Genomic DNA, 49,222 nt, shown 5'->3' with positions numbered 1-49,222 from the left:
GGGGGCACCTCCCAGCGGTAGCTGGGGGAGATCATCCTCGTACTGGACGTACGTGGATGACTCCGACAACGCAGCGTGGGGGCACCTCCCGTGCCTGGAGGGCTACGGGGGAGTGCGTGCCAGGCGTCGCGTGCCAGGCGGGATGTGTCAGACACGGCCCAGGCCCCGGGCCGCCCCGCTCTCGGGGTGCTGCCGCGCGCGGACGCGGCGACCTCGCTGCCGGGCCTCCGCCCGCCGCTCGCGCCCGCGCCCGCGCCCTCGGTCTCACCCACCTGACCTGCGGGTTTCTTCCTTCTAGAAAAATTTCCAGCCAGGGTGTGACGTTTTTCAGCTGAACGACGCAGTAGTAAGTGAGCCGACTGGTCATCGGCCGTGCCAGAGCCGGGGTTCCCCCCGTACCTACGGCTCGGCGCACACAGGCGCGGGCGGGGCACGTTCCCCCGGTCCCGCCCGCGCCTCCTCACTCGCCCTGGGTCACCAGTGGACGACGACCTTGTCGCCGACCTTCACCTGGTCGAAGACCGACGCGAGCTTGCTCTTGTCCCGGACGTTGACGCAGCCGTGCGAGGCGCCGTTGTAGCCGCGGGCTGCGAAGTCCGCGGAGTAGTGCACCGCCTGGCCGCCGCTGAAGAACATCGCGTACGGCATCGGCGTGTGATAGATCGTCGACTCCCACTGCTTGGCCTTCCAGCCCACGTTGAACGTTCCTTCACGGGTCGGCGTGTTCTCCGAGCCGAAACGCACGTCCATCGCCGCGACGACCCTGCCGTCGATCATCCAGGCGAGCGTCCTGCTCTCCTTGCTGATGCACAGCACCCGGCCCGTCATACAGCGCGCATCGGGCTTGTCCAGCGTGTTCGTCGTCGGCGGGTGCAGCTCGGCCGCGGTCGGCCGGCTGGTCATGGCGGTGAGCGCCTGCCAGGTGACCTCGTCGACCGAGCCGGTCCTGGGCAGCCCTCGCTTCGACTGGAAGCCGCTGACCGCCTTCGACGTCATCGAGCCGTAGAACGCGGTGGGGCTGCGGTGGAAGTAACCGATCTGCCGGAGCCGCGCCTGCAATTCGCGGACCTGCTCGTTCTCCGTCCCCTCCGTCATCAGCACCTTCGGCGGCTTCGAGGGGGTGGGCTTCGCCGTGGCCGGGGAGGCGCTCGGCTTGTCGTCCGTCACCGGGGTGGCCTCGGAGCCGGGGGCCCTGGAGGACGCGGAGGACGCACCCGAGGCGGCCGGTGACGCGGCTGCCCCGCTGCCCGTCGCGTGAGCGGTGCAGCCGGTGACCAGGGCCACGGCCACGGCGGCCATGAGCGATCTGTGCAAGACGGACGTACGGTGCATAGGTGCCCCCCGGGCGGTCGTGTGTGAATAGGGATGCTTCCCGGGAGCGCTTGGTTGCGAACGGTGGAGCATCCTGTGAGGAAGGTCCCAGCGAGCGGCTCTCCACCGGCCGCACGGCCGCCGATACAGTCCGTCGTGAGGCTCATTACTGGTAGGTAACTTCAGCAGTAGCTCCAGCGGGAGGCACAGCATATGGCGCGCGAGTCGGAGTCGGGACTGCCCATCGAGCCGGTTTACGGACCGGGCTCCCTGGAGGGGTGGGAACCGGCCGAGAAGCTGGGGGAGCCCGGCGCGTACCCCTTTACGCGCGGTGTCTACCCGTCCATGTACACGGGCCGTCCCTGGACCATGCGTCAGTACGCCGGCTTCGGTACCGCCGTCGAGTCCAACGCCCGCTACAAGCAGCTCATCGCCAACGGCACGATGGGCCTGTCCGTCGCCTTCGACCTGCCGACCCAGATGGGCCACGATTCGGACGCCCCGATCTCGCACGGCGAGGTCGGCAAGGTCGGTGTGGCCATCGACTCGATCGACGACATGCGCGTGCTGTTCGGCGGGATCCCGCTGGACAAGGTCTCCACGTCGATGACGATCAACGCCCCCGCCGCGCTGCTGCTGCTGCTCTACCAACTCGTCGGCGAGGAACAGGGCGTCCCGGCGGACAAGCTGACCGGTACCATCCAGAACGACGTGCTCAAGGAGTACATCGCCCGCGGCACCTACATCTTCCCGCCCAAGCCCTCGCTGCGGCTGATCGCCGACATCTTCAAGTACTGCAAGGCCGAGATCCCGAAGTGGAACACGATCTCGATCTCCGGCTACCACATGGCGGAGGCCGGGGCCTCGCCCGCGCAGGAGATCGCTTTCACCCTTGCGGACGGTATCGAGTACGTCCGAACAGCCGTAGCGGCGGGGATGGATGTGGACGACTTCGCGCCCCGGCTGTCCTTCTTCTTCGTCGCGCGTACGACGATCCTGGAGGAGGTCGCGAAGTTCCGTGCCGCGCGCCGGATCTGGGCGCGCGTGATGCGGGACGAGTTCGGCGCCAAGAACCCCAAGTCGCTGATGCTGCGCTTCCACACCCAGACTGCCGGCGTTCAGCTCACCGCCCAGCAGCCCGAGGTGAACCTGGTCCGCGTCGCCGTCCAGGGCCTCGCGGCCGTCCTCGGCGGCACCCAGTCGCTGCACACCAACTCGTTCGACGAGGCCATCGCGCTGCCGACCGACAAGTCCGCCCGCCTCGCCCTGCGCACCCAGCAGGTCCTCGCCTACGAGACCGACGTCACCGCGACCGTCGACCCGTTCGCCGGCTCGTACGTCGTCGAGAACATGACGGACGGCGTGGAGGCCGCGGCGCTGGAGCTGATGGCGAAGGTGGAGGAGCTGGGCGGCGCGGTCGACGCCATCGAGCGGGGCTTCCAGAAGGACGAGATCGAGCGCAACGCGTACCGCATCGCGCAGGAGACGGACAGCGGCGAGCGTGTCGTCGTCGGCGTGAACCGCTTCACCCTCGACGAGGAGGAGCCGTACGAGCCGCTGCGCGTCGACCCCGCGATCGAGGCGCAGCAGGCCGACCGGCTGACGAAGCTGCGTGCGGAGCGCGACGGGGCGGCCGTCGGAACGGCGCTCGCCGAGCTGAAGAAGGCCGCCGAGGGGACGGACAACGTGCTCTACCCGATGAAGGAGGCGCTGCGGGCGCGGGCCACCGTCGGCGAGGTGTGCAACGCGCTGCGCGAGGTGTGGGGGACGTACGAGCCGACCGGCGCGTTCTGAGGTGCGCGACCCGAACGAGTGATCCCGGGCGGAGTGGCTGAGGCCCGGGATACGCTCGTGAAGAGTACTTCCCAAAAGGAGGGTGCCGTGGCCGTGATGATGCACGAGACGTCGCTTGCCGAGATGGCCGACCGTGTCTCCGAGGGGCTGCCCGGGCACCGAGTGGAGATCCTCAAGGGGAGCATTGTCGTGACACCGCCGGCTGATGGAGCCCATGCCATGTCGCTGACCTGGCTCATCGAGGAGTTCTACCGGGCCGGTGCGCGAAAAGCCGGAGTGCGATACCTGCAGGGTGTCGGTCTGTGGCTGACCTCAGGGCCGGACGACTACGCCATCCCCGACTTCTCGGTCGTCGACGCTGATTTCCAAGACGCCCACGTCCAGAGGAACTGTTACGCCCCGAATGTCTTCCGTCTCGTGTTGGAGGTGACTTCCTCCAACTGGGCGATTGACCTGGGTACCAAGGTGGAGACGTACGCCGAGTCCGGCATTCCTGTGTACGTCGTCGTGGACCGCAAGCACGATCGGGTCCTGGTGTACACCGACCCCGACGGCGATGAGTACCGCGTCTGCGCGACGTACAAGCGCGGCATGTCCGTCCCGCTCCCCGAGTCGGTCGGCGTCGCCCTGAAACTGTCCGCCGATCGGCTGCTCGACGGCGACGACTAGGCCCTGTCCGGGCGATCTTCGAGGAACAGGCCGCGGCGTCAGATGCGGTGCATCGCAAGGCGGAGGATCGCCCTCGTACTGGACGTACTTGGGCGACTCCGACAACGCAGCGAGGTGCCGTAGCTGTCGTCGCGGCCCCGACAAGATCGCCCGGACAGGGCCTAGGGGCCCGTGACCTTCGCCAGCCAGTCGCCGAGCCCTGCCGCCTCCTCGCCCGCCCAGCCCACGTACCCGTCGGGGCGGATCAGGAAGAGGCCCTTGCCGTACGCCTCGTAGGCAGGCACATGCCGGACCCGGACCGTATCGGGCAGAACGGGCGGCAGCTCCGCGTCCGTACCCACCGCGAGCAGCGTGAAGTGCGGCCCGCGGAGGACGTCGAAGAGCCGGGAGCCGTCCGCGAGGAGGCCGTCCGGAGCGCGGTCGCCCGCCGTGAGCGCGCCCGCGGAGCCGCTGGCGAGCGGGCCGCCGCGGTAGCCGAGCCCGAGCTGACGGGTGGAGCTGCCGCGCTTCGCCTCGCCCCGGTGGATGCGCGTGGACAGGCCGAGCATGTCCGCCGCGAGGGGCCTGCGCTCCTCCTCGTAGGTGTCGAGCAGTGCGGTGGGTGCACCCTCGCGCAGCACCTGGCCGAGTTTCCAGCCCAGGTTGTAGGCATCCTGGACGCTGGTGTTGAGGCCCTGGCCGCCGGCCGGGGAGTGGATGTGGGCAGCGTCTCCGGCCAGGAAGATCCGGCCGTCGCGGAACCGCTCGGCGAGGGCCGCGCGCGGACGGAAGTCCGAGGCCCAGCGCACTTCGGTGACCTGGTCCGCCGTCAGATGGGTGCGCTCGGCGACCAGGGCGCGTACCGACTCCGCAGAGGTGTCCGGTGCGCCCGTGACGAACTGCGCGACGAGCTGGAAGTCCTCGGTGCCGGGCAGCGGGCAGATCGCCGTGTAGCCGCTCTCCCCGCCGAACATGTGCCAGTTGTCCCGGTCGAGATCCGGTATGCGGACGTCCGCCACCAGCACCGGCGAGGGGTCGACGCTCTCGCCGTCCATGCCGATGCCGAGGGCCGTGCGCACCGTGCTGCGACCGCCGTCCGCGGCCACGGCGTACCGCGCGTGGACGACCGTGCCGGACCGCAGCCGCGCCGTGACCCCGTCGACGTCCTGCGCGATCCCGGTGACCTCCTGACCGAAGGCCACATCGCCGCCGAGCTCGCGGAGCCGGGCGAGCAGGATCTCCTGGGTGCGCCACTGCGGCAGCAGCCAGGGCTCCCCGTACGGCTCGGCGTCCGTCGGCTCGGCCCGGTCGAACATGTCGTGCTCGTCGAGCCGCTCGCCGTCCTTCCAGAGCAGGCCCAGCGGCGCCCGTCCGCCAGCCGCGAGGACCGGGACGACCACGCCGAGATCGTCGAAGACCTCCATCGTGCGGGGCTGGAGCCCCTTGCCCCGTGAGCCGGGGAAGAGGCCGTCCGCCTTCTCGACGACGAGCGCGCCGACGCCGCGGCGGGCGAGGTCGACGGCGAGGGCGAGGCCCGTGGGGCCGGCGCCGACGATGAGGACGTCCGTTTCCTTAACGCTGTTAAGTTCCATGTCGAGAGAGTGCCCTTAACGGCGTTAAACTGTCAAGGTGGGACCAACGAAGATCGACCGCGCGAAGGTCGCGGACACGGCGCTCCGCCTGCTGAACGAGGTGGGCCTGGAAGGGCTGACACTGCGCGCCATCGCCAAGGAGCTGGACGTCAAGGCGCCCGCCCTGTACTGGCACTTCAAGGACAAACAGGCGCTGCTCGACGAGATGGCGACGGAGATGCTCCGGCGGATGTCCGCCGAGCCGGCCGAGTCGCTGTCGGGGGACTGGCGCGAGAGCCTCACCTCGGCGATGCGCGGATTGCGCGCGCATCTGCTGCGCTACCGCGACGGAGCGAAGGTCTACAGCGGCACGCACTTCACCGACACGAGTTACGCGGCGCCCATGGAGGCGCATCTGCGGGCCCTGACCGAGGCGGGCTTCACGCCGGCGGCCGCCGCGCGGGCGTGGTTCACCGCGTACAGCTACACGATCGGCCATGTGATCGAGGAGCAGGCGATGGGCCCGGGTCCGGTCAATGGGCCCGAGGGCTATGACCTGGAGGCCCGCGCCGAACGTCTCGCCGGCCATCCGCTCGCCGTGGACGCCGGTTTCGAGATCTTCGCCCACCACGACGAGGGCTTCGAGACGGGCCTGGCGGCGGTGGTGGCGGGGATCGGAGCGGTGTTTCTTCCGTAGGCCCTGTCCGGGGCTCGTCACGAGCCCCGCTGGGGTCCCCCACGCCCGCAGGGCGTCGGGGGGATTGCGGAGCGGGGTCCGGGGCGGAGCCCCGGTCGCCTCAGCCCAGTGCCGCGCGCTTCAGCCGCCGCACGCGCCGCGCGACCCGGCGGACCGTCGCGTTGCGGGGCACCGGGACGCCCCCCGGCAGGCCCAGCACCGTCAGACGGCGGCGCTTGAAGTAGCGCCAGGTGCCCGACGAGAGGTGGGCCGTCAGATACGTCTCCGCCGGCTTGCGGAGATCCGCGCGGATCTTCGGCTGCATCGCGAAGCCGACCGCCCGGACGAGCCCCTGGAGCTCGTCGTCCACGGCGCGCGGCGCCCCCGACGCCCCGGCTTCCAGATCCGGCACCAGCGCGTCGACGATCGTGAGCGGTACCCGGTTGCTGTTCTGGTACGGGGTGAGCCGGTCGAGCAGCGGCTCGGTGCCGATCCTCGCCACCGGGATGCCGTAGAACGTGCTCGCCGTCAGCAGCGCCGTCGAGAAACAGCCCACCACCAGCGCGGGCTTGACCTCCTGGTACAGCACCTCGGCCAGCAACGGCTGCTCCAGCACGGTCAGTTCCGCACCCAGCCGCGCCGCCTCCTGCTCCAGCGCCCGCGACCAGGCCGCCGGGGCCACCGGATGCGGCTTGAAGACGAGGCGCCGGTGGCCGAGCGCGACCGCGCCCCGCACCATCCGCAGGTGCAGCGTCTCCTCCTCCTCGGCGGTGAGGATGTCCAGCGCCGCGAGGTACTGCCCGAGCAGCAGGGCCGGAGGCGCGCCGTCGGCGGACCCGTCCGCGCCGCCGGGTCCGGGTACGGACAACTCTCCCGTGCCCTCGGCCAGTTCCTCGACGACCTTCGTGAACGCCTCCGCGGGCACCAGCCGCGGCTCCGCCCCGAACTCCGCCAGCAGCAGCGGCTCCAGTCCGGGCACCAGATCCAGATGCAGCATCCTGCGCACCCGCTCGCCGACCAGCGGGTCGATCTTGTTCCGCGTCGGGCCGTAGCTCATCAGCCCGTCCGCGTACACATCGAGCCGCGCGTCCGGGAACAGCTGGGCGACCGCCAGCGCCGGGCTGACCTGGATGGACTCCACCGCCAGCTCGATCCGGTCGTCGCCGAGACCCCACAGCGTCCGCAGATGGCGCTCCAGCATCGGGACGTCGTCCGGCCGCGGTGTCCAGCCGCTCGGGTGGAGCGGGTCGATCGCCTCGTTCCAGGACAGCACGCCGTCGAACCGCCCGCGAAGCTGCTCGAAGCCCGGCATCTCGTCGAGCGCGGGCGTCGTCTCCGGTACCCCCGCGTTGTTGCTGACCAGCAGCAGCCGCCGGTCCGCCGGCTCGAAGCAGCCGCTGTCGAGCGCCGCGGCCAGCGTGGTCGCGCCGTACAGGGTGGAAGCGAAGAAGATCTGAGTCGTACGCATCAGGCCGCCGCCCCCGTCGCGTCGGAGCCGGCCGGTGCCACCATGGTCCGGCGGCGCAGCCTGCGCAGCCGGGACGCCCGCTCGGCGTCCATCGAGCCGAGCGCGTCCTTCAGAATGTCCTGCGGCATCCGCCGCAGCGCCGCCGCACTCAGCGAACGCAATTTCCGGGCCACGGCGGGTTCGTACCTCTCAGCTGATCCCAAGTGATGGGAAATAAGGGCACAGTATGTTCGGACGGCTTTTGGCAACAGCCGGTCGGAATCCGGGTCCTTTGCCGTTTCTTCGATCACCTGGTCGAAAGCCCTGATGAAATCGAGCTGCCGGATGTCGCCGATCTGTGTCAGCGAAGCGGCGACACCGCGCCGGTAGAAGATCCCGAGCAGGCTCACCGCGGCGAAGGACTCCGCACCGCGGTGCAGCCGCCAGATCCACGGCCGGTCCTCGGCCGTCCGCAGCCCGTCCGTGAAGTGCAGCAGGCCCTGGTCGAGCAGCTTGCGCCGGTAGATGCCGGCCCAGGCCATCGGGTAGTCGACAGAGGTGGTGCGGTCGGCCGGCAGGATCGCGTCTCGCGGCCGCAGCACCTCGCCCCGGCGGCCCACCGGCACCCGGAAGACCTTGCGGTCGCGGGCCGTGCACTGGACATGGTCGGTGCGGACGAAGTCGCAGCCCAGGTCCTCGATGGCGGAGAGCAGCCGCTCGTAGTGGCCGGGCGCCAGCCAGTCGTCGCCGTCGAGGAAGGTGAGGTACTCGCCGCGGGCCGCGTCCAGCCCGGTGTTCCGGGCGGTGGCCAGCCCGCCGTTCTGTTCGTGTCTGATCAGCACCGCGCCCGGAAGCTCGCGTTCCGCACGTTCCAGGATCCCCGGCGTCCCGTCCGTCGAGCAGTCGTCGACGAGCAGGAATTCGAAGTCCTCACGGGCGTTCGCGCGCAGACTCCTGAGAGTGTCGGGTGCATATGACTGCACGTTGTAGAACGGCACGATGACGGAGAGCTTGACCACCCGTCGGACACTAAGCGCGAGCCCGGCATTCATTCTGGCCGCGGGAGGGACAGCGGGTGAACAGGGTGCGGCGGATTTGTTAACCGGTCCGATCCATAGGCTTTATCTCGATTCGTCGACCCGCTGTTAACCATTTGTTGCAGTCCAGTTGGGCCGCCAAACCGAATGCCTTTCTAACGTCCTCGGCGTGCCATCAAGTACCAGCCAGTCGCTGCGCGTCGCCGTGCTCGCCGACTCCGACACCCGGTGGAAATGGGGTGCGCTCACCGCGCGCCGGATAGCCGCGGAGGAAGCACCGGACGGCCCGGCCGAACACGCCGTGCTGACGGGCTTCCTGCTGCGGGGCCGGGCGACGCCCACCGCGCGCCAGCTCGCCGAGGTCGGGGCCGCAGCCGACTCGTTGCGCGAAGTCACCGGCGCCGAGTTCCTGCGCGCGATACGCGACGAGGGGTACGACATCGTCGTCCTCGCCCTCGTCGGCGGCGCGGTGCAGGCGATGCTGCACGGACTGGCCGCTCTGCGGCTGCCGCGCAGGCCCGTGCTGGTCACCGGCTATGTCGGCGTCGTCTACGAGAAGCTCGCCGACGGACTGCTGCTGCGCCACGGCGCGGACATCGTCCTCGCCAACTCCCGCCACGACGCGGACCGTTTCCGCGCGGTGTACGAGGGTGTGGGCGCCGACGCCTCCTCGGTCACCGAGGCGGCACTGCCCTTCCTCGGCGGCGCACCGTACGAGCGGCAGGAGGGGCGGGACACGGTCGTCTTCGCCGTCCAGCCGTCCGTACCGGAGAGCCGCGCCGACCGCACGTATCTGCTGCGGCGGCTCGTCGAGCACGCCCGGCTCCACCCCTCCCGCGAGGTCCTGCTCAAGCTGCGCTCCAAGCCCGGCGAGCACACCACGCACCTGGAGGAACTGCCCTACCAGAAGCTCGCCGACAAGCTCCCCGGCGGACTCCCGCCCAACTTCAGCCTCGTGTACGGGCACATGGGAGAGGTCCTCGACCGCACCGACCTGCTGGTCACCGTCTCCTCCACGGCGGCGCTCGAGTCCCTCCACCGGCGCATCCCCACCGCGGTCCTCACCGACCTCGGGGTGCGCGAAGCGCTCGGCAACCACCACTTCCTCGGCTCCGGACTGCTCACCTCCTGGGACCACCTCGACGGCGGCCACCGGCCGCAGCCGGACGAGAACTGGCTGGCCCGGCAGGGCGTCGCCGCGGACGGGGCGTACGAGACGGCCTTCGACGAGGCACGCAAGCGGGTCGCGGAGCTGCTGCGGCAGCCGGAGCTCCCGCCCCCCAGCCCCTACTACACCCCCGCCACCGCGCCCGGCTATCTGCCGGGCATCCTCGCCCGCCACCACCTCGCCGCGGACGGCACCCCGCTGCCCGGCGCGGCCCCGGCGAAGGAACTCACCGGCGTGCGCCGCATGGTGCGCGACGCGGTGCGGGGGGCGGCGCGCGGCGCGTACCGCCACGGCGTGCAGCGCGTCGCCCCTGTCATCCGCCGCATGGGCGAACTGTGAACCCCCTGAAGGCACCGAAGGAGCCCCACCCCATGACCACCGTCCTCGCCGTGATCCCCGCCAGGGGCGGCTCCAAGGGCGTGCCCGGCAAGAACCTCGCCGCGGTCGGCGGTGTCCCGCTCGTCGCCCGCGCCGTCCGGGCCTGCACGGGCGCCCGTCTGGTCACCCACGTGGTGGTCTCCACCGACGACGCGGCGATCGCGGACGCGGCCCGCGCTGCGGGAGCCGCCGTCGGCGCAGCCGGCAGAGTGCAGTGTGTGCAGCGGCCGGCGGCCATCGCCGGCGACACCGCGACCAGCGAGTCCGCCGTGCTCCACGCGATGGACGCCCACGAGGCGATCCACGGCCGCCCGGTCGACGTGGTCCTCCTCGTCCAGTGCACGAGCCCCTTCATCACCAGCGACGACATCGACGGGGTCGCCTCCGCGGTCGTGGAGGACGGCGCGGACACGGCGGTGACCGTCGCCGCCTTCCACGCCTTCGTCTGGCGCCGCACCCCCGCTGCGCTGCCCGTCGGGGTCCCGGCCCAGCCGCATCCGGCGGAGCAGGCCGCCGCGGCCCCCGTCGAGGACAGCCAGGGCGTCAACCACGACAAGTCGTACCGCCCCCGCCGCCAGGACCGGCCCGAGGACTTCGTGGAGACCGGGGCCGCGTACGCGATGGAGGCCGGCGGCTTCCGTACGCACGGACACCGCTTCTTCGGGCGGACCGCGCTCGTCGAGACCGACCCCGCACGGGTCCTGGAGATCGACGATCCGCACGATCTCGCCCGGGCCCGCGCGCTCGCACCGCTGCTCGACCCTTTCCGGCCGGTCGGGCCGGCAGGACCGGCCGGACAGGGTCGAGACGACGCGCCCGTACCCACCAGGGAAGACGTCGACGCCGTCGTCCTCGACTTCGACGGCACCCAGACCGACGACCGCGTCCTCATCGACGCGGACGGCCGCGAACTCGTCGCCGTCCACCGCGGCGACGGACTCGGCATCGCGGCGCTGCGCCGCTCCGGGCTGAAGCTGCTGATCCTCTCCACCGAACAGAACCCCGTCGTCGCGGCACGCGCGCGCAAGCTGAACATCCCCGTGCTGCACGGCATCGACCGCAAGGACCTCGCCCTCAAGCAGTGGTGCGAGGAGCACGCGGTCGCGCCCGAGCGGGTCCTCTACGCCGGCAACGACGTCAACGACCTGCCCTGCTTCGGGCTCGTCGGCTGGCCCGTCGCCGTCGCGAGCGCGCACGACTCGGTGCGCGCCGCCGCCCGCGCCGTCACCGCCACACCCGGTGGCGCCGGCGCGATCCGGGAGATCGCCACCTGGCTTCTCGGTCCCACCCTCACCACCCCCGCCCTGTAAGCCGAACCCGTAAGGAACCCCACATGAACTCCCGTCTGCGCACCCTCGGCAGCAAGACCGCGGGCCCCGGCCACCCCGTCTACGTCACCGGCGAGATCGGCATCAACCACAACGGCGACCTGAACAACGCGTTCGCGCTGATCGACGCCGCCGCCGACGCCGGCTGTGACGCGGTCAAGTTCCAGAAGCGCACCCCGGAGATCTGCACCCCGCGCGACCAGTGGGACATCGAGCGTGACACGCCCTGGGGCCGGATGACGTACATCGACTACCGCCACCGCGTGGAGTTCGGCGAGGAGGAGTACCTCCGGATCGACGAGCACTGCAAGAAGCGGGGCATCGACTGGTTCGCCTCCCCGTGGGACACCGAGGCCGTCGCCTTCCTGGAGAAGTTCGACGTCCCGGCCCACAAGGTCGCCTCCGCCTCCCTCACGGACGACGAGCTGCTGCGCGCCCTGCGCGCCACCGGCAAGACGGTCATCCTCTCCACCGGTATGTCGACGCCGAAGCAGATCCGGCACGCCGTCGAGGTGCTCGGCAGCGACAACATCCTGCTCTGCCACGCCACGTCCACGTACCCGGCCAAGGCCGAGGAGCTCAACCTCCGCGTCATCAACACCCTGCAGGCCGAGTACCCGAACGTCCCGATCGGCTACTCCGGCCACGAGACCGGCCTGCAGACCACCCTCGCCGCCGTCGCCCTCGGCGCCGCGTTCGTCGAGCGCCACATTACCCTCGACCGCGCGATGTGGGGCTCCGACCAGGCCGCCTCCGTCGAGCCGGGCGGTCTGCAGCGCCTCGTCCGCGACATCCGCACCATCGAGACCGCCCTCGGTGACGGCGTCAAGAAGGTGTACGACTCCGAGCTCGCCCCGATGAAGAAGCTCCGCCGCGTCGCGGGCGTCGTCGCCGAGGCCGGGGCCGAGCAGACCGAGCCGGTCGCGGTCTGACGACCATGGATCTCGCCTTCGTCGAGAGCCCGGTCCAGCTGCTGAACGTCCTGGAGTGGGCCCACACCCCCGCGCTGTCCGGTGTCCCGGCGCAGCCGGGACCGGCGTCCACCCGCACCCGGTCGGGGCGTCCCGCCGACCTGACGGTCGTCGTCCTGTCGCCCACCGACCCCATGTCGCGGGGCCAGCTTCGCCGGATGGCCGAGCTGGCCCGCGACGAAGGGTTCGCGGTGCGCTGGCAGGAGGCCCGTGGCGGTGCGGACGCGGTCGTGCGGACGGTGCGTGATCTGGGCCCGGCGCTGCGCCGGGCCGAGCGGATCGTCATAGGCGACCCGTTCTCCCGTTACGTACAGCTCCTGCTGACCCTGGTGCGCACCCGGCAGCTGACGGTGGTCGACGACGGCACCGCGACCATGGAGTTCGTCGCGCAGCTCGGGCGTGGCGAACGGCTGGTGCGCTGGCACCGGCGTGGCCGCCGCGGCCCGCGTGAGCTCGTGCTCGCGCCGGTCTCGGCGGCCGCCCGGCGCCGGCTCACGCCGTCGCGCTCCCGTGAGGTCGAGGTCTTCACCGCGATGCCCGTGGACGCGCCGGAGGGCATCACGGTCACCGCCAACCAGTTCCGCTGGACCCGTTCCCGGTTCGGCCCGCCCCGTATCACCCGGGGCGCCGACCTCGTCGGCACCTCGCTGGTGGAGACGGGTGTGGTCGACCCGGAGCAGTACGTCGAGGCCGTCGGCTCGCTCGCCAGGACGCACGGCGCCACCCGCTACTTCGCCCACCGGCGCGAGACCCCGGACAAGCTCCACCGGCTGGCCGCCGAGACCGGCCTGGAGATCGTCCGTCCCGATCTGCCCCTGGAGCTGATCGCCCGGCGCGGCCCGATCGGGCGTACCGTGCTGAGTTTTCCTTCGACCGTCGTACACACCCTGCCGCTCGCCCTCGCCGGGACCGGTGTGACGGTCGCGGTCTGCGACATCGCTCCGGAGTGGCTCAAGGACACCGCGTCGCCGCGCGCACAGGGGTTCCTCGCGGGGGTCACCGGCACCGCCAGGGACGTCCACCGGCTGCCGGCTCCCGCCTGACAGGCCGCCCTCCGGGCCTGTTCGGTGGGCCTTGCGGGGCCCTCGTCCGGCCGTCTGAGCGCGACAGGACGCCCAGCTGTCCATATCGTGGTCAGGAAGAGGGTGAGCTTACCCACACCGACGGACAGCCATGCGTCGTCAGACGCGTTTTCTATCCCCTATCGGGCTGAACTTTTGTTGATCTCGAGTTAGTTGGGCCTTAAAGGGGCCTACTCTTCAACGGGTGAACCAGTTGATGTCCCGCGAGCCCGACGCCGGCGTACCCGGCGAAGCTGTGGTGCCTGGCGACTACGCGCTGCCCGGCACGTTGCCCGACGCCCTGCGTGCCGAACTCATCGCCTTCCGCCGGGACTTGCACATGCACCCGGAGCTCGGAAACCAGGAGTTCCGCACCACCGCCGCGCTCAACGCGCGGCTGGAGGCCGCCGGGCTGCACCCGCAGGTGCTCTCGACCGGGACCGGGCTCATCTGTGACATCGGCACCCCGGACCGGGGCCGGCCCATGCTCGCGATCCGCGCCGACATCGACGCCCTGCCCATTCCGGACACGAAGACGGGCGTGCCGTACCGCTCGACCGTGCCCGACCGGGCCCACGCCTGCGGTCATGACGTGCACACGACGACGGTGCTCGGTGCCGGACTGGTCCTGGCGGACCTCGACCGGCAGGGGCTGCTGCCCCATGCCGTCCGGCTGATCTTCCAGCCCGCCGAGGAGGTCCTGCCCGGCGGCGCGGCCGACGCCATCGAGTCCGGCGCGCTGGACGGCGTGGGCCGGATCATCGCCGTGCACTGCGACCCCCGTGTGGACGCGGGCCGGATCGGGCTGCGCCCCGGCCCCATTACCTCCGCCTGTGACCGGCTGGAGATCACCCTCGACGGCCCCGGCGGTCACACCGCCCGTCCGCATCTGACCACCGATCTCGTCACGGCCGCCGCCAAGATCGTCACCGAGGTCCCGGCGCTGCTGTCCCGCCGTGTCGACACCCGCTCCGGCCTGGCCCTGACCTGGGGGCGTATCGAGTCGGGCCACGCCTGCAACGTCATCCCGCAGCACGCCGAGCTCTCCGGCACCGTCCGCTGCCTCGACCTGCCCGCCTGGCGCGACGCCCCGGACCTCGTGCACGCCGCGATCGACGAGATCGCCACGCTGCACCGGGCCAAGTCCCAGATCAACTACATCCGTGGGGTCCCGCCGGTGGTCAACGACCTCGTGATCACCGAGCTGCTGCGGGACGCCCAGTCCGCACGCCGCGGACTGCATGCGATCGAGGACACCGAGCAGAGCCTCGGCGGCGAGGACTTCTCCTGGTACCTGGAGCACGTCCCGGGTGCCATGGCGCGTCTCGGGGTACGTCCCCCGGGGTCGGGCGCGAAGCTCGATCTGCACCGCGGGGACTTCGATGTGGACGAGGAGGCCATCAAGGTTGGCGTCGAGTTGTTCACCGCGGCGGCCCTGCTGGACGGCCACCGTTCGTAACCGGACAGTTCATCTTAGGTTCGTCCTTCGCGACGATCCGATAACGGCTGTCGAACACGTCTTTACCTGACATCTACGCGCGTTACGATCGCCGCTAAACCAGCGCCGGAAGTGGCGCTTTCGGTCAGGTTTAAAGGAGCCCCTCCGTGCGCCGGATCACCAGGATCGCCACCGTGGGCATCGCGTCCGCGGCTCTCGCACTGTCCGCCACCGCGTGTGGCGGCAAGAAGTCGTCCGAGGCTGGCTCGGACAGCGGCACCAAGGCCGCCCTCGCCTATGACATCGGTGGTCGCGGCGACCAGTCGTTCAACGACGCCGCCTACGCCGGCCTGGCGAAGGCCAAGAAGGACCTCGATGTCAACGGCACCGAGGCCGAGCCCAGCGAGGGCGAGGGCGACCCGGACAAGGTCCAGCGCCTCACCTCGCTCGCCCGCGCCGGCAACAACCCGGTGATCGGTGTCGGCTTCGCCTACGCCCCGGCCATCGCCGAGGTCGCGCCGAAGTTCCCGAACACCACCTTCGGCCTCATCGACGACACCTCCAAGACCGGCAAGAACATCGCCAACCTCGTCTTCAACGAGGAGCAGGGCTCCTACCTGGCCGGTGTCGCCGCTGCCAAGGTGACGAAGTCCAAGACCGTCGGCTTCATCGGCGGTGTCGAGACGCCGCTGATCAAGAAGTTCGAGGCGGGCTTCGTCCAGGGCGTCAAGGACACCAACAAGAACGTCAACGTCAAGGTCCAGTACCTGACCCAGCCGCCGGACTTCGGTGGCTTCTCCAAGCCCGACCTGGGCAAGGCCGCCGCGCAGGGTCAGATCGACGCGGGCGCCGACGTGATCTACGCCGCCGCCGGTCTCGCCGGCTCGGGCTCGATCGAGGCCGCCGCCAAGGCCAAGAAGTGGGCCATCGGCGTCGACTCGGACCAGTACAACCAGAAGGGCCTCACGGCCTACAAGGAGTCCATCCTCACCTCGGTGACCAAGGACGTCACGGGCGCGGTCTACAACCTGATCAAGTCGGTCAAGGACGGCAAGCCGCAGTCCGGCGAGATCCGCTACGGTTTGGACAAGGATGGCGTGGGCCTGGCCACGTCCAACCCGGCCTTCACCAAGATGACCGATGTCGTCGCGGCGGTCGAGAAGGCCAAGGCCGACATCATCGCCGGTAAGATCAAGGTCAAGCTCGCTCCGTAGCCGAGCGGCGGAACCGACGGTCCACGGGGCCGGAGGAGCGGTGCGCAACCGCCCTCCGGACCCCGGACCGGGTTCTGGCCATCGGTTTTCGTTCTTCGACATCGCTACGCGCGTAGAACCCCCTCCGGCGCGATAACTTCGCCCCACCCCCCTGCCCGCGACAGCCCGCCCTCATGTCTGTCTTCTCGCTCCTTTCCCGCCAAGGAGAGTGCGTCATCAACGCGTCCAGTCCGTCATCGCCGCCGGCTGCTGCCGTAGAACTGCGCGGCATCACCAAGCGCTTCCCCGGCGTCGTCGCCAACCACGACATCGACATCACCATCCGCAAGGGCACGGTCCATGCCCTCGTCGGTGAGAACGGGGCAGGCAAGTCGACCCTGATGAAGATCCTCTACGGCATGCAGAAGCCGGACGAGGGCACCATCACCATCGATGGCAACCAGGTCAGCTTCCACAGCCCGGCAGACGCCATCGCGACCGGCATCGGCATGGTCCACCAGCACTTCATGCTGGCCGACAACCTCACCGTGCTGGAGAACGTCGTGCTCGGCGGCGAGAAGCTGTACGGCATCGGCGCCAAGGCCAGGAACAAGATCAAGGAGATCTCGGACGCGTACGGGCTGAACGTCCGCCCGGACGCCCTGGTCGAGCAGCTCGGCGTCGCCGACCGCCAGCGCGTGGAGATCCTCAAGGTCCTCTACCGAGGCGCCCGCACGCTGATCCTCGACGAGCCGACCGCCGTGCTGGTCCCGCAGGAGGTCGACGCGCTCTTCGACAACCTGCGCGAGCTCAAGGCCGAGGGCCTCACCGTCATCTTCATCTCCCACAAGCTGGGCGAAGTGCTGTCGGTGGCCGACGACATCACGGTCATCCGGCGCGGTACGACGGTGGGCACCGCCGACCCGCGCACCACCACGCCGAAGCAGCTCGCCGAGCTGATGGTCGGCAGCGAGCTGCCCTCGCCGGAGACCCGCGAGTCGACGGTCACCGACGTGCCGATGCTCGACGTGGACAAGCTGCGGCTGACCGCGACCGACCCCGACGGCGTCGTCCGAGAGGTCCTCGACGGCATCACCTTCACCATCCACAAGGGTGAGGTCATGGGCATCGCGGGCGTCGAGGGCAACGGCCAGACCGAGCTCATCGAGGCCCTGATGGGCATGCGCGACCCGGACGGCGGTGTGATCACCCTCGACGGCACCGACATCTCGCACGCGCCGACCCGCAAGCGTCGCGAGGACGGCATCGGCTACATCCCCGAGGACCGCCACCGGCACGGTCTGCTCCTGGAGTCCCCGCTCTGGGAGAACCGCATCCTCGGCCATGTCACCGAGCGGCCCAACAGCAGGCGCGGCCTGCTCGACCTCAAGGCCGCCCGCAAGGACACCGAGCGCATCGTCCGCGAGTACGACGTGCGCACCCCCGGCATCGAGGTCACCGCGGCCTCCCTCTCCGGCGGCAACCAGCAGAAGCTGATCGTCGGCCGCGAGATGAGCCACGCACCCAAGCTGCTCATCGCCGCCCACCCCACCCGCGGTGTGGACGTCGGCGCGCAGTCGCAGATCTGGGACCAGATCCGCGAGGCGCGCCGGGAGGGCCTGGCGGTGCTGCTGATCTCTGCCGACCTGGACGAGCTCATCGGGCTCTCCGACACCCTGCGGGTCATGTACCGCGGCCGGCTGGTCGCGGACGCCGACCCCGCCACGATCACCCCGGAGGAGCTGGGCTCGGCCATGACCGGCGCCGCCACCGGCCACCTTGAGCACAACGAGCACCCTGAGAACGGTGAGGGCCGATGAAGAAGTTCGACAAGGACCGGCTGCTCCTGGGCATCGCCGGCCCGGCGCTCGCCCTGATCGTCGCCTTCCTGCTCACCTCGGTGGTGCTGGTTCTCTCGGGCCTCAGCCCGTTCGAGCCGTACACGCTGATGGTCGAGCAGGTCGAGTTCACCGACGTCCAGGTGCTCATCATCAACCAGACCGGCATCTACTACCTCGCCGCGCTCGCCGTTGCCATCGGCTTCCGGATGAACCTGTTCAACATCGGCGTCGACGGCCAGTACCGCCTCGCGGTCATGCTCTCGGCCGTCGTCGGTGCCGCGGTCGAGCTTCCCGGTCCGCTGCACATCCTGCTGATCGTGTTCGTGGCCATGGCCGTGGGCGCGATCTGGGCCGGTATCGCGGGCATCCTGAAGACGACCCGCGGGGTGAGCGAGGTCGTCTCCACGATCATGCTGAACGCGATCGCGACCAGCCTCATCGCGTGGATGATCCTGCCTGCCAACTTCGGTGTGCAGCCGAAGGGCTCCAACGACCTGACCACCGGTGTGATCGCCGAGTCCGGCTGGTTCCCCGGTCTGGAGCTCGAAGGCGGCAGCATCTACGGCTTCACCTTCGTCGCCTTCGGGCTCGGCATCGTCTACTGGTTCGTGCTCAACCGCACCCGCTTCGGCTTCGACCTGCGGGCCACCGGCGCCAGCCAGTCCGCCGCCCAGGCGAGCGGTGTCAGTGCCAAGAAGATGGTCATGACCGCCATGCTGATCTCCGGCGCGGTCGCCGGTCTCTCGGGCATGCCGATGCTGCTGGGCCAGACCCACACCTACAGCCTGAGTTTCCCTGTCGGTGTCGGCTTCACGGCCATCACCATCGCCCTGCTGGGCCGTAACAGCCCCGTCGGCATCTTCTTCGCCGCCCTGCTCATCTCCTTCCTGGAGAAGACCGCCGAAGGCCTCGGCATCGCGGGGTACCCGAAGGAGATCGCCATCATCATGCAGGGCCTGATCGTGATCGCTGTTGTCGTGTCGTACGAACTCGTCCGCCAGTACGGACTCCGCCGCCAGCAGCAGAAGGTCGGCGAGGAGCTTGCCGCCCAGGCCCGCAAGAACAAGGAAGGGGTCGTCCTGTGAGCGACGCACGCAAGGCCGCCGGGCCGCAGACGACCATGAACGCCGCGCCTCTGCGCCGCGCGGGCGGAGATGGGGGCACCACCCAGGCGACAGCTCTGGGGGAGAACGAGATGAGGGCGGCATGAGCGAGTCCACGAGCACTGTTTCGGCCGCGGCGACCGCGCCGAAGAAGGGCGGCGGACGCCGCAAGCTGTCACTGCCCATGATCATGCTGATGATCGCCGGCGGCCTCGCGCTGTTCTCGCTGGTGCGCGTGATCAGCGGCGCCAACGACCTCACCTCCGTCGGGCAGGTCTCCGGCGCCCTCCAGCTGGCCGTGCCGATCGGCCTCGCCGGTCTCGGCGGTCTGTGGGCCGAGCGGGCCGGTGTGGTCAACATCGGTCTCGAGGGCATGATGATCCTGGGTACCTGGTTCGGTGCCTGGGCGGGCTACCAGTGGGGCCCGTGGACCGGTGTCCTGCTGGGCATCGTCGGCGGCGCCATCGGCGGCCTGCTGCACGCGATCATGACGGTGACGTTCAACGTCAACCACATCGTCTCCGGTGTGGCCGTCAACATCCTCGCCGTCGGCGTCACCCGCTATCTGTCGGACTTCACCTTCGCCGAGGCCGAGGGCGGCTCCTCCAAGCAGTCCCCGCGCATCGACCAGATCACCGACATCACCATCCCGGGTCTGTCGGACGGGCTCGCCGACCTGCAGGCCAAGCACTGGTTCTTCGTCTCCGACCTCGCGGGCGTGCTCGGCGGCCTCGTCACCAACCTGTCCGTGCTGACCGTCGTCGCGATCCTGCTCGTCCCCGCGACCTGGTGGATCCTGTGGCGCACGGCCTTCGGTCTGCGGCTGCGGTCCTGCGGTGAGAACCCCGTCGCCGCCGAGTCGCTCGGCGTCAACGTCTACAAGTACAAGTACATCGCGGTGATCGTCTCCGGTGCGATGGCCGGTCTCGGCGGTGCCTTCCTGGCCATCGTCTCCACGGGCATCTACCAGGAGGGCCAGACCGGCGGCCGCGGCTACATCGGTCTCGCCGCGATGATCTTCGGTAACTGGATGCCCGGCGGACTGGCGCTCGGCGCCGGACTCTTCGGCTTCACCGACAGCCTCAAGCTGCGCGGCGGCGCCGAGAACGTCCACGCCATGCTCCTGCTGCTGGCGATCCTGCTGGTGCTCGCCTTCGCCTGGCAGCTGTACAAGAAGAAGCACTGGCAGGCCGGTATCTGCCTGGGCGTGTCCGCCCTGCTGTTCGCCTGGTACTCGCTGACCACCACGCTGCCGAGCCAGTTCGTGGACGCCGCGCCGTACGTCACGACGCTGCTGGTCCTCGCCCTGTCGGCACAACGGCTGCGGATGCCCAAGGCGGACGGCCTGCCGTACAAGAAGGGCCAGGGCAAGTGACCTCCGGCTCCGGCGAACCGGCCGCCGACACCGCCGTCTGGGAGGCCCTGCGGGCCGTGGCGCGGGACGCGATGTCCCACGCGTACGCCCCGTACTCGGGTTACCCGGTCGGCGCGGCGGCCCTCGTCGACGACGGCCGCACGGTCAGCGGCTGCAACGTCGAGAACGCCTCGTACGGGCTGTCGCTGTGCGCCGAGTGCGGGCTGGTCTCGCAGCTGCAGGCCGGCGGCGGCGGCCGGCTCACGCACTTCACGTGCGTGGACGGAAACGGCGACGTCCTGATGCCGTGCGGACGCTGCCGTCAGCTGCTCTACGAGTTCGGCGGGCCCGGCCTGCTGCTGGAGACGCCGGCGGGGATCCTGCTGCTCTCCGACATGCTTCCCCAGGCCTTCGGCCCGGAGAAGCTCGGCCCGGAGAAGCTCGGCTAGACCCGCGGCCCCTCCGCTCCCCGGCGGAGGGGCCGCCCCATTTTTCGTACCTGGAAGGAACCCGGAAAGACATGGACGCCATCTCCGTCATCCGCACCAAGCGGGACCGTGGCCAGCTCAGCGACGAGCAGATCGACTGGGTCATCGACGCGTACACCCGTGGCGAGGTCGCCGACGAGCAGATGTCGGCGCTGGCGATGGCGATCCTGATCAATGGCATGAACCGTGCGGAGATCGCCCGCTGGACCGCCGCGATGATCGCCTCCGGTGAGCGGATGGACTTCTCCTCGCTGTCCCGCCCGACCGCCGACAAGCACTCCACCGGTGGCGTCGGCGACAAGATCACGCTGCCGCTGGCGCCCCTCGTGGCCGCCTGTGGCGCGGCCGTGCCGCAGCTGAGCGGCCGGGGTCTCGGCCACACCGGCGGCACGCTGGACAAGCTGGAGTCCATCCCCGGCTGGCGTGCGCTGCTGTCCAACGCGGAGATGCTGAACGTCCTCGACACGACCGGCGCGGTCATTTGCGCGGCCGGCGACGGGCTGGCCCCGGCCGACAAGAAGCTCTACGCCCTCCGGGACGTCACCGGCACGGTCGAGGCGATCCCGCTGATCGCTTCCTCGATCATGTCGAAGAAGATCGCCGAGGGTACGGGCTCGCTGGTGCTGGACGTGAAGGTCGGCTCCGGCGCCTTCATGAAGAACATCGAGGACGCCCGCGAACTCGCCTCCACCATGGTGGGTCTCGGCACCGACCACGGGGTGAAGACCGTAGCCCTGCTCACCGACATGTCCACCCCGCTCGGCCTCACCGCGGGCAACGCCCTGGAAGTCCGTGAGTCCGTCGAGGTCCTGGCGGGCGGCGGCCCCCAGGACGTCATCGACCTCACCGTGGCGCTGGCCCAGGAGATGCTCGTCGCGGCGGGCATCAAGGACGCCGACCCCGCGAAGGCGCTCGCCGACGGCTCCGCCATGGACGTCTGGCGCCGCATGATCGCCGCGCAGGGCGGAGACCCGGACGCCACGCTCCCCGTCGCCCGCGAGCAGCATGTGATCACCGCCCCGTCCACGGGCGTGCTCACCCGCCTCGACGCCTATGACGTCGGTGTCGCCGCCTGGCGCCTCGGCGCGGGCCGCGCCCGCAAGGAGGACCCGGTCCAGGCGGGTGCCGGCATCGAGATCCACGCCAAGCCCGGCGAGCCGGTGACCGCGGGCCAGCGCCTGCTGACCCTGCACACGGACACCCCGGAGAAGTTCGAGTACGCCATCAAGTCCCTTGAGGGGGCGTACGACATCGCCGAGACGGGGACGGCGTTCACCTCGAACCCGATCGTCCTGGACCGCATCGCCTGAACTCTTCCATGTCCCCCCTTCCCGCGCAGTCGGACACCTTGAGAAAGGGCCATGACCGGCGGTCGGTGCGGGGGACATGGGCAGCGGGGGCGGGCTCGTGCTGCGGGGGCGGGCTCGTGCTGCGGGGGCGGCTTCGTGCCGCGGCGCGCACAAGGCCGGACAGCCGGAGATCTGTCAGCCCTTGCCGGACGCACTGGGCGCGGCACCGGGAGCTGCCGGGCGGGGCCGACGCCGATGAGTTCTCGGGACACTCACGGTCTCTTCCATGTGGACAGCTTGCGGAAGCCGATCGTTCTCGAACTCATCGGCCGGGTCACCCCGGCCGATGTGCCGCTGCTGTGCGCCCAGTTGCAGTCGCGGATCACCGGTGCCGATGCCTGTGGCGAGGTGATCTGCGACGCCGGTGGGCTCACGGCCGCCGACCTCAACGCCGTCAACGCCGTCGCCCGGCTGCGTCTGACCGCCCGGCGCCTCGGCCGGCACGTACGGCTGAGAAACGCCGGGCCGGAGCTGCTCGCGCTGCTCGACCTCGTAGGTCTGGACGGGGACGACGACCTGGACGACCGGCCGTCGGTGCTCAGCCGGCCACCCTGACCGGGCGGACGGCCCGGCTCATGCCTTCTCCAGCCGCTCCGGCAGCTCGAAGAGCGGGAACCAGCGCTTGGTGTCCAGGAAGAAGTCCATCCCGCTGATCCGGCCGTCCGAGATCTCCAGGACGATGAGCGCCCACGGCTCGAATCCCTCGCCGCTCTGGCTCGGGTGGTACTGCGCGAACGCCGGTGAGCCGTTCGCCACGGTCGGGACCAGCTTCGAGCCGCGGCAGACCTCGCCGACGCCGAGCATCCAGCCCACGATGTCGTCGTGGCCGCGCAGCCACAGGTCGTACGGCGGCATGGACATCGTCGCGTCCTCGCGGAGCAGCGCGGTGAGCGCCTTCATGTCGTACTCCTCGAAGGCGGCGACATAGCGCTCCAGCAGCTTCTGCTGCTCCTCGTCGAGGGGGTTCGCAGGGTCCGATGCCGCGGGTCCGGACTCGGCGAGGGCGGCGCGGGCGCGCTGCAGCGCACTGTTGACCGAGGCGACCGACGTGCCCAGCAGCTCCGCGACCTCCGCGGCCTTCCACGCCAGCACCTCGCGCAGGATCAGCACGGCGCGCTGCTTGGGCGGCAGATGCTGCAGCGCGGCGACGAACGCCAGCCGGATCGACTCCCGCTCGACCGTCGTATCCGCCGGGTCGGCCACCGACGGCAGCACCCGCCCGTCCGGCACCGGCTCCAGCCAGGTGATCTCCGGACGGGCGTTGAGCTGGGCCTGGGCGACCGGGGTGGCGGCGGTCAGATCCATCGGGCGGGCCCGGCGATTGCCCGCGTTCAGCATGTCCAGGCAGACGTTCGTCGCGATGCGGTACAGCCACGAGCGCAGCGAAGATCTCCCCTCGAACTTCTCGATGCTCCGCCAGGCCCGCACCATCGTGTCCTGGACGGCGTCCTCCGCCTCGAAGGCCGAGCCCAGCATGCGGTAGCAGTAGCCGGTGAGCTCCCTGCGGAAGCCCTCCAGCCGGGATTCGAGGTCCTGCGTCGAAGCCAGATCACTCATCGGGTCCACCCCTGTCGCCCATCCGCACCAGCTCTTCGGACGCTACAGGAGGGGACTGACAACAGGGTCAGGTTCCGGGCTTGCGCCCGTAGACGAAGACGTCCTCCCCGTTCCTGAGCAGGTTCCAGTAGGCCTTCGCGTCCGCCGGACGCATATTGACGCAGCCCCCGGAGCCCGGCGGGTTGTACATCGACTTGGTGACCGAGTGGAAGGCGATCCCGCCGTCGAAGAACTGCGAGTACGGCATCCACACCCGGTAGATCGTCGACCAGTGGTTGACGCTGCGGTAGTAGATCTTCTTCGAGCCGGTACGGGTCTCCGCGCCGTCCCGCCCGGTCCGTACCGGCACCGGTCCGTACTTCAGCCGCGCGCCGTCCTGGATCCAGCTGAGCTGCCTGGTCAGGTCGACACACGCGATACGGCCCCGGTTGACCGGGCACGTACCCGCCCGGTTCGGGTTGGTGCCCGCCGCGCGCTGGGCCAGGATCGTGCTCATCGTGCGCCAGGTGACCGGCCCGGCGTAGCCGATCGTCGGGGTGATCCCGTGCCAGCGCTGGAACGTCTGGATCGCCTTGCAGTCGGCGGGCGACTGCCGCCCGTCGACCGGGCGGCCCAGGAACTTCTCGACCTGCTTCTGGTACGGCCCCGTCGCCGTCGTGCAGGACGCCGCCTGTGCGGGGGCGGCGCCGAGTGCGAGGGTCAGGGGCACCACCAGACCGGTGATGCCGAGGGCTGCGCCGCCCCGTCTCCGTACGTTCCTTGCGTGTGTTGCACGATCCACGGTCACCAACTCCCCAGTACGCGCAGTGCGGTTGCTCTGCACTTTGGACGCGTACGGGGGAGTGGCGGTTGTAGGCGGGAGGGCACGGATTTGAGCAGTTTCGCGAAGAGATCGCCACAACCGCCCCAGGAGCCTCAGTGGCGTGCGGCCGCCGCGGTGAGCACCGGCCGGCGCTCCTGCGCACGGGCCGAGTACGACCCGTACAGGGTGATCGACACGACCCCGAGCACCGCCAGCAGCCCCAGCAGGACCGTGCCCGCCCAGCCGCCGGAGTGGAAGGCGATCGCGCCGAGCGTGCCGCCCGCGCTGCTGCCCAGGTAGTACGCCGACTGGTACAGCGCAGAGGCCTGCGCCCGGCCGGTCCTCGCCGTGCGGCTCACCGAGGAGGAGGCGACCGCGTGGCCGGCGAAGAAGCCCGCCGTGATCAGCACCAGGCCGAACAGGACCGAGGCCAGCGAGTCCGCGAGGGAGAACAGCAGGCCCGCCGTCGTCGTCCCGACCGCGAGATACAGCGCGCCGCGCCGCCCGAGGCGGCCGACCAGCTTCCCGGCCGCCGCGGACGAGACCGTGCCGACCAGGTAGACGAGGAAGATCGAGCCGACCACGCCCTGTGGGAGGCTGAAGGGTGCCTCCACCAGCCGGTACCCGATCACCGTGTAGACCGCGCCGAACACGGTCATGAAGAGCGCGCCGATCCCGTACAGCCGCATCAGCAGCGGGTCGGAGAGGTGACCGCGGACGGCCTTCGCCAGCTCGCGCGGGGCCGGCGAACCCGGAACGAAGTGACGTGCCTTCGGCACCAGCACCCGGAAGGCGACCCCGCACACGACGGCCATCAGGCCGACCGCGGCGAGCGCCGCCCGCCAGCCCCACAGCTGGGCGACCCAGCCGGTCACGATCCGGCCGCTCATGCCGCCGATGCTGTTGCCCGCCACGAACAGCCCGATCGCGGCGATCAGCGCCTTCGGCCGTACCTCCTCCGCGAGGAACGCCATCGCGCTGGCCGGGATCCCGGCCAGGGCGGCGCCCTGCACCGCGCGCAGCGCGACCAGCCACTCCAGGTTCGGCGCGACCGGCACCAGCAGTCCGACCACGGCCGCGACCGTCAGCGACACCGTCATCAGGCGTACCCGTCCGAACCGCTCGGACAGTGCGCTCAGCGGGAGCACGCACAGGGCCAGGGCGGCGGTCGCCGCGGAGACCGTCCAGCTGGCCGCGCTCGCGGTCGCGCCGAACTCGGCGGAGACGGCGGGCAGCAGGGCCTGGGTCGAGTAGAGGAGAGCGAAGGTCGCGACGCCCGCGGCGAAGAGCGCGAAGCTCATGCGGCGGTAACCGGGGAGGCCGGGGGCGAGCTGACGGGACGACGAGGTGAGGGCACCCACGGTGGTGGGCGCCCCGGTACTGGCGGAAGGCATACCTCGAAGGTAGGCACCCCTTCCTGATGCGTCCAATGCATGGAACGGCTTTAATCGTTCCCATGGCGCATGACTACAGCTCACAGGCTCGCGTGTCACTGAACAGTTACGAAGAAGACATGCCTCTGCTGCTTGCGCCGCGTCTCGCGTACTTTGCGGGCGTCGCCCGCCACGAGCATGTGACCCGGGCCGCGCAGGAGCTCGCCGTCCCCCAGTCGACGCTCTCGCGCGCGATGGTCCGCCTCGAACAGGACCTGGGCGTGGCACTGTTCACCCGCAAGGGCCGCACGGTGTCGCTGACGGCGGCGGGCCGTACGTTCCTCACCTCCGTCGAGCGGGCCCTCGCCGAGGTCGAACGGGCCGCGGAGTCGGTACGGGCCGACGCCGACCCGTCCGCGGGCAAGGTCGCCTTCGGCTTTCTGCACACGATGGGCTCCGAGACCGTGCCCGAGCTCATCCGCGCCTTCCGCGTCGACCATCCCCGGGTCCGCTTCACACTCGTCCAGAACTACGGCGAGGCGATGATCGAGCGACTCCGCGCCGGCGAACTCGACCTGTGTCTCACCTCGCCGGTCCCCGACGCCCCCGACCTGGTCGCCCGCCGCCTCGACGAACAGCGCCTGCGACTCGTGGTCCCCGACGACCACCGCCTCGCCACGCGCAAGCGCGTCCGTCTCGCCGAGGCCGCCGACGAGACCTTCGTGACCCTCGAACCCGGCTACGGTCTGCGCCGCATCACCGACGCCCTGTGCGCCGAGGCCGGCTTCTCGCCGCGCGTCGCCTTCGAGGGCGAGGAGGCCGAGACGCTGCGCGGTCTGGTGGCCGCGGGCCTCGGCGTGGCGCTGCTGCCGCCGCCCGCGGTGCCCCGTCCGGGGGTGGTGGAGCTGACGGTCACGGCGCCGAGGGCGGTGCGGGAGATCGGCGTCGCGTGGCTCGACGGACATCCGGACACGGCGCCGGTGGCGCAGTTCAAGAAGTTCCTGCTGTCGCGGCGGGGCAATCTGCTGCCGGACTGAGCGACGCTCCGGCGGTGCGGGGTCACCCGTACCGGGGAGGCCCGGAGACCCCGGCCCACCGGGCGCGCGGCGCTCAGTGCCGCAGCGCTCTCCCGAAGCCCGCCGCCAGCGGCATCCGCAGACCCAGCGGCGGCGGCGCCGCCAGCGCGTCCGCGACCGGGCGGGCGTACGTGCGGGAGAAGAGCGAGCCGAGGACGAAGTCGGCGGCCAGGGCCAGGACTTCTTCCTGGTACTGGCGCAGGGCGTGGCCGTCCGAATGGACCTCGAAGCGGCATGTGTCACGGTTGGACTTCTTCGCGCGCTCGGCCAGCCGGTACGACAGCTCCGGGTCGGTCCTGGCGTCGTTCGTGCCGTGGACGATCAGGACCTGCCGCCCGACGAGCTGTTTCACCGGTTCGGGTTGCGCCGCGACATCTTCCTCCGGCAGCCAAGGGGCCAGCGCAAGTACGGAGTTGACGGCGCCGTGCCCGGCGGCGTGCAGCGCGGCGCGGCCGCCCATGCCGTGCCCGGCCAGGCACACCGGGACATCGCCGTACCGCCGCACCGCTTCGTCCGCCGCCCAGGACGCGTCGGCCGCGAGGCGCGCGTCCGAGCCGTTCCAGCCGCGTCCGCGGTAGCGCACGACGTGTGCGACGAGACCTTCCCGGCGTCCCGCCCGGGCCAGCGAACGCGCCAGGGGCAGCGCGGCGGCATGCGACACCGTGGACGGGCCGCGGGCCGACTCCGGCTCGCCGTCCGGCAGCAGCAGCACCACGCCGCTCACGGCCCCGCCGTGCCCGCCCGCCGGCCTCACCGCGCGGCCGAGCCTGGCCAGTGCCGTAGGCATCTCCTGCCGCTCCCCTCGCGCCGCGTTCGCCTCCACCCGGGTGCCCGCCGGTCCGGCCGTGCCGGCCGTACGCCCCCACCGCTGGAACAGTGCGTGGTGTGCCATGGCAGAACAGTCTCAGAAGTGCGGGTGTACTCCACCCGTCCGCATGGTCACTGTTACGTATCGACGGGCGGTTCGTGTAGCTGCCCTCTACGCGCGTAGGGATTAGAGTGCGAAAATGACGAGCCAGACCACCCATGTGTCTTCCCGGAGAGCCGCCCCCGGACCCGAGGGGCCGACCGTGGACCAGATCCGCCGTGCCCCGAAGGTGCTCCTCCACGATCACCTCGACGGCGGGCTGCGCCCCGGCACGATCATCGAGCTCGCCCGCGAGACGGGCTACGACGCACTCCCCGAGGCCGAGCCCGACAAGCTCGGCATCTGGTTCCACGAGGCCGCCGACTCCGGCTCGTTGGAGCGATACCTGGAAACGTTCGCGCACACCTGCGCCGTCATGCAGACCCGCGAGGCCCTGAAGCGCGTGGCCGTCGAATGCGCCGAGGACCTCGCCGAGGACGGTGTCGTCTACGCCGAGGTGCGGTACGCGCCTGAGCAGCACCTCGAAGCGGGCCTGACCCTCGAAGAGGTCGTCGAGGCCGTCAACGAGGGCTTCCGCGAAGGCGAGCGCCGGGCCCGCGAGAACGGCCACCGCATCCGCGTCGGCGCCATGCTCACCGCCATGCGGCACGCCGCCCGCGCCCTGGAGATCGCCGAACTCGCCAACCGCTACCGGGACTCGGGCGTCGTCGGCTTCGACATCGCGGGCGCGGAGGCGGGCTTCCCGCCCACCCGCCACCTCGACGCGTTCGAGTTCCTCAAGCGGGAGAACAACCACTTCACCATTCACGCCGGAGAGGCCTTCGGTCTGCCGTCGATCTGGCAGGCCCTCCAGTGGTGCGGCGCCGACCGGCTCGGCCACGGCGTGCGCATCATCGACGACATCGAGGTCGCGGACGACGGCACGGTGAAACTCGGGCGCCTCGCCGCGTACGTACGCGACAAGCGCATCCCCCTGGAGATGTGCCCGACGTCCAATCTGCAGACGGGCGCGGCTTCCTCGTACGAGGAGCACCCCATCGGACTGCTGCGCCGACTGCACTTCCGGACCACCGTCAACACCGACAACCGGCTGATGAGCAACACGAGCATGAGCCGTGAGTTCGAGCTGCTCACCGAGGCGTTCGGCTACACGCTCGACGACATGCAGTGGTTCACGGTCAATGCGATGAAGTCCGCGTTCATTCCTTTCGATGAACGCCTTGCGATGATCAATGACGTGATCAAGCCGGGCTATGCCGAGCTGAAATCCGAATGGCTGTTCCAGCAGACCGCCACAACCAGGGGATCCGCGCCCGACGAGGGGTGAGCAGGGGGCCGCGGAAGTGGCCGGGAGCGTCAACTCCCGGTCCGTTCCCCGGATCCCTGATCGATTGCGGGGCGGAGGGCGCGCTGGCTAGCTTGCTGAGCCGCTCGCATTCCTCTCCCCAAGGAAAAACTCCTGATGAAGCAGTCCGCTGCCAAGTCCCTCGGCGTCGCCGTCCTCGGCGCCGCTTTCGCCGCTGCCGCCGCCGGTACCGCATCCGCCGCGCCGACCCTCCCCGACGTCGGCACCCCGCTGGACGCCCTCGCCGTCGCTCAGCCCGTCGTCGAGCAGCTCACCCAGCAGGGTCCCGGGATGCTGCCCGCGCCGCCTGCGGCCGAACCGGTCACCGGTCTCCTCGGGGGCCTGCCCTTCCCTGTGTGACGCCCGTGCGGGATGCCTGGCAGAAGCGGGACGCCCGACAGAAAGGGGCGCACACCCGGAATCGGGTGTGCGCCCCTCTGCGCTGTTCGCGCGCCGTCACCAGGCGGTCGACGCGGTCTTCTCCTCCGGCAGCAGCAGCCACAGCGCCAGGTAGAGCAGGAACTGCGGGCCGGGCAGCAGACACGACACCAGGAAGATCACGCGCATCGTGGTCGCGGAGGTGCCGAAGCGCCGTGCCAGCGCTGCGCACACTCCGCCGATCATGCGTCCGTCACGGGGGCGGGCAAGTGCGGCCATGGAGGGCTCCTTCACGAGCGTCCTGGGGAGCCGCTCCACCGGGCTCCCGATGACTCCATACTCGCCCGGTGCAACGGGGCAAAGCGTCGCTCTACGGGGCGATCCCGACCCTGGGAATCGTCGGGGTCGGCCCCTGAGGCGCCTCATCCCGGAGCAGGGGTCCCCGCTCCTTCCTGGGACGTGCCGACCTGCCGCCGCGCCTGCGCCGCAGCCGGGCACGGCCCGCGGGGACGACCGCGAGATGGGCCAGCGCCACGCCCGCCGTGTTCAGCAGCAGCGAGTCCACGTCGACGACCCGCCCCGGCACCCCGGTCTGCAGCAGTTCGATGCCGAGCGACAGCAGCGCCCCCGCCGCGACCGTACGGGTCAGCGAGGCCCACGGGGCGACAGCGAGCCGACCGCTCGCCATCGGCAGCAGTATGCCGAGGGGAGCCAGCAGGAGCAGTCCCTCACCGATACGGCGGGCCGCCTGCACCGGGCCCAGCGCCAGATCCGCCCTGATGCCCGCCAGTGGCTCCAGATTCGCAGCCGTCACCCACGGCACATCCAACGGGCGGAGCGTCAGCCACCCCACGAGTGCCAGATGAGCGAGGAGGAGGACGGTCCCCGCCACGCGGAAGTGGATGGCGGCACTGCCGCCCGAACCTTGACGCTGCACGCCCCCCAAGACGCGTTGACCGGCAGCATCGGTTCCGCCGGATCCCCGAGGGTGTCAGGAAGGGCTCGGAGACGGCAGCGGGCCCACCGTCGGCAGCGCCGTGTCCGGGCGTTCCCTGGCAGTCTGGGTACAGCGGTAGCCGTGCGGCGCGTACTCCCCGGGGCCACCAAGGATCACCGACCCGCCCGCGGCCGCGGCCTCGCTCTCCGCGAAGGTGCACACGATCTGCGCCAGCGCCGCCGGTGGCAGATCCTCGGGCTGGCGGCTCAGCCGCAGCGTGCCCTCCGGATCGCTCTCACGCGGCGGTGAGACGGTCAGCGGGCCCCGCACAAGCGTGGTGAACCCGGCCTCCCGCTCGGTCTGCGACGGCTCCTCCAGCAGCTCCCCGAGGAGCGCCTGAGCGACCCGCACCCGGGTCCCGGCCTTCTCCTCGGCGATCGTGACCGTACGGTCCACCGCCTGCAGCGCCGACGCGCACACCAGATACACGCGCACCGGCACCTGCGGCTGCGTCTGGGTGGCCGTCTCCTTGCCGGACAGCGTGCACGGCACCCGCGACGGCGCCGGCCCGGCGTCGACCGGCACCGTGGTCGTCCGGATCCCGCAGCCCGCGGCGGCGGCCGCGACCGTGACCGCACCCACGAGCGCCAGAGCCGCGCGACGGATCCGCGACGCGGCGCGACCCCGGTCGCCTGCCACGACCGGGCCCCCGGCCATGCCCAGGGGCGCCTGGTGCGGCTGCCCGTTCCGTACGGTCACTGCGCGTCGCCCGCCTCTCCCCGCTCGTCGTCCTGCCCCCGGCCGCCCCGGCCGCGAGCGTCCGGGGTGATGTCCGAGGCGTCCCGGGGCAGCCGCAGGACGAACACCGCACCGCCGTCGCCGTCCGTGGAATTCGCCGCCGAGATCCCGCCGCCGTGGATCAGCGCGTTCTCCATCGCGATCGACAGCCCCAGGCCGCTGCCCTCGGACCGCGGCCGCGAGGCGCTCGCCTTGTAGAAGCGGTCGAAGACGTGCGGCAGGACGTCCTCGGGGATACCGGGCCCGTGGTCCCGTACCTCGATGACCAGCTCCTCGCCCTCCATCCGCACGGCCACCCGCACCGGCGAGCCGCCGTGCTTCAGCGCGTTGCCGATGAGGTTCGCGAGTATGACGTCGAGGCGGCGCGGATCGAGGCGGGCCATGATGCCGCGCTCCGCGTCCAGCTCGACCGCGTCCAGCCAGGCCCTGGCGTCGATACAGGCGGTGACCTGGTCGGCGACGTCGACGTCGTCGAGGACGAGCCGCGCCGTACCCGCGTCGAAGCGGGTCACCTCCATCAGGTTCTCCACCAGGTCGTTGAGGCGCCGGGTCTCGCTCACCACCAGCGCCACGGCGGGCGCGATCATCGGGTCGAGGCTCTCCTGCTCGTCCTCCAGGACCTCCGTCACGGCGGTCAGCGCGGTCAGCGGCGTACGCAGCTCGTGCGACATGTCGGCGACGAACCGGCGGCTGGACTCCTCCCGCGCGCGCATGTCCGCGACCTTCTTCTCCAGCGACTCCGCCGCGTTGTTGAAGGTCCGTGACAGCTCGGCCAGCTCATCCGTGCCGGAGACCTGCAGCCGCGTGTCCAGCTGGCCCTCGCCGAGCTGCCGGGCCGCCTGACCCAGGCGCTGCACGGGCTTGAGCACGGTCCTCGCGGCGGCCTGCGCGAGCAGCGCCGAGCCGAGGAGCGCCAGGGCCGTGGCGATTCCCAGCGACCAGGCGAGCGAGTTCAGATCCTGCCGCTCCTGGTCGAGGGACTTGAACATGTACCCCGTCGGCCCGCCGCCCACGACCCTCGTACCGCCCACCAGGTAGGGCGTGTTGCCGCGCGTGGTGCGCACCCAGAACAGATGCTGCCGCTCGCTCACCGCGTCCCGCAGCGACGCCGGTACGTCGTCGAGCGTGAACGTGTCCGGGTCGGACGCCCCGACGATCGGCTTGCCCGCCGCCCGCTCGCCGAGCAGCAGCACGCTGTAGCCGGCGTTGCCGCTCGCCATCTGCTCCGCAGTCGTCTGCAGTTCGCTCTCCGTCGGGCGCGCCGGCAGCGACGCGGCCCGGTTCTGCATCTCCCGCCGGAAGTCGCCGAGCGCCGCGTCCTGCGTACGCGTCAGTACGGCCTCGCGGTTCAGCCAGTACGCGATCCCCGAAGCGGACACGGCGGCGGTCAGCGCGACCATGCCGAACACGACGACAAGCCGCAGTCGGAGGCTGGTCCAGCCAAGTCCGGCGAGTATCACGCGCTTTGCGGCGCTCGTCTTCGCAGCATCACTCACTGAGGAGCGTCCAGTCTGTAGCCCACGCCTCTGACCGTGCGGATCAGCGTCGGCGACGACGGTACGTCCTCCACCTTCGCCCGCAGCCGCTGCACGCACGCGTCCACCAGACGCGAGTCGCCCAGGTAGTCGTGCTCCCACACCAGGCGGAGCAGCTGCTGGCGCGACAGGGCCTGGCCGGGACGGCGGCTCAGTTCCAGCAGGAGACGCAGCTCCGTCGGCGTGAGCTGCAGATCCTCGCCGTTCTTGGTGACCGTCATCGCGGAGCGGTCGATCACCAGCGAGCCGAAGGTCGCCGAGTCCGTGGACTCACGCTCACCCCGCCGCAGCACCGCCCGGATCCGGGCATCCAGCACGCGCCCCTGCACCGGCTTGACGACATAGTCGTCGGCCCCGGACTCCAGGCCGACGACGACGTCGATGTCGTCACTGCGGGCAGTCAGCAGAATGATCGGCAGCTGGTCGGTGCGCCTGATCCGCCGGCACACCTCGAAACCGTCGATGCCGGGCAGCATCACATCCAGCACGATCAGATCCGGCCGCTGCTCACGGAGCAGTTTCAGGCCGTCCTCGCCCGTCGCCGCGGTGGCCACACGGTGGCCCTGGCGTGACAGCGAGAGTTCGAGGGCCGTGCGGATGGCGTCGTCGTCCTCGATCAGCAACAGGAAAGGCACAGAGGTCATTCTGGCCCATGGGGCCCTGGGAGTTCGACAGTCGGTGCCGTCCGGCCCGACTCCTCCCTGTCTCCGCCCCTCTCCCCGCCCCTCTCCCGACCCCTGTGACAGGCCTGTGACAGTCGGCGGACACCGGTGTGAAGTCCCCTCGGCAAGCTCTTGCTGCACAGGGACCGAAGCACACTCCAATCGGCGGGAGGCGCGAGATGAACGCACTGCACAGCACCACCTCAAGCGCAGTTGTCACGCGTCTCCACGACGTCGTGCGGAACACCGAGAAGTCCGGCGCCGTGAACGGGCGGGGGTGCGTTCGCGGCGCCGGGCGTCAGCACAAGCCGTCGTACATGACGGTCGTTGACGCGAAGGCCGAGGGTGAGCACGGCGGACACTCCGAGGCCACGGACGCCGAAGCGGCGTTCACCGCCTACGTGCAGGAGCGCCGCGCCTCGCTGTACGCGACCGCGTACCACCTGACCGGTGACCGGTTCGAGGCGGAGGACCTGCTGCAGAGCGCGCTGTTCTCGACGTACCGGGCCTGGGACCGGATCAGCGACAAGGCGGCGGTCGGCGGCTATCTGCGCCGCACCATGACGAATCTGCACATCAGCGCCTGGCGCCGGCGCAAGATCGACGAGTACCCGACCGAGGAGCTCCCGGAGACGGTGGGCGACACGGACGCGATGCGCGGCACGGAGCTGCGGGCGGTGCTGTGGCAGGCCCTCGCCCGGCTGCCGGAACCCCAGCGCACCATGCTGGTGCTGCGCTACTACGAGGGTCGTACGGATCCGGAGATCGCGGAGATCCTGGACATCAGTGTCGGCACGGTGAAGTCGAGCATCTGGCGGTCGCTCCGCCGGCTGCGTGAGGACGAGGCCCTCAGCTTCGGCTGTGACGAGGAAGAGTCCTTCGGCCAGCTGGTGGCCTGAAGGCGGCGGGGGACCACGGGGGAAACGAGGATCACGGGGGGAACGGGGGATCACGGGGGATCCACGGGGGGATACGAAGCGGGGCCGGACAAGACCGGGGGGATCTTGTCCGGCCCCGCTTCACGTCCGGGTCCGCTTCACGTCTGGGTCCGAGCCCGCGCCCGGGACCGAGAGCCCCGGGGCCGAGAGCCCCGGGGCCGTACCGCCGCCGCGCGGGTGTCCGGCACCCCCGCGTACCCGCTACGCCGCTTCGCTCGTCGCGGGCATCCGGCGGCAGCGGCCCGCCGCCGCGGCCGCGAGCCGGCCGAGCGCCTCGTCCTTGCCGCACGGGTGGGCGCCGAGGGCTGCCTGACGCGCCACGATGCCGCGCTCGGCGCGCATCAGGCGCCAGCCGCGCCGAACCAGGAAGGCAACGGACTTCCGGCCTTCGCGCAGATCACGGAGGAACCGGCGGCGGAAGGTGGTCGAGGGGCGGCCGCGCAGGCACAGTGCGTCGGCGAGCACGCCGAGCTCCTGGCAGCGGCTCACGATGTCGGCGGCGAAGATGCCCTCGGCGACGAACAGCGGGGTGCGGTCGATGTCGAGGGTTTCCCGGCCCCTCCGCGAGCTGGTGGCGATGTCGTACACGGGTACGGTCGTCCGTCCCGTGCGGCACAGCTCCGTGACGGCCGCGACCGCGGCGTCGGCGTCCCAGGAGCCCGGGGAGTCCCAGTCGATGTCCGCGCTGTCCGGGATCAGCGGGAGGGTGGGGTCGTCGCCCTCCTTGTAGAAGTCGTCGAGGCGCAGCACCGGGAGGCCGGAGCGGGCGGCGAGGGACGACTTTCCGGAGCCGGAGGGCCCGGCGAGCAGGACGACGCGCGTCGGCAGGGGTTGGGAACTCACGGGACACCAGTGTGAGGCATTGACCCGTGCAGGGGACCCCCGGGTAGTCCGGTTGGTATCCAGCATCACAGGAGAACTACGCTGCGTGCTCACCCGGTTACTCGTCAGACAGGATTCTCATGGCACGTCACAAATTGCTCAGGGCGGCCGGTCTCACCATCACGGCGGTGGGCGCGGCACTCGGCGGTGGTGCCGGCGCGGCCCAGGCGGCGTCGGTGGGCGACGTCGAACCGGCGGCGTCCGCGCAGGCCCTGGCGGACACGGTCGGCTACGTGAGCGCGCCGGTCCAGCACATTCCGCTGAATCCGCTCGCGAACACGGGGGTGGATCCGCTGAACAACGGCGTCGGCACCCAGGTCGCCGACCTCCAGCCGGTCGACTCCCGGTCACTCACCGGCTCTCTGGCGACCGCACAGGACGTCCCGGCCGCGGGGCCGTTGCTGGGCGGCGTCATCCCGGGGTGAGCGGGCCCACCACATGGCGACGGGCCCGCGGGGAGCTCCCCGCGGGCCCGTCGGCGCACATCAGTACGCGGAGCCGGACGCGCCCAGCGAACCCGTCGGGTGCCAGACCGTCTTCGTCTCCAGGAACGCGGTCATCCGGTGCGTGCCCGGGTCCGCCGACCAGTCCTCGGCACGGGGACGCAGCACCCGCTTGAGGTTGTCCGCGGCCGCGACCTCCAGCTCCTTGGCGAGCTGCTCGTCGGCGCCCGTCAGGTCGATCGCGTTGACGTCCTGGTGGGCGGCGAGCGGAGCCGCGATCTCGGCAGTGCGGCCGGAGAGGACGTTGACGACGCCGCCGGGGAGGTCGGACGTGGCCAGGACCTCGCCGAGCGACAGCGCGGGCAGCGGGGCCTTCTCACTGGCGATCAGCACGACCGTGTTGCCGGTGGCGATCGCCGGGGCGATCACGGAGACCAGGCCGAGGAACGACGACTCCTGCGGGGCCAAAACCGTGACCACACCGGTCGGTTCGGGCGTGGACAGGTTGAAGAACGGGCCCGCGACCGGGTTCGCCCCGCCCACGATCTGGCCGATCTTGTCGGTCCAGCCCGCGTACCAGACCCAGCGGTCGATCGCGGCGTCGACGACCGCACCGGCCTTGGACTTGGACAGCCCTTCCGCGTCGGCGACCTCGCGGACGAACTGGTCCCTGCGGCCCTCCAGCATCTCGGCGATGCGGTAGAGGATCTGGCCGCGGTTGTACGCCGTCGCACCCGACCAGGCGCCGAACGCCTTGCGGGCCGCGACGACCGCGTCACGGGCGTCCTTGCGGGACGACAGCGGGGCGTTGGCCAGCCACTTGCCCTTGCCCGCCGCGTCAGCGGCCGATGTTGCAGCGGTCACCTCGTACACCCGTCCGCTCTCGCTGCGGGGGAACTTGCCCCCGACGAACAGCTTGTAGGTCTTGAAGACACTGAGGCGCGAAACATCAGACATCGAGGTAGGCCTCCAGACCGTGGCGGCCGCCCTCGCGGCCGAAGCCCGACTCCTTGTAGCCGCCGAACGGCGAGGTCGGGTCGAACTTGTTGAAGGTGTTGGCCCACACCACACCGGCGCGGAGCTTGTTCGCCACCGCGAGGATGCGGGAGCCCTTCTCCGTCCAGATGCCCGCCGACAGGCCGTACTGGCTGTTGTTGGCCTTGGCGACGGCCTCGTCCGGCGTACGGAACGTCAGCACCGACAGCACCGGGCCGAAGATCTCGTCGCGGGCGATGGTGTGTGCCTGCGTGACGTTCGTGAACAGCGTCGGGGCGAACCAGTAGCCGGAGGAAGGCAGCTCGCACGGTGCGGACCAGCGCTCGGCGCCCTCGGCCTCGCCGGTCTCGGCGAGGGCGGTGATGCGGGCCAGCTGCTCGGCCGAGTTGATCGCACCGATGTCGGTGTTCTTGTCCAGCGGGTCGCCGAGGCGCAGGGTCGACAGCCGGCGCTTGAGCGAGTCGAGCAGCTCGTCCTGGATCGACTCCTGGACCAGCAGACGCGAACCGGCGCAGCAGACCTGGCCCTGGTTGAAGAAGATGCCGCCGACGATGCCCTCGACGGCCTGGTCGATGGGGGCGTCGTCGAAGACGATGTTGGCGCCCTTGCCGCCCAGCTCCAGGGTGAGCTTCTTGTCCGTACCGGCGATCTCGCGGGCGATGGCCTTGCCGACAGCGGTGGAGCCGGTGAACGCCACCTTGTTGACGTCCGGGTGCGCGACGAGCGCGGCGCCCGTGTCGCCGTAACCGGGAAGGATGTTGACGACACCCTTCGGCAGCCCGGCCTGGCGGCAGATGTCCGCGAAGAACAGGGCGGAGAGCGGGGTCGTCTCGGCGGGCTTCAGCACCACCGTGTTGCCGGTGGCGAGCGCCGGGGCGATCTTCCACGCCAGCATCAGGAGGGGGAAGTTCCAGGGAATGACCTGCCCCGCCACGCCGAGAGGGCGCGGGTTCGCGCCGTATCCGGCGTGGTCGAGCTTGTCCGCCCAGCCCGCGTAGTAGAAGAAGTGCGCCGCGACCAGGGGGAGGTCCGAGTCGCGGGTCTCCTTGATCGGCTTTCCGTTGTCCAGGGTCTCCAGGACGGCCAGTTCGCGCGAGCGCTCCTGGATGATCCGGGCGATCCGGAAGAGGTACTTGGCACGCTCGGAGCCCGGCAGCGCGGACCACTTCTCGAAGGCCTTGCGAGCGGCCTTCACGGCACGGTCGACATCCTCGGCGCCGGCCTGGGCGACCTCGGAGAGAACCTCCTCGGTGGACGGGGAGACCGTCTTGAAGACCTTGCCGTCGGCGGCGTCGGTGAACTCACCGTCGATGAAGAGGCCGTACGACGCGGCGATGTCGACGACCGACCGCGACTCGGGAGCCGGTGCGTACTCGAATGCAGATGTCTGCTTGTCCAGGGTCATGGGGTCTCAGTCCACCGTCACGTAGTCGGGGCCGGAGTAGCGGCCGGTCGCCAGCTTCTGGCGCTGCATCAGCAGGTCGTTCAGCAGGCTGGACGCGCCGAAGCGGAACCAGTGGTTGTCCAGCCAGTCCGCGCCCGCGGTCTCGTTGACCAGCACCAGGAACTTGATGGCGTCCTTGCTGGTGCGAATGCCGCCGGCGGGCTTCACGCCCACCTGTACTCCAGTCTGCGCCCGGAAGTCGCGGACGGCTTCGAGCATGAGCAGGGTGTTCGCCGGGGTGGCGTTGACCGCGACCTTTCCGGTCGAGGTCTTGATGAAGTCGGCCCCGGCGATCATGCCGAGCCAGGAAGCGCGGCGGATGTTGTCGTACGTGGAGAGCTCGCCGGTCTCGAAGATGACCTTCAGGCGGGCCGCGCCCGAGGCCTCCTTCACGGCGCGGATCTCCTCGAACACCTTCAGGTACTTGCCGGCGAGGAAGGCGCCGCGGTCGATCACCATGTCGATCTCGTCCGCGCCCGCGGCGACGGCGTCACGGGTGTCCGCGAGCTTCACGTCGAGGGCGGCGCGGCCGGCCGGGAAGGCGGTGGCGACGGAGGCGACCTTGACGTCGGCTCCGCCCAGGGCGGCCTTCGCGGTGGCCACCATGTCGGGGTAGACACAGACGGCAGCCGTCCGCGGGGACGTACGGTCGGTCGGGTCGGGATTGACGGCCTTGGCGGCGAGCGCCCGGACCTTGCCCGGGGTGTCCGCGCCTTCCAGCGTCGTCAGGTCGATCATCGAGATGGCCAGGTCGATGGCGTACGCCTTGGCCGTCGTCTTGATCGAGCGGGTGCCGAGAGACGCGGCGCGCGCTTCCAGGCCGACAGTGTCGACCCCGGGCAGCCCGTGCAGGAAGCGGCGCAGTGCGCTGTCGGACGTGGTCACGTCAGCGAATGCAGGTGCAATGGTGGGCATGGTCACCAGGCGAGCATATCTACGCGCGTAGCAACCTGTACAGAGGGCCCCCGGGACTCGTCATTCGGTGCGCCGGGCGCATGGGGCAGAATCGGGAGCATGACGAGCCCCCAGCAGCCGCCCTCCGAGCCGGCCTACGCCGACCGTGTCTACCGTTCGCCCATGGCGCTCGTGGGCGGCGTGCTGCTGCTCGCGCTCGCCGTCTGGATCGGCGGCGACGCGGTGATCCGGGGCGAGGGGCGCACGCGCTGGCTCGGTCTGACGGGTCTGCTGGTGCTGGTGCCGATGATCGTCGCGTTCACCCTGCGGCCCGCCGTGTTCGCGAGCGAGGACAGGCTCCGGATCAGGAACCCGTTCCGCACGATCACCCTGCCCTGGGCGTCCGTCGCGGATGTGCGCGCCGGGTACTCCAGCGAGGTCACCACGCAGGAGGGCGCGAAGTACCAGCTGTGGTCCGTGCCGGTCTCGCTGCGGCAGCGCAAGCAGGCCGCCCGCCGGCAGGCGCTGGCGGCCCGGGGTGACCGTGGTCGCCGCGCGCCCGTGAACGCCGCGGTCGACCCCGCCGTCGACACCGGCGCCGGCGCCGCGCCCTGGCAGGCGCCCGCCGACCGGACGATCGCCGAACTGCGCGAGCTGGCCGAGCACGGCGCCACGCGTCCGAGCGCCAAGGGCGAGCCGCAGGTGCGCTGGGCGTACGAGATCCTCGGCCCGGCCGTCGTGGGTGCGGTGGCTTTCGCGGTACTGCTCGCCGTCGCGTGAGCCGCTTTGCCCGGCCGTGTCGGGTGAACCGCCGTGCGTGCGTTGCGTGAACCGCCCCGCGCGTCGTGTGAACCGAACCGATGTGCCTGCTGTCGTGTGGACCGGGGCGCTGCGCCGGCCGTCATGTGAACCGAACCGGTTTGCCTGCCGTCGTGTGAGCCGGACCGCTTCGCCGACAGCGTGAGGCCGGACACGGGAACCCAGCCACCTCAGCCGGTTTCCGACACCCGCGCTCACCGTGCCTTACGGCGGCCCCTTCCACACCAGCAGCATGTACGCCCCGAACCACGCCGACGACAGCGCCGCCCCGCCCAGCACCAGCAGCACCACCGGTCGCCGCGCCCGTCCCACCGCCGCCGCGATCGGCAGCAACAGCGGGAAGGCGGGCATGAGGAACCTGGCGCGCGGGAAGTAGACGCCGCCACTGCCGAGGACGACGAGCAACATCACGCCCGTGAAGACGAGCAGCACCAGCGGCTGCCGGTCCGTCAGGCACAGCAGATACAGCCCGGTGGACACGATCAGCACCAGCGACACGACCACCATCAGCAGCTGCGGGGTGGCGTCGTACACGACGTTCTTCCGGATCTCGGCCAGGGTGACCGTCCCGCCGTCCCACTCGTTGCGCCACAGCTTCTGTACGGCGAAGTAGCCGTCCCAGCGTCCGACCCGCAGGCCCACCCAGGCGACGTAACCGCCCCACCCCAGCGGCGCGATCAGCGCGCCCGCGAGCGCCCGGCGGTCCCGGGTCCGTACGAAGGCCACCAGCCCGGCCACCGCGACCGCCGCCGCGATCGCGACGCCCGTCGGCCGGGTCAGACCGGCCAGCGCCGCCAGCGGGCCCGCCCACAGCCAGCGGCCGCTGAGCGCCGCGTACAGCGACCACGCCGCGAGCGCCGTGAACAGCGACTCGGTGTAGCCCATCCACTGGACGATCGCGACGGGCAGCGCGCCCCACAGAACGGTGAGCACGGTTCCCGTACGCCGCCCGTGCAGCCGGTCGCCGACCGCGAAGACGCCCCACGCGGCGACCAGCGACGAGACCATCGCGGTCACGAGCGCGACGGAGGCACGGCTGCCCGGTGTCACCCCCGCGACGGCCTTCACCAGCACCGGATACAGCGGGAAGAACGCCAGATTGTTCGCGTCGAACGCGGTACCGAGCTCGTGCGCGTACCCGTGGTCGGCGATCCCCAGATACCAGTTGGAGTCCCATGACGTGGCCAGCGCCGGCCAGACGCCGTGCCCCTTGAGATGCGTCCACCGGGCGAGCACGAGCAGCCCGGTCAGCCGTACCGCCAGATAGCCGACCAGCGCCGGCGCGGCTCGGCCCAGCGCTTGGAACAGCCGGCGATCCGCTCCTGGTACGCCGCCGCCTCCCGGGACGGGTGGCCGACGGGAGGCGGGGACAGCGGGTCGGTGTGTGGCGGTCGGGGGCACTGCGGCAGCTCCAGTGACTCGGGATGCGCTACCGGGTCACCTTGGCCCGTGGCTCCGCCGGGGGCACGGGCCGCTGCGTCAACTGCCGTACGGGAATCACCCGTACAGGGATCGGCGCGCCGGGCCCGTACCACCGTTGCGACGGGCCGTGCCGTCAGATGCCTGCCGCCTCCGCCAGGTCGCGCTTGACCGCCGCGAGAACGTCCGCGGCCCGGACCCGGGCAGCCGCCAGCTCGCTCGCTTCGGCGACCGGGACCACGACCTCCAGGTAGCACTTGAGCTTGGGCTCCGTGCCGCTCGGGCGGACGATGACGCGCGCCTTGTACTCGCCCTCCAGGTAGTACCGCAGACCGTCCGTCGGCGGCAGCTGCTCGCTGCCCTTCGTCAGGTCCTCCGCCGAGACGACCTGCAGCCCGGCCAGCAGGACGGGCGGCTGCTCGCGCAGCCGGCGCATCGCGTCCGCGATGATGCTCAGGTCCTCCACGCGCGCCGACAGCTGGTCGGTGGCGTGCAGCCCGTGCTCGATCGCGAGATCGTCCAGCAGGTCCGAGAGCGTACGGCCGTGCTCCTTGAGCTCCGAGGCCAGCTCGGCGACGAGCAGCGCCGCGGTGATGCCGTCCTTGTCGCGTACGCCGCCGGGATCGACGCAGTAGCCGAGCGCCTCCTCGTACCCGTACCGCAGGCCCTCGACGCGCGCGATCCACTTGAAGCCGGTCAGCGTCTCCTCGTAACCGAGCCCGGCGGCCGCCGCGATACGCCCGAGCAGCGACGACGACACGATCGACTCGGCGAACGTGCCCCGTGCCCCCTTGTGCACGAGATGCGCGGCGAGCAACGCGCCGACCTCGTCACCGCGCAGCATCCGCCAGCCCCCGGCGACGCCGTCGTCCGGTACGGCGACGGCGCAGCGGTCCGCGTCCGGGTCATTGGCGATGACGATGTCCGGCTGGGCCTCGCGGGCCGTCGCGAAGGCGAGGTCCATCGCGCCCGGCTCCTCCGGGTTGGGGAAGGCGACCGTCGGGAACGCCGGATCGGGCTCGGCCTGCTCCTCGACGAGCACCGGCGCGGGGAAACCGGCCCGCTCCCACGCCGCCAGCACCACGTCCTTGCCGACGCCGTGCATGGCCGTGTAGACGACGCGGGCGGTCCGGGGGGAGCGGGGGCTCAGGACGGCGTCCGTACGCTCCAGATAGGCCTGCAGAACCTCGTCCCCGAGGGTCTCCCAGCCGTCGCCCGGGCGCGGTACGTCGTGCAGGCTGCCCACCGCCTCGATCTGCGCGGCGATCTCGCCGTCGGCCGGCGGCACGATCTGCGAGCCGTCGCCGAGGTAGACCTTGTAGCCGTTGTCGCGCGGCGGGTTGTGGCTGGCGGTGACCTCGACGCCGGCGACGGCGCCCAGGTGCCGTATGGCGTACGCGAGGACGGGGGTCGGCAGCGGGCGCGGCAGCACGGCGGCGCGCAGGCCGGCGCCGGTCATGACGGCGGCGGTGTCGTGGGCGAAGTCCGCGGACTTGTAGCGGGCGTCGTAGCCGATGACGACGAGGCCGCCGGTGTGGCCCTGGGCCTTCAGGTACGCCGCGAGTCCCGCGGCGGCGCGGATGACCACGACGCGGTTCATCCGCATCGGCCCGGCGCCGAGCTCCCCGCGCAGCCCGGCCGTCCCGAACTGCAGCGTTCCGGCGAACCGGGCGGCCAGCTCTTCGGTGTCCTGAGCCTCGATGAGCTTGCTCAGCTCGTCCCGGGTCTCCGCATCGGGGTCCTCGGCCAGCCAAGCCTGGGCCCGCGCGATCAGGTCCTGCGCCACGGTGTGCCTCTCTGATGTCGTTGTGAGCGTCATGGGCGCCATGAGGGTCATGAGCATCTGCGTGCTCGGTTACGCCTACCCCCGTTCCGGGCCCGGGGTGCGTGCCGGCCCGCGGGCCGGTGGGCGCAAGCCACCGGGCACGGCAACGAGCTGCCGCCGGGGCGGGGCGCAGGCCCGGTTCCGGGAAGGGGCGGGGTGGGGGACACCACCGGCCGCCTCATGCGCCCCGCGCCGCGGGGTTCCGGGGCGTCAGCCCCTGACCATGAGATCCGCTGGATCCGCTGGATCCGCTAGATCCGCGCCAGCACCTGGGTCAGCAGTTCACCCATCCGCGCCGCCGAGTCGCGCCCCGCCTGGAGCACTTCCTCGTGGTTCAGGGGCTCGCCCGACAGACCCGCGGCCAGATTGGTGACGAGGGAGATGCCCAGCACCTCGGCACCAGCCTCGCGGGCGGCGATCGCCTCGAGGACCGTGGACATGCCGACCAGGTCGCCACCCATCACACGGACCATGTTGATCTCGGCCGGAGTCTCGTAGTGCGGGCCGGGGAACTGGACGTATACGCCCTCCTCCAGCGACGCGTCGATCTCCTTGCACAGGGACCGCAGTCGCGGCGAGTACAGATCGGTCAGGTCCACGAAGTTCGCGCCGATGATCGGGGACGCCGCGGTCAGGTTGATGTGGTCGCTGATCAGGACCGGCTGGCCCGGGCGCATGCCCTCGCGCAGGCCGCCGCAGCCGTTGGTGAGGACGACGGTCTTGCAGCCCGCGGCGACGGCGGTGCGCACACCGTGCGCGACGGCGGCGACGCCGCGGCCCTCGTAGTAGTGCGTACGGCCGAGGAAGACGAGCGCGCGCTTCTCGCCGATCTTGTACGAGCGGATCTTGCCGCCGTGGCCCTCGACGGCCGGCGGCGGGAAGCCGGGCAGCTCGGTGACCGGGAACTCGGCCTCGGGCGCACCGAGGGCGTCGACGGCCGGCGCCCAGCCGGAGCCCATCACCAGGGCGACGTCGTGGGTCTCGGCGCCCGTGAGCTCGCGCAGGCGTGCGGCGGCGTCGGTGGCCGCGGCGTGGGGGTCCGGGTGGGTAACAGAAACGTTCACAAGAAGAGGGTAGCCCGAGAAGCCCTACGCGCGTAGATGACGATGCTCACGACTCCGTGACCCTTCCCTCGTCGTAAAGCACAAGAGCGACGCACGGGACCGACAGAGGGAGCGACGCACGGGACCGACAGAGGAGAGCGACGCACGGGAGAGAGCGACCCACAGGAGCGCGCCCCGCGAGACCGACGCGGGAGAGCGGCGGCGGCACCGGAGCGATGCGCAGGAGTGGCGCGGGGGAGTCCGCGCACTGGCGTCAGCAGGGACGCTTGCGCAGCTCCATCACATAGTCGTGCGGCGCCCCCGCCGACTCGGCCGCGTCGGCCAGCTCACCCAGATAGCGGGCCGAGGGCAGCCCGCCCTCGTATCCGTTCAGTACGTACACCCAGGCGGGCTCCTCGCCGTCCAGGGTGTGCACCCGTACGCGCATCCGCCGGTAGATGTCCAGCCCGACACCCTCCCAGCGGTCCATGGAGTCCTCGTCCAGCGGGGCGATGTCGTACAGCGCGACAAAGACCTGGGAACGCGGGGCCTCCACGATCGTGGCCAGCGCGCCTTCCCAGCCCATCTGCTCGCCGCCGAACGTCAGCCGCCAGCCGTTGAGCCAGCCCGTGCTGCGCAGCGGGGAATGCGGAGCGCGGCGGGTCATCAGCCGCGCGTCGAGGTTGCCGGCGTACGCGGCGTAGAGCGACATGGGATCGAGGGTACGGGAGGGGGAGCGGTGACCGCCCGTCCCGATCCGCGGGCCTGCGTCACAGGCAGGTACGAAGGCCCCGGCGCGAAGCAGGTTGAAGCGTGCGGGACAATGGGTGCGACGGACCACCCGGCAGAGCGAGAGCGCGAGGCGTAACCCCAGTGACCCGGATCGTGATCATCGGTGGCGGACCCGGCGGATACGAGGCGGCCCTGGTGGGCGCCCAGCTCGGCGCGGAGGTGACCGTCGTCGACTGCGACGGCCTCGGCGGAGCGTCCGTACTCACCGACTGCGTACCCTCGAAGACCCTGATCGCCACGGCCGAGGTGATGACGAACTTCGACTCCTCGCACGAGGAGCTGGGCATCATCGTCGCGGACGACACCCCGCACGTCGAGCAGGCCGCCCGGATCGTCGGCGTGGACCTCGGCAAGGTCAACCGACGCGTGAAGCGGCTCGCGCTCGCGCAGTCCCACGACATCACGGCTTCGGTCACCCGGGCCGGCGCCCGCGTCCTGCGCGGCCGCGGCCGGCTCCAGGGCCGGCAGGCCATGGACGGCTCCCGCCAGGTCGTCGTCACCGCCGCGGACGGCACCGAGGAGACCCTCACCGCCGACGCCGTACTGATCGCGACCGGCGGTCACCCGCGCGAGATCCCCGACGCGCAGCCCGACGGCGAGCGCATCCTGAACTGGACCCAGGTGTACGACCTCAATGAGCTCCCCGAAGAGCTGATCGTGGTCGGCTCCGGTGTCACCGGAGCCGAGTTCGCCGGCGCGTACCAGGCGCTGGGCTCCCGGGTCACCCTCGTCTCCTCCCGCGACCGCGTGCTCCCGGGTGAGGACCCCGACGCCGCCGCGGTCCTGGAGGACGTGTTCCGGCGCCGCGGCATGAACGTCATGGCCCGCTCCCGCGCCCAGTCCGCGAAGCGCGTGGGCGACCGCGTCGAGGTCACTCTGGCGGACGGCCGGGTCATCTCCGGTACGCACTGCCTGATGGCCGTCGGTGCGGTCCCCAACTCCGCGGGCATGGGCCTCGAGGAGGCCGGCGTCCGCCTCAAGGAATCCGGCCACATCTGGACCGACAAGGTGTCCCGCACCTCGGCGCCCGGGGTGTACGCGGCCGGCGACGTCACCGGTGTCTTCGCCCTCGCCTCCGTGGCGGCGATGCAGGGACGTATCGCCATGTACCACTTCCTGGGCGACGCGGTGGCCCCGCTGAACCTGAAGACGGTTTCCTCGAACGTCTTCACCGACCCCGAGATCGCGACCGTCGGCTACACCCAGGCGGACGTCGACGGCGGCGTCATCGACGCCCGGGTCGTCAAGCTGCCGCTGCTGCGCAACCCGCGCGCCAAGATGCAGGGCATCCGGGACGGCTTCGTGAAGATCTTCTGCCGCCCCGGCACCGGCATCGTGGTCGGTGGAGTGGTCGTCTCGCCGCGCGCATCGGAACTGATCCACCCCATCTCGATCGCGGTCGACAACAACCTGACGGTCGAGCAGATCGCAAAGGCTTTCACCGTGTACCCGTCGCTGTCGGGCTCGATCGCGGAAGTCGCACGTCAGCTGCACACGCGCAAGGCGGCGGGCGAGGCGTAACGCCTGCGGGGGCGGTCGCGGCCGGCGGCCGGCCGGGGCAATCCCGGCAACCCGGGAGGTTCGCGGGAGGTCTCCATACCACTTTCGGGACCTCTCCGTGCGCAACTTCCCTTATTCGGCGCAAAGTGCTGAAAGGTATCGGCTGCTGGGGTTACTGTCAGTTTCGTGTTCGCTGCAGAACGTCGTCAATTGATCCTCGAAATGGTGCGTGCCAACGGGGCCGTGTCGCTCCGTGAGCTCGCCCGTGTCGTCCAGACCTCCGAAGTAACCGTACGGCGGGACGTGCGGGCACTGGAGGCAGAAGGACTCCTCGACCGCCGGCATGGCGGTGCGGTACTGCCGGGCGGGTTCACGCGAGAGTCCGGCTTCCCGCAGAAATCCCATCTCGCGACCGCGGAGAAGACGGCCATCGCCGACGCAGCCGCGAGCCTGGTCGAAGAGGGCGAGGCCATCGTGGTCGGCGCGGGGACGACCACGCAGGAGCTGGCCCGCCGGCTCGCGCGGGTACCCGGGCTGACCGTGGTCACCAACTCCCTGCTGGTGGCCCAGGCGTTGGCACACGCCAACCGCGTCGAGGTCGTCATGACCGGCGGCACGCTGCGTGGCTCGAACTATGCGCTCGTCGGCAGCGGGGCCGAGCAGTCGCTGCAGGGCCTGCGGGTCTCCCGCGCCTTCCTCTCCGGCAGCGGGCTGACCGCGGAGCGCGGGCTGTCCACGTCCAACATGCTGTCGGCGAGCGTGGACCGCGCGCTGGTCCAGGCGGCGGCGGAGGTCGTGGTGCTGGCCGACCATACGAAGCTGGGCACCGACACGATGTTCCAGACGGTGCCCACGGACGTGATCACCCGTCTGGTGACCGATGAGCCGCCGCCGCACGACGACCGCGCACTGACGGAGCTCCAGGCCCTGGCGGACCAGGGCGTCCAGGTCGCGGTGGCCGGAACGCCCGTCGACACGGGCCGCCCCCGCCGCGAGGTCCCCCTCCCGGGCCAGCGCCGCACCCACCCGGGCCCGTCCCTCCGCCCGGCCGCGGCCCTGGCGGCGGACCAGCCCGACCGCCCCCGCGTGGCGGACCTCCGCCGCCGCTGACCCGCGGCCCGCGGGGTCTGTGCCCCCGGACCGGACCCGAGACGGACCTCCCCCACGGTCCGCACCCGGCATCCAAGCCGGACCGGGCCGAACCGGGACCCACCGCCCACGGCCCGCACCCGGCGAGGGGCCAAGGGCGGGGCCGAGACGGTCCCACCACCCTCCAACCTGCACCCGGCATCCGAGCCGGACCGGGCCGAACCGGGACCCACCACCCACGGCCCGCACCCGGCGAGTGCCAAGGGTGGGGCCGGTACGGACCCACCACACCACTCACCACCCGCACCCGGCGAGGGGCCCAGGGCCGAACCGGAACCCACCACCCACGACCCGCAGTCGGCGGACGGCCCCGGGGTGGGGCCGTGCAGGGTCGGCCCCGCAGGGACCGGCGGAAGTACCGGGTGATCCCGCGGTATCGGCGCCCCGCCGGTCCCGAGGAGTCGAGCCCGGAGGGGCCCCGCACCGCCACCCACCGGCGCACCCCGAGCCCGTCCGGCGTTTGAGGACGGACACACCGGCCGCGCCCACGGCACCGGGCACACCGGACGCCGTCACAGCACCGGGCACCCGGACCGCACCGGCCACCCGGACCGCACCGGCCACCCGGACCGCACCGCGCAACCCCGACACCGCGCAACCCCGACAACGCGCCACGCCGACAACGCGCCACCCCCGGAGGGGCTACGCCTTCAGCCCCCGCAACGTCAGCATCAGCAAGCGGTCCGCGAGTTCCGGGTCGTCCGGATCCTGCTCCGCGGCCAGCGCGATCGCGTTCGTCAGCTGCATGAGGTCATCGATCGAGACATCGTCCCGCACGGCCCCGGCAGCCTGCGCGCGCGACAGCAGACGGGCCCCCGCCTCCCGTAGCGGCACGCTGCACTGCGACAGCGCCGAACTCGCGTCGTGCGACGCCGACATGAGCGCTCTCGCGACGCCGCGATACTCACCCGCATGAGTGACGATGGCACGCAGCCACTCCACAAGCGCCCCGCACGGCTGCTCCGCCGAAGCCAGTTCCCTCGACCGCTCCAGCAGCGTCTCGAGCGCCTCCTGGAAGACCGCGTTCATCAGGGCGTGCCGGTTCGGGAAGTGCCGGTACAGCGTCCCGATCCCCACTCCCGCCCGCCGCGCGACGTCCTCGAGCGACGCGTCCGTGCCGTGCTCGGCGAACGCCGCACGCGCCTCGACGAGCAGCCGCTCGTAGTTGCGGCGCGCATCGGCCCGCATCGGCCGTGCCGCGCCGGCTGCCGCGCCGACCGCCGCGCTCGCTCCCGTACCGGCTCCCGTATCGGATGCCGTACCCGCTGCCGCACCAGCCGCCGTACCCGTCGTCATGGCATCCAGCATGCCATCGGTGGTCCGGAGGACTCCTCCGTACGCACGTGGGGCCCGCCGGGCGATACCGGCGGGCCCCACACGCACATGTACGTACCTCAGTACGTCACTGCGTCACTGCGTCTGCGTCACGACGTCAGTCCTTGATCTCGCAGATCACCGCGCCGGACGTCAGCGACGCACCCACCTCCGCGTTGAGCCCCTTGACGGTGCCGGAGCGGTGCGCGTTGAGCGGTTGCTCCATCTTCATCGCTTCGAGGACGACGACGAGGTCGCCCTCGTTGACCTGCTGGCC

Annotated in this window: 47 protein-coding genes; 24 read left to right on the top strand and 23 right to left on the bottom strand. The window is 71.0% G+C overall.

All coding sequences use genetic code 11. The features are described from left to right. Window positions 1-474 precede the first annotated feature (474 nt). Window positions 475-1,299 carry a L,D-transpeptidase family protein gene (locus AC0699_RS34325; RefSeq protein WP_478668247.1) on the bottom strand — a complete coding sequence of 275 codons (825 nt, stop codon included), beginning with the start codon at window positions 1,297-1,299 and terminating at the stop codon, window positions 475-477. Window positions 1,300-1,524: 225 nt separating this feature from the next. Between AC0699_RS34325 and AC0699_RS34320 the strand changes: the two genes are divergently transcribed. Beyond that, a complete protein-coding gene (locus tag AC0699_RS34320) occupies window positions 1,525-3,105 on the top strand; it encodes an acyl-CoA mutase large subunit family protein (RefSeq protein WP_478668244.1) in 1,581 nt (526 codons plus the stop codon). A gap of 96 nt (window positions 3,106-3,201) precedes the next feature. Further along, window positions 3,202-3,774, top strand: a complete 573-nt coding sequence (locus tag AC0699_RS34315) for a Uma2 family endonuclease (RefSeq protein WP_478668266.1) — start codon at window positions 3,202-3,204, stop codon at window positions 3,772-3,774. Window positions 3,775-3,935: 161 nt separating this feature from the next. Here the strand turns inward: AC0699_RS34315 and AC0699_RS34310 are convergent, their stop codons facing one another. Further along, window positions 3,936-5,345, bottom strand: coding sequence for an FAD-dependent monooxygenase (locus AC0699_RS34310; RefSeq protein ID WP_478668242.1), 1,410 nt, complete (start codon window positions 5,343-5,345; stop codon window positions 3,936-3,938). Between the two features lie 37 nt (window positions 5,346-5,382). On the opposite strand from AC0699_RS34310, the gene AC0699_RS34305 reads away from it, so the two are divergent. Next, window positions 5,383-6,021 carry a TetR/AcrR family transcriptional regulator C-terminal domain-containing protein gene (locus tag AC0699_RS34305; RefSeq protein ID WP_478668239.1) on the top strand — a complete coding sequence of 213 codons (639 nt, stop codon included), beginning with the start codon at window positions 5,383-5,385 and terminating at the stop codon, window positions 6,019-6,021. Window positions 6,022-6,121: 100 nt separating this feature from the next. On the opposite strand, the gene AC0699_RS34300 is transcribed toward AC0699_RS34305, so the two are convergent. Together AC0699_RS34300 and AC0699_RS34295 are read right to left on the bottom strand one after the other, a co-directional pair. Next, a complete protein-coding gene (locus AC0699_RS34300) occupies window positions 6,122-7,468 on the bottom strand; it encodes an alpha-2,8-polysialyltransferase family protein (RefSeq protein WP_478668237.1) in 1,347 nt (448 codons plus the stop codon). Then, window positions 7,468-8,466: a glycosyltransferase family 2 protein gene (locus tag AC0699_RS34295; RefSeq protein WP_478668234.1), complete on the bottom strand. Its 999-nt coding sequence runs from the start codon at window positions 8,464-8,466 to the stop codon at window positions 7,468-7,470. Before AC0699_RS34295 ends, AC0699_RS34300 begins: the two co-directional genes overlap by 1 nt. Window positions 8,467-8,689: 223 nt before the next feature. Between AC0699_RS34295 and AC0699_RS34290 the strand changes: the two genes are divergently transcribed. From AC0699_RS34290 to AC0699_RS34230, 13 genes are all read left to right on the top strand, one after another. Further along, window positions 8,690-9,991, top strand: a complete 1,302-nt coding sequence (locus AC0699_RS34290; protein WP_478668263.1) for a DUF6716 putative glycosyltransferase — start codon at window positions 8,690-8,692, stop codon at window positions 9,989-9,991. 32 nt (window positions 9,992-10,023) lie between these two features. Next, window positions 10,024-11,340, top strand: coding sequence for a cytidylyltransferase domain-containing protein (locus AC0699_RS34285; RefSeq protein ID WP_478668231.1), 1,317 nt, complete (start codon window positions 10,024-10,026; stop codon window positions 11,338-11,340). Window positions 11,341-11,363: 23 nt separating this feature from the next. Beyond that, entirely contained in the window at window positions 11,364-12,290 is a 927-nt protein-coding gene (locus AC0699_RS34280) for an N-acetylneuraminate synthase family protein (protein WP_478668229.1), read from the top strand. A 5-nt stretch (window positions 12,291-12,295) separates the two neighbouring features. Beyond that, complete coding sequence (locus AC0699_RS34275; protein ID WP_478668227.1) at window positions 12,296-13,372, top strand: hypothetical protein; 1,077 nt, start codon at window positions 12,296-12,298, stop codon at window positions 13,370-13,372. 235 nt (window positions 13,373-13,607) lie between these two features. Continuing rightward, window positions 13,608-14,849 carry an amidohydrolase gene (locus AC0699_RS34270; protein WP_478668261.1) on the top strand — a complete coding sequence of 414 codons (1,242 nt, stop codon included), beginning with the start codon at window positions 13,608-13,610 and terminating at the stop codon, window positions 14,847-14,849. Between the two features lie 146 nt (window positions 14,850-14,995). Further along, window positions 14,996-16,042 (top strand): BMP family lipoprotein, encoded by a 1,047-nt coding sequence (locus AC0699_RS34265; RefSeq protein WP_478668225.1) that lies wholly within the window; start codon window positions 14,996-14,998, stop codon window positions 16,040-16,042. Window positions 16,043-16,215: 173 nt separating this feature from the next. Beyond that, entirely contained in the window at window positions 16,216-17,841 is a 1,626-nt protein-coding gene (locus AC0699_RS34260; RefSeq protein ID WP_478668222.1) for an ABC transporter ATP-binding protein, read from the top strand. Then, a complete protein-coding gene (locus AC0699_RS34255; RefSeq protein WP_478668220.1) occupies window positions 17,838-18,947 on the top strand; it encodes an ABC transporter permease in 1,110 nt (369 codons plus the stop codon). Before AC0699_RS34260 ends, AC0699_RS34255 begins: the two co-directional genes overlap by 4 nt. Further along, complete coding sequence (locus tag AC0699_RS34250) at window positions 18,944-19,072, top strand: hypothetical protein (RefSeq protein WP_478668218.1); 129 nt, start codon at window positions 18,944-18,946, stop codon at window positions 19,070-19,072. Before AC0699_RS34255 ends, AC0699_RS34250 begins: the two co-directional genes overlap by 4 nt. Continuing rightward, window positions 19,069-20,340 (top strand): ABC transporter permease, encoded by a 1,272-nt coding sequence (locus AC0699_RS34245; protein ID WP_478668216.1) that lies wholly within the window; start codon window positions 19,069-19,071, stop codon window positions 20,338-20,340. Before AC0699_RS34250 ends, AC0699_RS34245 begins: the two co-directional genes overlap by 4 nt. Continuing rightward, window positions 20,337-20,768: a cytidine deaminase gene (locus tag AC0699_RS34240; protein ID WP_478668214.1), complete on the top strand. Its 432-nt coding sequence runs from the start codon at window positions 20,337-20,339 to the stop codon at window positions 20,766-20,768. Before AC0699_RS34245 ends, AC0699_RS34240 begins: the two co-directional genes overlap by 4 nt. A gap of 71 nt (window positions 20,769-20,839) precedes the next feature. Then, a complete protein-coding gene (locus AC0699_RS34235; protein WP_478668212.1) occupies window positions 20,840-22,117 on the top strand; it encodes a thymidine phosphorylase in 1,278 nt (425 codons plus the stop codon). Window positions 22,118-22,384: 267 nt separating this feature from the next. Further along, window positions 22,385-22,711 (top strand): STAS domain-containing protein, encoded by a 327-nt coding sequence (locus tag AC0699_RS34230; protein WP_478668210.1) that lies wholly within the window; start codon window positions 22,385-22,387, stop codon window positions 22,709-22,711. An 18-nt stretch (window positions 22,712-22,729) separates the two neighbouring features. On the opposite strand, the gene AC0699_RS34225 is transcribed toward AC0699_RS34230, so the two are convergent. From AC0699_RS34225 to AC0699_RS34215, 3 genes are all read right to left on the bottom strand, one after another. Further along, entirely contained in the window at window positions 22,730-23,713 is a 984-nt protein-coding gene (locus AC0699_RS34225) for a sigma-70 family RNA polymerase sigma factor (protein ID WP_478668207.1), read from the bottom strand. A 67-nt stretch (window positions 23,714-23,780) separates the two neighbouring features. Continuing rightward, the gene (locus AC0699_RS34220; protein ID WP_478668259.1) at window positions 23,781-24,437 is read right to left on the bottom strand and encodes a L,D-transpeptidase family protein; all 657 of its coding nucleotides are present in this window, start codon (window positions 24,435-24,437) and stop codon (window positions 23,781-23,783) included. Window positions 24,438-24,628: 191 nt separating this feature from the next. Continuing rightward, on the bottom strand, window positions 24,629-25,909 hold the full coding sequence (locus AC0699_RS34215; RefSeq protein ID WP_478668203.1) for an MFS transporter: 1,281 nt from the start codon (window positions 25,907-25,909) through the stop codon (window positions 24,629-24,631). Window positions 25,910-25,971: 62 nt separating this feature from the next. On the opposite strand from AC0699_RS34215, the gene AC0699_RS34210 reads away from it, so the two are divergent. After that, window positions 25,972-26,925, top strand: a complete 954-nt coding sequence (locus tag AC0699_RS34210) for a LysR family transcriptional regulator (RefSeq protein ID WP_478668201.1) — start codon at window positions 25,972-25,974, stop codon at window positions 26,923-26,925. Window positions 26,926-26,998: 73 nt separating this feature from the next. Here the strand turns inward: AC0699_RS34210 and AC0699_RS34205 are convergent, their stop codons facing one another. Continuing rightward, complete coding sequence (locus AC0699_RS34205) at window positions 26,999-27,679, bottom strand: alpha/beta fold hydrolase (protein WP_478668257.1); 681 nt, start codon at window positions 27,677-27,679, stop codon at window positions 26,999-27,001. A gap of 292 nt (window positions 27,680-27,971) precedes the next feature. On the opposite strand from AC0699_RS34205, the gene AC0699_RS34200 reads away from it, so the two are divergent. Both AC0699_RS34200 and AC0699_RS34195 read left to right on the top strand, forming a co-directional pair. Next, a complete protein-coding gene (locus tag AC0699_RS34200) occupies window positions 27,972-29,159 on the top strand; it encodes an adenosine deaminase (RefSeq protein WP_478668198.1) in 1,188 nt (395 codons plus the stop codon). 135 nt (window positions 29,160-29,294) lie between these two features. Beyond that, window positions 29,295-29,537, top strand: coding sequence for a hypothetical protein (locus AC0699_RS34195; RefSeq protein WP_478668195.1), 243 nt, complete (start codon window positions 29,295-29,297; stop codon window positions 29,535-29,537). A gap of 96 nt (window positions 29,538-29,633) precedes the next feature. Here AC0699_RS34195 and AC0699_RS34190 read toward each other — a convergent pair whose 3' ends face one another. The 5 genes from AC0699_RS34190 to afsQ1 form a co-directional block, all read right to left on the bottom strand. Beyond that, entirely contained in the window at window positions 29,634-29,834 is a 201-nt protein-coding gene (locus AC0699_RS34190; protein ID WP_453668235.1) for a PspC domain-containing protein, read from the bottom strand. Between the two features lie 91 nt (window positions 29,835-29,925). Continuing rightward, entirely contained in the window at window positions 29,926-30,492 is a 567-nt protein-coding gene (locus AC0699_RS34185) for a VanZ family protein (protein ID WP_478668189.1), read from the bottom strand. A gap of 54 nt (window positions 30,493-30,546) precedes the next feature. Then, window positions 30,547-31,251 carry a hypothetical protein gene (locus AC0699_RS34180; RefSeq protein ID WP_478668186.1) on the bottom strand — a complete coding sequence of 235 codons (705 nt, stop codon included), beginning with the start codon at window positions 31,249-31,251 and terminating at the stop codon, window positions 30,547-30,549. Further along, window positions 31,248-32,786, bottom strand: a complete 1,539-nt coding sequence (locus AC0699_RS34175) for an ATP-binding protein (protein ID WP_478668184.1) — start codon at window positions 32,784-32,786, stop codon at window positions 31,248-31,250. The genes AC0699_RS34180 and AC0699_RS34175 overlap by 4 nt, the downstream gene beginning before the upstream one ends. After that, window positions 32,783-33,460, bottom strand: a complete 678-nt coding sequence (afsQ1, locus tag AC0699_RS34170; RefSeq protein ID WP_351229557.1) for a two-component system response regulator AfsQ1 — start codon at window positions 33,458-33,460, stop codon at window positions 32,783-32,785. The genes AC0699_RS34175 and afsQ1 overlap by 4 nt, the downstream gene beginning before the upstream one ends. 206 nt (window positions 33,461-33,666) lie before the next feature. Here afsQ1 and AC0699_RS34165 point away from each other — a divergent pair, with 206 nt between their 5' ends. Then, window positions 33,667-34,386 carry a SigE family RNA polymerase sigma factor gene (locus AC0699_RS34165; RefSeq protein ID WP_478668180.1) on the top strand — a complete coding sequence of 240 codons (720 nt, stop codon included), beginning with the start codon at window positions 33,667-33,669 and terminating at the stop codon, window positions 34,384-34,386. Window positions 34,387-34,626: 240 nt separating this feature from the next. On the opposite strand, the gene AC0699_RS34160 is transcribed toward AC0699_RS34165, so the two are convergent. Beyond that, complete coding sequence (locus AC0699_RS34160; RefSeq protein ID WP_478668177.1) at window positions 34,627-35,334, bottom strand: uridine kinase; 708 nt, start codon at window positions 35,332-35,334, stop codon at window positions 34,627-34,629. Window positions 35,335-35,387: 53 nt separating this feature from the next. Here AC0699_RS34160 and AC0699_RS34155 point away from each other — a divergent pair, with 53 nt between their 5' ends. Further along, on the top strand, window positions 35,388-35,732 hold the full coding sequence (locus AC0699_RS34155) for a hypothetical protein (RefSeq protein WP_478668174.1): 345 nt from the start codon (window positions 35,388-35,390) through the stop codon (window positions 35,730-35,732). 60 nt (window positions 35,733-35,792) lie between these two features. Here the strand turns inward: AC0699_RS34155 and AC0699_RS34150 are convergent, their stop codons facing one another. From AC0699_RS34150 to deoC, 3 genes are read right to left on the bottom strand one after another with little or no spacing between them, the layout of a single operon-like run. Continuing rightward, a complete protein-coding gene (locus AC0699_RS34150) occupies window positions 35,793-36,707 on the bottom strand; it encodes an aldehyde dehydrogenase family protein (protein ID WP_478668171.1) in 915 nt (304 codons plus the stop codon). After that, the gene (locus AC0699_RS34145; protein ID WP_478668167.1) at window positions 36,700-38,151 is read right to left on the bottom strand and encodes an aldehyde dehydrogenase family protein; all 1,452 of its coding nucleotides are present in this window, start codon (window positions 38,149-38,151) and stop codon (window positions 36,700-36,702) included. Before AC0699_RS34145 ends, AC0699_RS34150 begins: the two co-directional genes overlap by 8 nt. Before the next feature lie 6 nt (window positions 38,152-38,157). After that, window positions 38,158-39,105: a deoxyribose-phosphate aldolase gene (gene deoC, locus AC0699_RS34140; protein ID WP_478668163.1), complete on the bottom strand. Its 948-nt coding sequence runs from the start codon at window positions 39,103-39,105 to the stop codon at window positions 38,158-38,160. A gap of 99 nt (window positions 39,106-39,204) precedes the next feature. On the opposite strand from deoC, the gene AC0699_RS34135 reads away from it, so the two are divergent. Beyond that, window positions 39,205-39,864 (top strand): PH domain-containing protein, encoded by a 660-nt coding sequence (locus tag AC0699_RS34135; RefSeq protein WP_478668160.1) that lies wholly within the window; start codon window positions 39,205-39,207, stop codon window positions 39,862-39,864. Window positions 39,865-40,107: 243 nt separating this feature from the next. On the opposite strand, the gene AC0699_RS34130 is transcribed toward AC0699_RS34135, so the two are convergent. From AC0699_RS34130 to AC0699_RS34115, 4 genes are all read right to left on the bottom strand, one after another. Beyond that, complete coding sequence (locus tag AC0699_RS34130) at window positions 40,108-41,304, bottom strand: hypothetical protein (RefSeq protein ID WP_478668156.1); 1,197 nt, start codon at window positions 41,302-41,304, stop codon at window positions 40,108-40,110. A gap of 154 nt (window positions 41,305-41,458) precedes the next feature. Beyond that, window positions 41,459-43,108: a phospho-sugar mutase gene (locus AC0699_RS34125; protein WP_478668254.1), complete on the bottom strand. Its 1,650-nt coding sequence runs from the start codon at window positions 43,106-43,108 to the stop codon at window positions 41,459-41,461. 290 nt (window positions 43,109-43,398) lie between these two features. After that, window positions 43,399-44,211, bottom strand: coding sequence for a purine-nucleoside phosphorylase (locus AC0699_RS34120; protein ID WP_478668153.1), 813 nt, complete (start codon window positions 44,209-44,211; stop codon window positions 43,399-43,401). 253 nt (window positions 44,212-44,464) lie between these two features. After that, window positions 44,465-44,902, bottom strand: coding sequence for a gamma-glutamylcyclotransferase family protein (locus AC0699_RS34115; RefSeq protein WP_469772442.1), 438 nt, complete (start codon window positions 44,900-44,902; stop codon window positions 44,465-44,467). Between the two features lie 161 nt (window positions 44,903-45,063). Between AC0699_RS34115 and AC0699_RS34110 the strand changes: the two genes are divergently transcribed. Together AC0699_RS34110 and AC0699_RS34105 are read left to right on the top strand one after the other, a co-directional pair. Beyond that, on the top strand, window positions 45,064-46,503 hold the full coding sequence (locus AC0699_RS34110; protein WP_478668148.1) for an NAD(P)H-quinone dehydrogenase: 1,440 nt from the start codon (window positions 45,064-45,066) through the stop codon (window positions 46,501-46,503). Between the two features lie 165 nt (window positions 46,504-46,668). After that, window positions 46,669-47,592 (top strand): DeoR/GlpR family DNA-binding transcription regulator, encoded by a 924-nt coding sequence (locus AC0699_RS34105; RefSeq protein ID WP_478668146.1) that lies wholly within the window; start codon window positions 46,669-46,671, stop codon window positions 47,590-47,592. Window positions 47,593-48,273: 681 nt separating this feature from the next. Here the strand turns inward: AC0699_RS34105 and AC0699_RS34100 are convergent. Further along, window positions 48,274-48,819: a TetR/AcrR family transcriptional regulator gene (locus tag AC0699_RS34100; RefSeq protein WP_478668252.1), complete on the bottom strand. Its 546-nt coding sequence runs from the start codon at window positions 48,817-48,819 to the stop codon at window positions 48,274-48,276. Window positions 48,820-49,063: 244 nt separating this feature from the next. Next, the coding region (locus tag AC0699_RS34095) for an acyl-CoA carboxylase biotin carboxyl carrier protein subunit (protein WP_478668250.1) at window positions 49,064-49,222 on the bottom strand (159 nt) is incomplete at its 5' end.

It is taken from the genome of Streptomyces sp. NPDC043870 (assembly GCF_056435785.1).
Note: the sequence above shows the minus strand (reverse complement) of the source record. Positions and strands in the feature narration are given on the sequence as shown.

What these genes read in the sequence shown, in the direction of transcription:
- deoC (WP_478668163.1), bottom strand. Translation starts at nt 39,105, where the DNA reads ATGCCCACCATTGCACCTGCATTCGCTGACGTGACCACGTCCGACAGC.
- AC0699_RS34275 (WP_478668227.1), top strand. Translation starts at nt 12,296, where the DNA reads ATGGATCTCGCCTTCGTCGAGAGCCCGGTCCAGCTGCTGAACGTCCTG.
- AC0699_RS34190 (WP_453668235.1), bottom strand. Translation starts at nt 29,834, where the DNA reads ATGGCCGCACTTGCCCGCCCCCGTGACGGACGCATGATCGGCGGAGTG.
- AC0699_RS34270 (WP_478668261.1), top strand. Translation starts at nt 13,608, where the DNA reads ATGTCCCGCGAGCCCGACGCCGGCGTACCCGGCGAAGCTGTGGTGCCT.
- AC0699_RS34280 (WP_478668229.1), top strand. Translation starts at nt 11,364, where the DNA reads ATGAACTCCCGTCTGCGCACCCTCGGCAGCAAGACCGCGGGCCCCGGC.
- AC0699_RS34310 (WP_478668242.1), bottom strand. Translation starts at nt 5,345, where the DNA reads ATGGAACTTAACAGCGTTAAGGAAACGGACGTCCTCATCGTCGGCGCC.
- AC0699_RS34135 (WP_478668160.1), top strand. Translation starts at nt 39,205, where the DNA reads ATGACGAGCCCCCAGCAGCCGCCCTCCGAGCCGGCCTACGCCGACCGT.
- AC0699_RS34145 (WP_478668167.1), bottom strand. Translation starts at nt 38,151, where the DNA reads ATGACCCTGGACAAGCAGACATCTGCATTCGAGTACGCACCGGCTCCC.
- AC0699_RS34300 (WP_478668237.1), bottom strand. Translation starts at nt 7,468, where the DNA reads ATGCGTACGACTCAGATCTTCTTCGCTTCCACCCTGTACGGCGCGACC.
- AC0699_RS34320 (WP_478668244.1), top strand. Translation starts at nt 1,525, where the DNA reads ATGGCGCGCGAGTCGGAGTCGGGACTGCCCATCGAGCCGGTTTACGGA.
- AC0699_RS34100 (WP_478668252.1), bottom strand. Translation starts at nt 48,819, where the DNA reads ATGCGGGCCGATGCGCGCCGCAACTACGAGCGGCTGCTCGTCGAGGCG.
- AC0699_RS34315 (WP_478668266.1), top strand. Translation starts at nt 3,202, where the DNA reads ATGATGCACGAGACGTCGCTTGCCGAGATGGCCGACCGTGTCTCCGAG.
- AC0699_RS34325 (WP_478668247.1), bottom strand. Translation starts at nt 1,299, where the DNA reads ATGGCCGCCGTGGCCGTGGCCCTGGTCACCGGCTGCACCGCTCACGCG.
- AC0699_RS34210 (WP_478668201.1), top strand. Translation starts at nt 25,972, where the DNA reads ATGGCGCATGACTACAGCTCACAGGCTCGCGTGTCACTGAACAGTTAC.
- AC0699_RS34245 (WP_478668216.1), top strand. Translation starts at nt 19,069, where the DNA reads ATGAGCGAGTCCACGAGCACTGTTTCGGCCGCGGCGACCGCGCCGAAG.
- AC0699_RS34260 (WP_478668222.1), top strand. Translation starts at nt 16,216, where the DNA reads ATGTCTGTCTTCTCGCTCCTTTCCCGCCAAGGAGAGTGCGTCATCAAC.
- AC0699_RS34200 (WP_478668198.1), top strand. Translation starts at nt 27,972, where the DNA reads ATGACGAGCCAGACCACCCATGTGTCTTCCCGGAGAGCCGCCCCCGGA.
- AC0699_RS34115 (WP_469772442.1), bottom strand. Translation starts at nt 44,902, where the DNA reads ATGTCGCTCTACGCCGCGTACGCCGGCAACCTCGACGCGCGGCTGATG.
- AC0699_RS34155 (WP_478668174.1), top strand. Translation starts at nt 35,388, where the DNA reads ATGGCACGTCACAAATTGCTCAGGGCGGCCGGTCTCACCATCACGGCG.
- AC0699_RS34150 (WP_478668171.1), bottom strand. Translation starts at nt 36,707, where the DNA reads ATGTCTGATGTTTCGCGCCTCAGTGTCTTCAAGACCTACAAGCTGTTC.
- AC0699_RS34215 (WP_478668203.1), bottom strand. Translation starts at nt 25,909, where the DNA reads ATGCCTTCCGCCAGTACCGGGGCGCCCACCACCGTGGGTGCCCTCACC.
- AC0699_RS34160 (WP_478668177.1), bottom strand. Translation starts at nt 35,334, where the DNA reads ATGCTGGATACCAACCGGACTACCCGGGGGTCCCCTGCACGGGTCAAT.
- AC0699_RS34255 (WP_478668220.1), top strand. Translation starts at nt 17,838, where the DNA reads ATGAAGAAGTTCGACAAGGACCGGCTGCTCCTGGGCATCGCCGGCCCG.
- AC0699_RS34235 (WP_478668212.1), top strand. Translation starts at nt 20,840, where the DNA reads ATGGACGCCATCTCCGTCATCCGCACCAAGCGGGACCGTGGCCAGCTC.
- AC0699_RS34195 (WP_478668195.1), top strand. Translation starts at nt 29,295, where the DNA reads ATGAAGCAGTCCGCTGCCAAGTCCCTCGGCGTCGCCGTCCTCGGCGCC.
- AC0699_RS34165 (WP_478668180.1), top strand. Translation starts at nt 33,667, where the DNA reads ATGAACGCACTGCACAGCACCACCTCAAGCGCAGTTGTCACGCGTCTC.
- AC0699_RS34225 (WP_478668207.1), bottom strand. Translation starts at nt 23,713, where the DNA reads ATGAGTGATCTGGCTTCGACGCAGGACCTCGAATCCCGGCTGGAGGGC.
- AC0699_RS34285 (WP_478668231.1), top strand. Translation starts at nt 10,024, where the DNA reads ATGACCACCGTCCTCGCCGTGATCCCCGCCAGGGGCGGCTCCAAGGGC.